The organism is Streptomyces sp. SID5464 (assembly GCF_009862985.1).
Taxonomy (GTDB): Bacteria; Actinomycetota; Actinomycetes; order Streptomycetales; family Streptomycetaceae; genus Streptomyces; species Streptomyces chartreusis_D.
This window is the reverse complement of the sequence record NZ_WWIQ01000050.1, coordinates 1-57,671: the sequence shown is the minus strand read 5'-3', so window position 1 is coordinate 57,671 and position 57,671 is coordinate 1. Positions and strand designations below refer to the sequence as shown.

The 57,671-nt window shown below is 72.2% G+C and carries 45 protein-coding genes and 1 pseudogene (1 of these 46 running past the window's edge); 24 read left to right on the top strand and 22 right to left on the bottom strand.

Features of this window, described 5'->3' with window-relative positions; genetic code table 11:
- Positions 1 to 188 carry the 3' end of an acyl-CoA dehydrogenase family protein gene (locus GTY47_RS24300; RefSeq protein ID WP_010046344.1) on the top strand. The gene continues 985 nt to the left of window position 1, outside the view, so 188 of the gene's 1,173 nt are visible here — the last part of the coding sequence; its start codon lies beyond the left edge, outside the window; it ends in the stop codon at positions 186 to 188.
- A gap of 368 nt (positions 189 to 556) precedes the next feature.
- Here the strand turns inward: GTY47_RS24300 and GTY47_RS24295 are convergent, their stop codons facing one another.
- A complete protein-coding gene (locus tag GTY47_RS24295) occupies positions 557 to 991 on the bottom strand; it encodes a hypothetical protein (RefSeq protein ID WP_010046339.1) in 435 nt (144 codons plus the stop codon).
- A 268-nt stretch (positions 992 to 1,259) separates the two neighbouring features.
- On the opposite strand from GTY47_RS24295, the gene GTY47_RS24290 reads away from it, so the two are divergent.
- The 4 genes from GTY47_RS24290 to fxsA all read left to right on the top strand — a co-directional run bounded on the left by GTY47_RS24290 (position 1,260) and on the right by fxsA (position 5,383).
- Entirely contained in the window at positions 1,260 to 1,700 is a 441-nt protein-coding gene (locus GTY47_RS24290) for an Lrp/AsnC family transcriptional regulator (protein WP_010046337.1), read from the top strand.
- Positions 1,701 to 1,777: 77 nt separating this feature from the next.
- Complete coding sequence (locus tag GTY47_RS24285; RefSeq protein WP_010046335.1) at positions 1,778 to 3,379, top strand: amidohydrolase; 1,602 nt, start codon at positions 1,778 to 1,780, stop codon at positions 3,377 to 3,379.
- A gap of 534 nt (positions 3,380 to 3,913) precedes the next feature.
- Positions 3,914 to 4,717: a polyprenol monophosphomannose synthase gene (locus GTY47_RS24280; RefSeq protein ID WP_010046333.1), complete on the top strand. Its 804-nt coding sequence runs from the start codon at positions 3,914 to 3,916 to the stop codon at positions 4,715 to 4,717.
- A 90-nt stretch (positions 4,718 to 4,807) separates the two neighbouring features.
- Entirely contained in the window at positions 4,808 to 5,383 is a 576-nt protein-coding gene (gene fxsA, locus GTY47_RS24275) for an FxsA family membrane protein (RefSeq protein WP_029181623.1), read from the top strand.
- Between the two features lie 170 nt (positions 5,384 to 5,553).
- Here fxsA and GTY47_RS24270 read toward each other — a convergent pair whose 3' ends face one another.
- The 4 genes from GTY47_RS24270 to GTY47_RS24255 all read right to left on the bottom strand — a co-directional run bounded on the left by GTY47_RS24270 (position 5,554) and on the right by GTY47_RS24255 (position 9,007).
- Positions 5,554 to 5,928 (bottom strand): RNA polymerase-binding protein RbpA, encoded by a 375-nt coding sequence (locus tag GTY47_RS24270; protein WP_010046329.1) that lies wholly within the window; start codon positions 5,926 to 5,928, stop codon positions 5,554 to 5,556.
- Between the two features lie 266 nt (positions 5,929 to 6,194).
- Positions 6,195 to 7,541 (bottom strand): MFS transporter, encoded by a 1,347-nt coding sequence (locus tag GTY47_RS24265; protein ID WP_010046328.1) that lies wholly within the window; start codon positions 7,539 to 7,541, stop codon positions 6,195 to 6,197.
- A 48-nt stretch (positions 7,542 to 7,589) separates the two neighbouring features.
- On the bottom strand, positions 7,590 to 8,357 hold the full coding sequence (locus GTY47_RS24260; protein ID WP_010046325.1) for a glycerophosphodiester phosphodiesterase: 768 nt from the start codon (positions 8,355 to 8,357) through the stop codon (positions 7,590 to 7,592).
- A complete protein-coding gene (locus tag GTY47_RS24255; RefSeq protein WP_010046323.1) occupies positions 8,354 to 9,007 on the bottom strand; it encodes a membrane protein in 654 nt (217 codons plus the stop codon). Before GTY47_RS24255 ends, GTY47_RS24260 begins: the two co-directional genes overlap by 4 nt.
- A gap of 99 nt (positions 9,008 to 9,106) precedes the next feature.
- On the opposite strand from GTY47_RS24255, the gene GTY47_RS24250 reads away from it, so the two are divergent.
- The gene (locus GTY47_RS24250) at positions 9,107 to 10,606 is read left to right on the top strand and encodes a PLP-dependent aminotransferase family protein (RefSeq protein ID WP_010046322.1); all 1,500 of its coding nucleotides are present in this window, start codon (positions 9,107 to 9,109) and stop codon (positions 10,604 to 10,606) included.
- A 43-nt stretch (positions 10,607 to 10,649) separates the two neighbouring features.
- Here GTY47_RS24250 and GTY47_RS24245 read toward each other — a convergent pair whose 3' ends face one another.
- A complete protein-coding gene (locus GTY47_RS24245) occupies positions 10,650 to 12,317 on the bottom strand; it encodes a membrane protein (protein WP_010046320.1) in 1,668 nt (555 codons plus the stop codon).
- Positions 12,318 to 12,367: 50 nt separating this feature from the next.
- The gene (locus tag GTY47_RS24240; RefSeq protein ID WP_003988891.1) at positions 12,368 to 12,562 is read right to left on the bottom strand and encodes a hypothetical protein; all 195 of its coding nucleotides are present in this window, start codon (positions 12,560 to 12,562) and stop codon (positions 12,368 to 12,370) included.
- Between the two features lie 299 nt (positions 12,563 to 12,861).
- Here GTY47_RS24240 and GTY47_RS24235 point away from each other — a divergent pair, with 299 nt between their 5' ends.
- From GTY47_RS24235 to GTY47_RS24215, 5 genes are all read left to right on the top strand, one after another.
- A complete protein-coding gene (locus GTY47_RS24235) occupies positions 12,862 to 13,254 on the top strand; it encodes an ankyrin repeat domain-containing protein (protein WP_010046318.1) in 393 nt (130 codons plus the stop codon).
- A 300-nt stretch (positions 13,255 to 13,554) separates the two neighbouring features.
- Positions 13,555 to 14,973, top strand: a complete 1,419-nt coding sequence (locus GTY47_RS24230; protein WP_010046317.1) for a hypothetical protein — start codon at positions 13,555 to 13,557, stop codon at positions 14,971 to 14,973.
- A gap of 233 nt (positions 14,974 to 15,206) precedes the next feature.
- Positions 15,207 to 16,334, top strand: coding sequence for a glycosyltransferase family 1 protein (locus tag GTY47_RS24225; RefSeq protein WP_010046315.1), 1,128 nt, complete (start codon positions 15,207 to 15,209; stop codon positions 16,332 to 16,334).
- Positions 16,331 to 17,518 carry a glycosyltransferase gene (locus GTY47_RS24220; RefSeq protein ID WP_010046313.1) on the top strand — a complete coding sequence of 396 codons (1,188 nt, stop codon included), beginning with the start codon at positions 16,331 to 16,333 and terminating at the stop codon, positions 17,516 to 17,518. Before GTY47_RS24225 ends, GTY47_RS24220 begins: the two co-directional genes overlap by 4 nt.
- Complete coding sequence (locus tag GTY47_RS24215; RefSeq protein ID WP_040904137.1) at positions 17,515 to 18,519, top strand: SGNH/GDSL hydrolase family protein; 1,005 nt, start codon at positions 17,515 to 17,517, stop codon at positions 18,517 to 18,519. Before GTY47_RS24220 ends, GTY47_RS24215 begins: the two co-directional genes overlap by 4 nt.
- Before the next feature lie 33 nt (positions 18,520 to 18,552).
- Here GTY47_RS24215 and GTY47_RS24210 read toward each other — a convergent pair whose 3' ends face one another.
- From GTY47_RS24210 to GTY47_RS24190, 5 genes are read right to left on the bottom strand one after another with little or no spacing between them, the layout of a single operon-like run.
- Positions 18,553 to 19,422, bottom strand: a complete 870-nt coding sequence (locus tag GTY47_RS24210; RefSeq protein ID WP_010046308.1) for a biotin-dependent carboxyltransferase family protein — start codon at positions 19,420 to 19,422, stop codon at positions 18,553 to 18,555.
- Entirely contained in the window at positions 19,419 to 20,045 is a 627-nt protein-coding gene (locus GTY47_RS24205) for an allophanate hydrolase subunit 1 (protein WP_010046305.1), read from the bottom strand. Before GTY47_RS24205 ends, GTY47_RS24210 begins: the two co-directional genes overlap by 4 nt.
- Entirely contained in the window at positions 20,042 to 20,800 is a 759-nt protein-coding gene (locus tag GTY47_RS24200) for a 5-oxoprolinase subunit PxpA (RefSeq protein WP_010046303.1), read from the bottom strand. Before GTY47_RS24200 ends, GTY47_RS24205 begins: the two co-directional genes overlap by 4 nt.
- 18 nt (positions 20,801 to 20,818) lie before the next feature.
- Positions 20,819 to 21,652 (bottom strand): putative hydro-lyase, encoded by an 834-nt coding sequence (locus GTY47_RS24195; RefSeq protein ID WP_010046301.1) that lies wholly within the window; start codon positions 21,650 to 21,652, stop codon positions 20,819 to 20,821.
- Entirely contained in the window at positions 21,649 to 22,950 is a 1,302-nt protein-coding gene (locus tag GTY47_RS24190; protein WP_010046300.1) for an MFS transporter, read from the bottom strand. The genes GTY47_RS24195 and GTY47_RS24190 overlap by 4 nt, the downstream gene beginning before the upstream one ends.
- 170 nt (positions 22,951 to 23,120) lie before the next feature.
- Between GTY47_RS24190 and GTY47_RS24185 the strand changes: the two genes are divergently transcribed.
- The 4 genes from GTY47_RS24185 to GTY47_RS24170 are packed head-to-tail and all read left to right on the top strand — an operon-like array spanning position 23,121 to position 30,986.
- Entirely contained in the window at positions 23,121 to 23,816 is a 696-nt protein-coding gene (locus tag GTY47_RS24185) for a GntR family transcriptional regulator (RefSeq protein ID WP_010046299.1), read from the top strand.
- Between the two features lie 57 nt (positions 23,817 to 23,873).
- Positions 23,874 to 25,400: a hypothetical protein gene (locus GTY47_RS24180; RefSeq protein WP_010046298.1), complete on the top strand. Its 1,527-nt coding sequence runs from the start codon at positions 23,874 to 23,876 to the stop codon at positions 25,398 to 25,400.
- A 31-nt stretch (positions 25,401 to 25,431) separates the two neighbouring features.
- Positions 25,432 to 26,313 carry a hypothetical protein gene (locus tag GTY47_RS24175; RefSeq protein WP_010046297.1) on the top strand — a complete coding sequence of 294 codons (882 nt, stop codon included), beginning with the start codon at positions 25,432 to 25,434 and terminating at the stop codon, positions 26,311 to 26,313.
- 35 nt (positions 26,314 to 26,348) lie between these two features.
- Positions 26,349 to 30,986, top strand: a complete 4,638-nt coding sequence (locus GTY47_RS24170) for a hypothetical protein (RefSeq protein ID WP_010046294.1) — start codon at positions 26,349 to 26,351, stop codon at positions 30,984 to 30,986.
- A gap of 8 nt (positions 30,987 to 30,994) precedes the next feature.
- On the opposite strand, the gene GTY47_RS24165 is transcribed toward GTY47_RS24170, so the two are convergent.
- Both GTY47_RS24165 and GTY47_RS24160 read right to left on the bottom strand, forming a co-directional pair.
- Complete coding sequence (locus GTY47_RS24165) at positions 30,995 to 32,557, bottom strand: amino acid permease (RefSeq protein ID WP_010046292.1); 1,563 nt, start codon at positions 32,555 to 32,557, stop codon at positions 30,995 to 30,997.
- A gap of 170 nt (positions 32,558 to 32,727) precedes the next feature.
- A complete protein-coding gene (locus tag GTY47_RS24160; protein ID WP_029181621.1) occupies positions 32,728 to 33,288 on the bottom strand; it encodes a hypothetical protein in 561 nt (186 codons plus the stop codon).
- A gap of 420 nt (positions 33,289 to 33,708) precedes the next feature.
- Between GTY47_RS24160 and GTY47_RS24155 the strand changes: the two genes are divergently transcribed.
- Genes GTY47_RS24155 through GTY47_RS24135 form a run of 5 tightly spaced genes read left to right on the top strand, consistent with a single transcriptional unit; the run spans position 33,709 to position 41,910 of the window.
- On the top strand, positions 33,709 to 36,813 hold the full coding sequence (locus tag GTY47_RS24155; RefSeq protein ID WP_010046287.1) for a nitrate- and nitrite sensing domain-containing protein: 3,105 nt from the start codon (positions 33,709 to 33,711) through the stop codon (positions 36,811 to 36,813).
- Complete coding sequence (locus GTY47_RS24150) at positions 36,810 to 37,244, top strand: roadblock/LC7 domain-containing protein (protein WP_010046286.1); 435 nt, start codon at positions 36,810 to 36,812, stop codon at positions 37,242 to 37,244. The genes GTY47_RS24155 and GTY47_RS24150 overlap by 4 nt, the downstream gene beginning before the upstream one ends.
- Before the next feature lie 9 nt (positions 37,245 to 37,253).
- Positions 37,254 to 37,649, top strand: coding sequence for a DUF742 domain-containing protein (locus GTY47_RS24145; protein ID WP_010046285.1), 396 nt, complete (start codon positions 37,254 to 37,256; stop codon positions 37,647 to 37,649).
- A gap of 24 nt (positions 37,650 to 37,673) precedes the next feature.
- Entirely contained in the window at positions 37,674 to 41,324 is a 3,651-nt protein-coding gene (locus GTY47_RS24140; protein WP_010046278.1) for a hydantoinase B/oxoprolinase family protein, read from the top strand.
- The gene (locus GTY47_RS24135) at positions 41,305 to 41,910 is read left to right on the top strand and encodes an ATP/GTP-binding protein (protein WP_010046276.1); all 606 of its coding nucleotides are present in this window, start codon (positions 41,305 to 41,307) and stop codon (positions 41,908 to 41,910) included. Before GTY47_RS24140 ends, GTY47_RS24135 begins: the two co-directional genes overlap by 20 nt.
- A gap of 87 nt (positions 41,911 to 41,997) precedes the next feature.
- Here GTY47_RS24135 and glpK read toward each other — a convergent pair whose 3' ends face one another.
- From glpK to GTY47_RS24110, 5 genes and pseudogenes are all read right to left on the bottom strand, one after another.
- Positions 41,998 to 43,518: a glycerol kinase GlpK gene (gene glpK / locus GTY47_RS24130; RefSeq protein ID WP_010046273.1), complete on the bottom strand. Its 1,521-nt coding sequence runs from the start codon at positions 43,516 to 43,518 to the stop codon at positions 41,998 to 42,000.
- A gap of 183 nt (positions 43,519 to 43,701) precedes the next feature.
- Positions 43,702 to 43,789 (bottom strand): annotated as a pseudogene (locus GTY47_RS41195) (aquaporin family protein); the annotation flags it as partial.
- 693 nt (positions 43,790 to 44,482) lie between these two features.
- Entirely contained in the window at positions 44,483 to 46,105 is a 1,623-nt protein-coding gene (locus GTY47_RS24120) for a GGDEF domain-containing protein (protein ID WP_010046271.1), read from the bottom strand.
- Between the two features lie 201 nt (positions 46,106 to 46,306).
- The gene (locus GTY47_RS24115; RefSeq protein ID WP_010046268.1) at positions 46,307 to 47,497 is read right to left on the bottom strand and encodes a lipid-transfer protein; all 1,191 of its coding nucleotides are present in this window, start codon (positions 47,495 to 47,497) and stop codon (positions 46,307 to 46,309) included.
- The gene (locus tag GTY47_RS24110; protein ID WP_010046266.1) at positions 47,494 to 47,919 is read right to left on the bottom strand and encodes a zinc ribbon domain-containing protein; all 426 of its coding nucleotides are present in this window, start codon (positions 47,917 to 47,919) and stop codon (positions 47,494 to 47,496) included. The genes GTY47_RS24115 and GTY47_RS24110 overlap by 4 nt, the downstream gene beginning before the upstream one ends.
- Before the next feature lie 130 nt (positions 47,920 to 48,049).
- On the opposite strand from GTY47_RS24110, the gene GTY47_RS24105 reads away from it, so the two are divergent.
- Positions 48,050 to 48,859: a M15 family metallopeptidase gene (locus GTY47_RS24105; protein ID WP_010046264.1), complete on the top strand. Its 810-nt coding sequence runs from the start codon at positions 48,050 to 48,052 to the stop codon at positions 48,857 to 48,859.
- 47 nt (positions 48,860 to 48,906) lie between these two features.
- Complete coding sequence (locus GTY47_RS24100) at positions 48,907 to 49,443, top strand: NUDIX domain-containing protein (protein ID WP_029181620.1); 537 nt, start codon at positions 48,907 to 48,909, stop codon at positions 49,441 to 49,443.
- On the opposite strand, the gene GTY47_RS24095 is transcribed toward GTY47_RS24100, so the two are convergent.
- Complete coding sequence (locus tag GTY47_RS24095) at positions 49,434 to 51,812, bottom strand: TIM-barrel domain-containing protein (RefSeq protein WP_040904132.1); 2,379 nt, start codon at positions 51,810 to 51,812, stop codon at positions 49,434 to 49,436. The genes GTY47_RS24100 and GTY47_RS24095 overlap by 10 nt on opposite strands.
- A gap of 212 nt (positions 51,813 to 52,024) precedes the next feature.
- Here GTY47_RS24095 and GTY47_RS24090 point away from each other — a divergent pair, with 212 nt between their 5' ends.
- Entirely contained in the window at positions 52,025 to 53,992 is a 1,968-nt protein-coding gene (locus tag GTY47_RS24090; protein WP_010046258.1) for an acetoacetate--CoA ligase, read from the top strand.
- Positions 53,993 to 54,146: 154 nt separating this feature from the next.
- Positions 54,147 to 55,037: a hypothetical protein gene (locus GTY47_RS24085; protein ID WP_010046255.1), complete on the top strand. Its 891-nt coding sequence runs from the start codon at positions 54,147 to 54,149 to the stop codon at positions 55,035 to 55,037.
- Between the two features lie 69 nt (positions 55,038 to 55,106).
- Here GTY47_RS24085 and ptsP read toward each other — a convergent pair whose 3' ends face one another.
- A complete protein-coding gene (ptsP, locus tag GTY47_RS24080; RefSeq protein ID WP_010046253.1) occupies positions 55,107 to 56,777 on the bottom strand; it encodes a phosphoenolpyruvate--protein phosphotransferase in 1,671 nt (556 codons plus the stop codon).
- 78 nt (positions 56,778 to 56,855) lie between these two features.
- Positions 56,856 to 57,305, bottom strand: coding sequence for a PTS glucose transporter subunit IIA (locus tag GTY47_RS24075; protein ID WP_010046252.1), 450 nt, complete (start codon positions 57,303 to 57,305; stop codon positions 56,856 to 56,858).
- Positions 57,306 to 57,671: the final 366 nt, after the last annotated feature.

The window sequence follows — 57,671 nt, the reverse complement described above, 5'->3', positions numbered from 1 at the left end:
ACTGCACCGACACGGCGATGCGGGTCACCACCGACGCCGTGCAGATCCTCGGCGGCTACGGCTACACCGCGGACTTCCCGGCCGAGCGCTACATGCGTGAGGCGAAGGTGCTCCAGATCGTCGAGGGCACCAACCAGATCCAGCGGATGGTCATCGCCCGCCATCTCGTGGGTCCAGAGGGACGCTGAACTGGTCGAGGCCCCGCCAGGGCGCCGAGAGCCGCATCCACTCCGGGTCGTGCCGGCCCGGGAGGGTGCGGCCGCGCTCGGCCCAGGCCCGCATCAGGTCACGGTAGATCGGCGGGTCCTGATAGCGCGGCGCGGTCGGCCGAACCGATTCTGCGGGTGGCGGGACGAACAGGAGGCGTTGACGCCCGGTCGCTGAGGAGATGGGGGTCATACCAGGGCAACGGGACAGAGGCCGGACAGGTCACCCCAGGGCGGAATCGGGCGTGCGTTCAGGGATCCCGACGCACTGATCCCGCACCACGGCGGACTGAGAGCCGTGGTGCGGGGCAGTCACGGGGATGGAGCGAGCGGGCGAAGAGGGTCCGCGCTCAGGCCGCTTGGCGGCGCATGACGGGAACCCTGATGGGGCGTGAGCCCGGGCCGCCGACGTGCGAGAAGGGCTGGGTTCGCCAGTCGAGTCCCTGAGGGAGCGTCAACAGCAGAGCGGTGTCCTGCTCCTGAGGGTCGACGGACTCGTCAGCGGGCCGGGCCTCCGTGGCCCTGCGGCCGGTTCCGGCACAGACCGTGAGTCCGAACGGGTTCCACGGCGAGGCGCACAGCGCGTGCTCCGGCAGGACCTCCTCGTCCGCCAGGAGGGCGATGGGTTGTGCGCAGTCCGGGCAGACGACCCGGTACATCTCGAACGTGTCGTAGGCGTCGAGTTCGTCGTCGAAGGTGTCGGGTTCGACGCCCTCCGGCTCGGGCTCGACGACGAGCTGCTGCCGCTTGGGTGCGGTGCGACCAGGGCGCTTAAGACTCTGCATTGGGTTCTCCCCCTCGGGCTGGGCCGTATCAGGCACTGCGGCCTCGACCACAGCAAGCACTTCCCGTCCCCCCTGGGCGGTAATCACGAGAACATTACGGAGACTGTTCGAGCCCTGTGGCGTTCGTCACATGCCGCGCGCAGGTGCCCACCGCGGTGGGTTTGTCCCCCGGACGGCTGACGGCCGACGCCGGCCAGATCACGAACCGGCCATGGCCCGGGCCGCTCAGGTATCCGAGGAGATCAACGGCACTGTAGGTTCTTGCGCCATGGAGGAGCTGGACCGACAGATCGTGCAGCTGCTCGTCAAGGACGGGCGGATGAGCTACACCGACCTGGGCAAGGCCACGGGCCTGTCCACGTCGGCCGTGCACCAGCGGGTGCGCCGGCTGGAACAGCGTGGCGTCATCCGCGGCTATGCCGCGGTCGTCGACCCGGAGGCCGTCGGTCTGCCCATGACCGCGTTCATCTCGGTCAAGCCCTTCGACCCCAGTGCGCCCGACGACATCGCGGACCGCCTCGCGGACGTGCCCGAGATCGAGGCGTGCCACAGCGTCGCCGGCGACGAGAACTACATCCTCAAGGTGCGCGTCGCGACGCCGCACGAACTGGAGGAACTGCTGGCGCGAGTGCGCTCGTTGGCGGGCGTGTCCACACGGACGACGGTGGTGCTGTCGACGCCGTACGAGGCGCGGCCGCCGCGGATCTGATCGCCGGGGCTCCCTTTTCGGCCGTTGTGCCTCACCCCTGTTCAGAGTGGTCGGGGTGAGGCGCGAGACTGGTCCTCATGAGTGAGTCCAGTGCCCCGCCCAAGACCGTCCTGCTCCGTCGCGGAGAGGTTCACAGCCCCGCCGATCCGTTCGCGACCGCGATGGTCGTGGAGCGGGGGCAGGTCGCCTGGGTCGGTTCGGAGGGAGCCGCCGACGCCTTCGCGGACGGGGTCGACGAGGTGATCGACCTGGACGGTGCGCTGGTCACTCCGGCGTTCACCGACGCCCATGTGCACACCACCGCCACCGGCCTCGCGCTCACCGGCCTCGACCTGTCCGCCGCCCCCTCCCGCGAGGCCGCACTGGCCCTCGTACGGGACTTCGCCGCCGCCCGGCCGCACGACCGAGTGCTGCTCGGGCACGGCTGGGACACCGCCCGCTGGCCCGACGGCCGGCCCCCGACGCGTGCCGAACTCGACGAGGCCACCGGCCACCGGCCCCTCTACCTCAGCCGGATCGACGTCCACTCGGCGGTGGTCACCACGGCCCTGCTCGACATGGTCCCCGGCGCCCCCCGCGAGGACGGGCCGCTCACCGCCGATGCCCACCACGCCGCCCGCGCCGCCGCGTTCGCGGCCGTGACGCCTCAGCAGCGGACCGACGCCCAGCGCGCCGCCCTCGCGCACGCCGTCTCGCTCGGCATCGGCACGATCCACGAGTGCGGCGGCCCGAAGATCTCCTCCGCCGACGACCTCACCGACCTGCTGCGCCTCGCCGCCGAGGAGCCCGGTCCGCGTGTCGTCGGCTACTGGGCCGAGGAGGACGTGGCCAAGGCCCGGGAACTGGGCGCGGCCGGCGCCGCGGGCGACCTGTTCGTCGACGGCTCCTTCGGCTCGCACACGGCCTGCGTGCACCAGCCGTACGCCGACGCCGACCACACGGGCCGGGCCTATCTGGACACCGCCACCGTCGCCGCCCACGTCGTGGCCTGTACCGAGGCGGGCCTCCAGGCCGGCTTCCACGCCATCGGCGACGCCGCGGTGGACTCGGTGGTCGAGGGGGTGCGGGCCGCCGCGGAGAAGCTCGGTCTCGCCCGCATCCGGGCCGCCCGCCACCGGATCGAGCACGCCGAGATGCTCACGCCCGAGACCGTCGCGGCCTTCGCCGAACTCGGTCTCACCGCCTCCGTCCAGCCCGCCTTCGACGCCCTGTGGGGTGGCGAGGACGGTATGTACGCCCAGCGGCTGGGGGTCGAGCGGGCCCGTACGCTGAACCCCTACGCGGCGCTGCTGCGCGCCGGTGTGCCGCTCGCCTTCGGCTCCGACAGCCCGGTCACGCCCCTCGATCCGTGGGGCACCGTGCGAGCCGCCGCCTTCCACCGCACGCCGGAGCACCGCATCTCCGTGCGCGCCGCGTTCACGGCGCACACGCGCGGCGGCTGGCGGGCCGTCGGACGGGACGACGCGGGCGTCCTGGCGCCGGGCGCGCCCGCCGACTACGCGGTGTGGCGGACCGCCGAACTCGTGGTCCAGGCCCCGGACGACCGGGTCGCCCGCTGGTCGACCGATCCGCGCTCCGGCACCCCGGGACTGCCCGACCTGACCCCGGGCCGCGACCTGCCCGTCTGCCTGCGCACCGTGGTGGGCGGACACACGGTCTTCGTACGGCCGGGCGAGTGATCTACGGGGGTGGCGCGCACGCGATCGTGCGCCGCGCCCCTTGCGCGCGACCTGCGCATCCTCCGCACTGACCAGGGCTTTGTCATAAAACGCCCAGGTCAAACGGCTGTTGACAGGCGGCCGCAGGAGGCCGGTAGGTTCGGCCGAGTCCACCACCGGACGCCCGACCGGGGAACGTCCGCGCACTCGCCGCAGCGCCGCCGGGTCAGGGACGGTGTGCCGCACCGGGGCACCGCCACTGGGAGCCAGGCTCAGGCCGGCGCGGCGCCGAGGCAGCGTTCCGGCCGGTCGGGGAGGTGCGACCCCGGGTGGGGCCCGGTGCTCAGTAGACAACGGCTTTCGGTCGATCCGCAGCCAGCGGGTCCCAGGTCGGCCCGAAGGGCGCCGGGCCCCCATCCGCCGTACGCTCGCGCCCGAAGGCGCATTCTTACCCGCGTCTTGCGGATTCGACACCACCATTCGAACGTCCTGTCACGTCATCGCAGGCCGGGCGCACTATGGTGGACCCCTGCGTACGGACATGAAGGGGCATCAGTGAACGACGGCGACGGGACCCTCGTGGCGGGAGCCCAGGGGAGGAAGTTCGGCCCGCTCGGCACGGCCTTGGTGATCATCCCGACCTACAACGAGGCGGAGAACATCAAGAGCATCGTCGGCCGGGTGCGCGAAGCCGTCCCCGAGGCGCACGTACTCGTGGCCGACGACAACAGCCCGGACGGCACGGGCAAGCTGGCCGACGAGCTGACCGTCGACGACGACCACGTCCATGTGCTGCACCGCAAGGGCAAGGAGGGGCTGGGCGCCGCCTACCTCGCGGGCTTCCGCTGGGGCCTGGAGCGCGACTACGGCGTGCTGGTCGAGATGGACGCCGACGGCTCCCACCAGCCCGAGGAGCTGCCCCGTCTGCTCACCGCCCTGAAGAGCGCCGACCTGGTGCTCGGCTCGCGCTGGGTGCCCGGCGGCCGAGTGGTGAACTGGCCGAAGTCCCGAGAGGTGATCTCCAGGGGCGGCAGCCTCTACTCCCGGCTGGCGCTCGACCTGCCCCTGCGCGACATCACCGGCGGCTACCGTGCCTTCCGGCGCGAGACCCTGGAGGGCCTCGGCCTGGACCAGGTCGCCTCCCAGGGCTACTGCTTCCAGGTCGACCTCGCCCGCCGCGCGGTCAAGGCCGGGTACCACGTCGTGGAGGTGCCCATCACCTTCGTCGAGCGTGAGCTCGGCGACTCCAAGATGAGCCGCGACATCCTCGTCGAGGCGCTGTGGCGGGTCACGGCGTGGGGTGTGGGGGAGCGGGTCGGCAAGGTCACGGGCCGCGGCGGCAAGCCGTCGAAGCCGTAGCCGGCCCGTCTCATCCCTCGCCGGCCGCTCACAGAAACACCTGATCGGGGCCTTATCCCGCGCTGAGCCGGGCCCAGGCACACTGGAGACATGACGACTGGCGCTCAGACCCCCGCTAATCCCGCCCGGCCCCGGCGCTCACGGCTGCGTACGTTCCTGCCGTTGGGGCTCGCCGCATGGCTCGTCCTGGAGATCTGGCTGCTCACGGTGGTCGCGGGGGCGTCGAGCGGGCTGGTGGTGTTCCTCGTCCTGGTGGCGGGCTTCATCCTCGGCTCGGTCGTCATCAAGCGGGCCGGCAGGCGGGCCTTCCGCAACCTCTCCGAGACGCTGCAACGGCAGCAGAGCGGCGTGATGCCCGCGGCGGCCCGGCCGAACAGCGAGGGCAACGGCCTGATGATGCTGGGCGGGCTGCTGCTGATGATCCCCGGTCTGGTGTCGGACGCGGCGGGCCTGCTCCTGCTGCTGCCTCCGGTCCAGAAGGCGGTGAGCCGCACCGCGGAGCGCACCTTCGAGCGCAAGCTCCGCGAGGCCGGCCCGGGCACCCTGGGCGGCGCCTTCCAGCAGGCCCGTATGCACCGCCCCGACGGCAAGGTCGTCCAGGGCGAGGTCATCCGTGACGACCGGGGCGACGCGCCGCAGGGACCGCGCCCCCCGCTGACGCACTGAGCGCCCCGGCGTCCGGGCGCCGGCGGCGATGCCGGCCCCGGGCCCCCAAGGCGGGAGCCAGCGGCCGTAGCCGCAGGAGCGCATGACAAAAACCGCGAGCGCCGTACTTCACGTACGGCGCCCGCGGCGGTCTTGACGCGCTGTAACTTTCGGCCAGGCCCCGGAGGGACTTACGCCGACTTGCGGCTGTCTCGGGGATGAATCGCGATGTTCATCGCCCCGGAGCGCAGAACCGCCAGGCGCTCCTCGAGGACCTCTTCGAGTTCCTCACGGGTGCGCCGCTCCATCAGCATGTCCCAATGCGTACGCGCGGGCTTGGCCTTCTTCTCTTCCGGGCCATCGCCGTCCACGAGGAGTGCCTGGGCCCCGCAGACCTTGCACTCCCACTCCGGCGGGATCTCCGCCTCGACCGAGAAGGGCATCTCAAACCGGTGCCCCTTCTCGCATGCGTACTCCACGGCCTGGCGCGGGGCCAGGTCGATGCCGCGGTCCGTCTCGTAGCTGGTCACCACGAGGCGCGTGCCGCGAAGAGCTCGCTCACTCATGAATCGTGCCTCCCGGGCTTGTCGCCCACAGGACAGGTGTCGCTGTCGTCGTCATCCGGTCAACGTCCGGTCGGCGGTAAAGATTCCCGTTCCGAGTCCCGTTCCGGGTCATGCGTCGCCGTCGTAGCCGCCCTTGTTGTACCCACCAGCGCCCGGTTTGTCACATCTGCTAGCAGATGTAACCCAGCGTTTCGGCATCTTTGACGCGCAGTAACGGTACGCCTGGCAGGCCAAACGCGTACACTACAGCCCTTTCACGCCGAGTGCTAAATCCTGTCAGGAACCGGATTCCCCGCTTCTTCGATCGCACGCCGCACCGGAACCCGCGCGAGCAGGGCGAACCCGATGACGAAGAAGCCCACGAGCGAGATGATCGCGTCCCGGTAGCTCCCGGTCAGCTGATACGTGAGCCCGAACAGCAGCGGCCCGAGCCAGCTCATTCCGCGGTCGCTCATCTCGTACGCGGAGAAGTATTCGGCCTCCCTGCCGGACGGGACGAGATGGGAGAACAAGGACCTGGACAGCGCCTGGCTGCCGCCGAGGACCAGACCGATGCCGGCGGCCAGGACGAAGAACCACACCGGCGCCCCGGCCGGCAGGAAGAACCCGGCGGCCAGTGTCACCGTCCACGCCACCAGCGAGCCCAGGATCGTGCGCTTGGCCCCGTAGGTCCGGGCCAGCCGGCCCATCGTCAGCGCGCCCGCCACCGCCAGGACCTGCACGAGCAGGACTGCGCCGATCAGGGTGGACTGCCCGAGGCCGAGTTCCTCGGAGCCGTAGACGGAGGCCTGGGAGATCACCGTCTGGATGCCGTCGTTGTAGACGAGGTACGCGAGCAGGAAGGCGAGCGTCAGCGGGTGGCGGCGCATGTCGCGGACGGTCGCCGCGAGCTGCCGGAACCCGGGAAGCGCCGCCTCCCGCGCGCCGGACCTGCGATCACGGAGCCGTGTCAGCGGGATGAGGGCGAACGCGCCCCACCACAGGCCCGCCGATGCCAGGCAGATGCGGACCGCCGTGCTCTCGGAGACACCGAAGCTGTCGTGCCCGGTGTAGAGGACCAGGTTGGCGACGAGGACCAGCGAGCCCGCCGCGTAGCCGAAGGCCCAGCCTCGGGAGGAGACCGCGTCCCGCTGCTCGGGCGGGGCGATCTGCGGCAGGTAGGAGTTGTAGAGCATCATCGCCACGGACTGCGCGGCGTTCGCGACGATCAGCAGCGCCCCGCCGAGCAGGTAGCGGTCGCCGTCCAGGAAGAACATGGCCGTCGTGGCCGTGGCTCCCAGGTAGGCGGCGGCCGCGAGGAGGGGCTTCTTGCGGCCGGTGCGGTCGGCGGCGGCGCCCACCAGGGGCATCGCCAGCACGGCCACGATCACCGACAGGGACACCGAGTACGCGAAGAAGGACCCGGCGCGCACCGGGATCCCGAGGGGGTGGACGTACCCGTCGGCGTCGGCCGCCGACTCGGCGACCGACGTCAGATAGGGGCCCAGGAACACGGTGAGCACGCTCGTCGAGTAGACGGAGCAGGCCCAGTCGTAGAAGTACCAGCCGCGCTGCTCGCGCCGCAGCCCCGCAGCCCCGTCGGCCGCCTCCGGACGCGCGGTGTCGGTGCCCACCCGTGTCCTCGCTTCCCCGTGAACGCGCAGGGGCGACCGGCCGGGGTGTCAGACCCAGACGCCGCGGTCCTCCATGACCTTGCGCAACGTGTCGATGTGATCGGTCATGATGCCATCCACGCCGAGGTCCAGAAGCCGGTGCATGCTCTCCGGGTCGTTGACGGTCCACACGTGCACCTGGAGCCCGCGCGCGTGGGCGGCGTGCAGGAAGCGGTGGTCCACGACCTGGATGCCGGACTGGATCTCGGGCACCTGGGCGGCGACCGCCGAGCGGCGCACCGCCGCCGGCAGCCCCCAGGAGCGCAGCCGCAGATTGAGCACTCCCCGGGTGCCGTACGAGGTGGCCAGGCGCGGGCCGGCCAGCCGCTGGGCACGCACCACGCGGGCCTCGGAGAACGAGCCGAGGCAGATCCGGTCCCAGGAGTGCGTCCGGCCGACCAGGTCGAGGAAGGGCAGCAGGGCGGCCTCCGCCTTGACGTCGACGTTCCAGCGCACGTCCGGGAAGGTCTCCAGCAGTTCCTCGAAGAGCGGCACCGGTTCCTCCCCGGCCACGCGCGCGTGGCGCACCTCCTGCCAGGGCAGGTCGGCGATCCGGCCCGCGCCGTTCGTCACCCGGTCCAGGGTCGCGTCGTGGAAGGCGACGAGCTTGCCGTCCCGGGTGGCGTGGACGTCGGTCTCGATGTAGCGGTAGCCCGCCTCGACGGCACACCGGAACTGCCGCACGGTGTTCTCCAGGCCGTCCGCGGCCCCGCCCCGGTGGGCGAAGGCGATCGGGCCGGGATGGTCGAGGTAGGGATGGCGTATCCGCGAGGTCACGGACGCAGTATCGCTCCTCGGGGTTGCCCCGTGGCAACGACCGCGCTGCCGCCGGATGCCGCGGGGACGGCGAACACGCGCAGGAACAGCTGGGCGAGCGGGCCGATCGCCACCGCGTACAGGAGGGTGCCGATCCCGACGGTGCCGCCCAGTGCGAAGCCGGTCGCCACGACCGTGAGCTCGATGCCCGTGCGCACCAGGCGGATCGAGACGCCCGTGAGCTGGTGGAGCCCCGTCATCAGACCGTCGCGCGGGCCCGGCCCGAAGCGGGCCGCGATGTACAGGCCGGTCGCCGCGCCGTTCAGGACGATCCCCGCCACCATCAGGCTCACGCGGGGCACCCAGCCGTGGGCGTCGGGCACCAGGGCCAGCGTCGCGTCCATCGCCATGCCGATGACCAGCACGTTGGAGATCGTGCCCAGGCCCGGCCGCTGGCGCAGTGGGATCCACGCGAGCAGCACCGCGGCGCCCACGATGGTCAGCACGACGCCGATCGACAGACCGGTCCGCTCGGCGAGCCCCTGGTGCAGCACGTTCCACGGCTCCAGCCCGAGCCCCGACCGGACGAGGAGCGCCGAACTCGCTCCGTACAGCGCGAGACCGACGTAAAGCTGCGTCAGTCGCCGAGCGAGCCGCCGCTGCGTGGACATGATGTGCCCCCCTGTTGGTTAGTGGACTGATGCATGACACCCTGTGGCTTGGATCGAGAGGCCATCCATGGCCAATCCGGGGAAGGTGGACTGATTCTCATGGCGCAGTGGACCTCGGCCGTGGGTGCGGCACAGCTCGCGCGGCTGCTCAACTCCCAGCAGGACCGCCCGGCGGGGCCCGGCACGCGCCGGCCGCCCGCCTACCGCGCGCTCGCCGACGGCGTCCGCCTGCTGGTGCTCGAAGGGCGTGTCCCGGTGGCCGCCCGGCTGCCCGCCGAGCGGGAACTCGCCCTGTCCCTGTCCGTCAGCCGTACGACGGTCGCCGCCGCGTACGAGGCCCTGCGCAGCGAGGGGTTCCTGGAGTCCCGGCGCGGCGCGGGCAGTTGGACCGCCGTACCGGCCGGGAACCCGCTGCCCGCGCGCGGGCTGGAACCCTTGCCGCCGGAGGCCCTCGGCTCGATGATCGACCTCGGCTGTGCGGCGCTTCCGGCCCCCGAGCCGTGGCTGACCCGGGCCGTGCAGGGCGCGCTGGAGGAACTGCCGCCGTACGCGCACACGCACGGCGACTATCCCGCCGGGCTGCCCGCGCTGCGGTCGATGATCGCCGAGCGCTACACCGCGCGCGGGATACCGACCATGCCCGAGCAGATCATGGTGACGACCGGGGCGATGGGCGCGATCGACGCGATCTGCCACCTGTTCGCGGGGCGGGGTGAGCGCATCGCCGTCGAGTCGCCCTCGTACGCCAACATCCTTCAGCTGATGCGGGAGGCCGGGGCCCGGCTCGTGCCCGTCGCGATGGCCGAGGGGCTCTCCGGATGGGACATGGACCGCTGGCGGCAGGTCCTGCGGGACGCCGCGCCCCGGATCGCCTACGTCGTCGCCGACTTCCACAACCCGACCGGTGCGCTCGCCGACGAGGACCAGCGCCGGCGGCTGGTCGACGCGGCCAGGTCCGCGGGGACCGTGCTGATCGCCGACGAGACGATGAGCGAGCTGTGGCTCGACCCGGACGTGCGGATGCCACGGGCGGTGTGTGCCTTCGATCCGGCCGGTTCGACGGTGATCACCGTGGGGTCGGCGAGCAAGGCCTTCTGGGCCGGGATGCGCATCGGGTGGGTGCGGGCCGCGCCGGACGTGATCCGCAGCCTGGTCGCGGCGCGTGCGTACGCGGATCTCGGCACGCCGGTGCTGGAGCAGCTGGCCGTTAACTGGCTGTTCGGCACGGGGGGTTGGGAGCAGGCCGTGCAGGTGCGGCGGGAGCAGGCGCGGGAGAACCGCGACGAGATCGTGGCGGCGGTGCGGCGGGAGCTGCCCGGGTGGGAGTTCGAGGTGCCTCGGGGCGGGCTGACGCTGTGGGTGCGCACGGGCGGTCTGTCCGGGTCACGGCTCGCTGAGGCGGGGGAGCGGGTGGGCGTGCGGGTGCCGTCCGGGCCGCGGTTCGGGGTGGACGGGGCGTTCGAGGGATATGTGCGGTTGCCGTTCACCGTGGGGGGTGCGGTGGCCGAGGAGGCGGCTGTGCGGCTGGCCGCGGCGGCGCGGATCGTGGAGGACGGGGGTGTGGGGGCCGGTGAGTCGCCGCGGACGTTCGTGGCGTAGGCCGGGTCGGCGGCCGCGGTGATCGGCCGACCGACCGCGCTCTTCAGGACGTCTTGGTGGCTTTCGTCAGCACCGGGACGGGCTTTCGTTCCGCCGGTTCCGTCAGTACCGGCACCGGCTCGGATTCCACCGGCTCCGGCTCGACCAGATCCGGTTCACCCTGCGCCGGATCCGGGTCGGGCACCGTCTCCCCGTCCGCCGGTGTCGTGCGGGGCGGCAGGAGGTCCAGTACCGCCTGGCGGTGGGCGTCGGACGTCGCGTCGTCGTAGGGGTTGGGTGTGGCCGGGACCTGGAGGCGGTGGACCGGGCCCGTGCCCAGGCGGGCGTAGCCGCGCCCGGGGGGGACCTGGTCGACGGGGGTGGTGTGCGGGGGCGCGCCCAGGACGGACCCGACCTGGTCGGCCGTCGCCGGGCCGAGGACCACGCGCGCGCGGGTATGCTGCCGCACGGCGTCGGTGAGGGTGTCGACGCTGTCGAGCTGGTCGGCCACGACCACCGTCACGTTCGCCGGGCGGCCGTGCCGCAGGGGGACGTGGAGAAGGGACTGCGGGTCCTTGCGGTCGTCGGCGGCGGCCAGGTGGGTGAACGCCGTCGGGCGGTCCAGGAGGATCCACAGGGGACGCTTGGTGTCGTCTGGCGGCGGGTGGCCCGCCTGATGGGCGCGGTTGGCGGCGATGAGGCGGCGCTCGGTCTCGAGCGCGGCCCACTCCAGGCTGGCCAGCGCCCCGGTGAGCCCGCACTCGACGGCCAGGACACCGTCCCGGCCGGTCAGGCATGCGTACTCGCCGGTGCCGCCGCCGTCGACGATCACCACGTCACCGTGCTGGAGGGCCTGGAGGGCGATGGACCGCAGCAGGGTCGAGGTGCCGCTGCCCGGCTGGCCCAGGGCGAGCAGATGGGGCTCGGTCGAGCGCAGGCCCGTGCGCCAGACGACCGGGGGCACGTCCCGTTGCTGCTCGCCGCAGGTGAGGGGGAGCGTGCGCCGGACCTCGGTGGGGTCGGTGAAGCCGAGGACCGTCTCGCCGGGCGCGGTGACGAAACGCTGGGCGGCGATGTCCACGGGCAGCGGCAGGAGCACGCTGACCGTCAACTGGTTGCCCTCCTCGTCCCACGTGAAGTGGTATTCGCGGCCACGGCCCGACTTGGCCGCGAGCACGTGCTCGATCCGGGCACGGGCCTCGGCCTCGCCGTCGGTGAAGTACGCCGGGTAGCGGACCACCAGGTGCGAGATCCGGCCGCCGCCGTCGAACGCGTAGGTGGGGAAGGCCTTGTCCCACGCACCGCCGTGGGCGTACAGCGGCTCGGGGTCCTCGGCGGAGGAGAAGTACGGCACGAGTGCCTCGTAGAGCGCCTTGAGGCGCTCGGTCTGCGACTCGTCGGGTCCGTCGGGAGCCGCCGGCGTGCGGTCCCGGCCCTGCCATGCCGCAGCCGCCATCAGTGTGACGGCGGCGAGCAGCGGTCCGTACGGCAGCAGCGCCACGACCAGGAGCACGGAGGCCACCAGGAACAGCAGCGCCCCCCGTCTCTCCTTGGGGGTGTCGGTCCATCTGCGCCGCCCGGCCGCTGCCAGCCGGCGCAGACCGCGCGTGATCGTGATCACCGGGTGGAGGACGTCCGTGGCAGTGTCGGCCGCCGTCCGGGCCAGCTCCCGGCTCCGGACGAGCTGCGCGCTGCCGTTGCTCAGAATGCGGGGGAGGGGGCGCCGGGCCACTGCTGCCTCCAGAGAGTGCCTACGGGCGGGATGCGTACGGGGCGGCGTCGTCAGAACTTGATTCCGCCGAGGAGGCTCGCCAGGCTCTCGCCGCCCGCCTTGATGCTCGGGGCGATGGCCGTGCTCGCCAGATAGAAGCCGAACAGCATCGTCACGACCGCATGCGACGCCTTCAGGCCGTCCTTGCGGAAGAAGATGAAGACGACGATGCCGAGCAGGACCACGCCTGAGATGGAGAGGATCATTTGAGGTCTCCTGGTTCGCGGGGACAGTCACCATGAGTACTTCCAGGCTCACAGGATGTATCCATACGATAAAAGGTGCAACTGGGTGAAATTCGTACTATTTCCCCTGGCTGGTGGAGCTGCCCCCGGATCGGTCGCGCGGGGCTGTTGCGTTCGGCGAGGTCTGTGGTGATCTTTACCTCGGGCACATCGGGTCATGTGCCGCGCGAGCCAGTACCCTGGCGATTCACTCGTACGGCTGCGCCGCTCGCAGGCGTACGCACCCGACGTGATGTGTGACGTGAGAGGCGGTCCGGCCGATGACCGAAGCCCCCGACCCCGAGGTCGTGGAGCTGGCGACCAAGATCTTCGATCTGGCCCGGCGGGGACAGACCGAGGCGCTCGTGGCGTACGTCGACGCGGGTGTTCCGGCCAACCTCACCAACGACCGCGGTGACTCGCTCGTGATGCTCGCCGCCTACCACGGCCACTCCGAGGCGGTACGCGCGCTGCTGGCCCGCGGAGCCGAGGCCGACCGGGTGAACGACCGAGGCCAGACCCCGCTCGCGGGAGCGGCCTTCAAGGGCGAGACGGACGTCATCAAGGCCCTCCTGGAGGGCGGCGCCGACCCGTCCGCCGGCACCCCCTCGGCGGTCGACACCGCCCGGATGTTCGGCCGGACGGAATTGCTCGAACTGTTCGGCGAGCACTGAGCGAGCCGGTCTGACCTGGAACGACAACGAAAACGGGGGAGGCGGGACGGGGCCGCCGAAATTTCGGTCGCGGCAGACGGAAGTGCCGAGTCATCATGACGGCGTGGTTCACGGACGTGATGGCTGGGCAGGTGTTGCCGCACCGCGCGGGCCGTGAAGCGGTCCGCAAGGGCCACCGACGAGAGGCAGAGGAAGATGGTCTACAGCAAGCAGGAAACGGCGGGCACTCCGACGTGTTGTCGCGCGGCCAGGTAGTACACGTCCCCGGTTGCGTCGACGCTTGATGTGAGGCTGTTTCCCATGTTCGATCCGGTCATAGCGCCCAGCGGTACGCTGCTCGGCCTGCTCCAGCGGGGCCGCGGCGACGGCACGCTGCACGCGCTCACCGCCCCGCGCCCCGAGGCGCTCGCGGCGCTGAACCACTGCGTGCTGCGCGATCCCCGCCACGACTGGCAGGTGGAGAACCGCTCCCTCTACTACGCCCGCCTCTTCCTCGACCTGAACGGCGAGCTGGACGCGGTCGAGGCCCACCTCTTCGACGCCGAGGACGTCCTCGACACCGACGAGTCGCGCACCGGGCTCGCCCTCGCCGTCCTCGGGCACCTCGCCTCCTACGGCAGGCGGGACGCGCTCGAACTGCTGCGCAGGTACGCCGCCCACGGCTCCAACTGGGCCTGGGCCCTCGACGAACTGGCCCTCAGGGACGACGACGCGGGCCTGCGCGCCCTCGCCGCGCCCGTCCTCGCACGGTTCCCGGCCGACCCGGAGGGCGACGCCGAGCTGGCCGCAGCCGTCCGCGACGCCTTCGAACCCCGGCCGTGGCGGCTGTGGGCCGAGGACCCCCGAGAATCCGTCGCCGCCCGCGTGCGTGCCGCCCACGAGACGGGCTGTTTCGACCGCTGGCAGCGGCAGATGCGGCCGGCCGGCCCCCGCCCCGGGTGGAGCGTGCAGGCCGTCTTCGAATGGGCCCAGCAAGGCCTCGAACGGGGTGCCGCACTCCATGTCCCGGCCGCCCGCTGCCTCACCGCCGTGGCGGGGCCCGAGGACCGGGCCGAGATCGTCCAGGCGGCGAAGGACGGCGGTGACGGAGCCCGTTGCACGGCCCTGCGCTACCTCGCCGACGGCAACGATCCCGACGCCCTCGGCCTCATCGAGGGCGCCGTGGCCACCGGCTCGACGGTCGTCGTGGACGCCGCCGTCGACGCCTTCGAACGCATGCGCTCCCTCGCCGCCGTGGACCAGGCGCGCGGCTGGGCCCGGCGGCCGGACGCGCTGGGCGCCGCCGCCGGGCGTGTCCTCGCCTGCCGGGGCGGGGCGCAGGACCGCGACCTGGTCCTCGCGGCGCTACGGGAAGCCGTACGGGGCGACGGCCCCGACGCACCGACCCTGTGGACCCTGGTCGACGGCGCCGGACGGCTCGGCATCGCCTGCGCGGCACCCGTCCTCCGCCACATCTACCGCGAGACCGCCTCCTCCCATCTGCGCGGCCGGGCCGCCCGGGCCCTCGCCGCCACCGACCCCTCCTTCGCCACCGGCTTCGCCGTCGAGTGCCTGTGGGACTGCGAGGAGACCACGCGCGAGATCGCCGCCCGGCACGCCGAGACCGGAGACGCCCGTGTCGTCGAGCGACTGCGCCGGCTCGCCGCCGACCCGGCCGAGGAGGCCGAGGTCCAGACGGCCGTGCGCAGCAGGATCGGTCCCGAGGAGACCGCTGTGTGACCCCCTCCGCGTGAGCGTGTGACTCCCTTTGTGCCGTGAGCGTGTGACTCCCTTTGTGCAAGGACGCCAGGGCGGAATCAGGCCGCCCGGGTGAACGAGGGGTGACTCGCGGGTCAGGAGCGCATGGACGCGGCCTGACCTGCGCGGGTGCGCCTCAGAACGCTCATAGGACGTTCCTCGTCCGGAAAGATCCACGTTGACGCGGCCACGTCCGGCACGGCGACAACACCGGTATGCGTGTCGTCATCGTGACCGAATCCTTTCCCCCCGACGTGAACGGCGTGGCCCACTGCGCGCTCCAGACCGCCCGGCACCTCGTCGATCGCGGTCACGTCCCCGTCGTCGTCGCCCCGGCCCCCGCGCCCGGGAACAAGCCCGACGCCAACGCGCCGTGCCCCGTCGTCCACGTCCCCTCCCTCCCGCTCCCCGGCTATCCCCAGGTCCGCGTCGCCCTCCCCAGCCGCCGCCTGGCCGCCACCCTCATCGAGCACCGTGCCGATGTCGTCCACCTCGCCAGCCCCTTCGTCCTCGGCGTGCGCGGCATGGCAGCCGCCGCCCGCCTCGGCATCCCCGCCGTCGCCGTCTACCAGACCGACCTGGCCGGATACGCCCGTACCTACATGGGTGCCGGAGAAGCCGCCGCGTGGCGACGGATCCGCTCCGTGCACGGCGCCGCCGATCTCACCCTCGCCCCGTCCAGCGCGGCCCTGCGCGATCTGGAGACGCACGGTGTGCCACGGGTCGAACTGTGGCCGCGCGGCGTCGACACCGAACGTTTCCGGCCCGACCGCCGCGACGAGGCCCTGCGTCGCGAACTCGCCCCGAACGGTGAGCTGATCGTCGGCTACGTCGGCCGGCTCGCACCCGAGAAGCAGGTCGAACTCCTCGCCGGTGCCTGCGGTCTGGAGGGCGTCCGGGTCGTGGTCGTCGGCGACGGCCCGAGCCGGCCCGGCCTGGAGCAGGCGCTGCCGGGCGCGGCCTTCCTCGGCCGCCGTACCGGTGACGACCTGGCGCGGGTCTTCGCCTCGCTGGACGCCTTCGTCCACACGGGTCCCTTCGAGACGTTCTGCCAGACGGTGCAGGAGGCCATGGCCAGCGGCCTGCCCGTCGTCGCGCCCGCCGCGGGCGGGCCGCTGGACCTGGTCGCCCAGGGGCGCACCGGCCTGCTGGTGCCGCCGCACGACGCGACCGCCGTACGGGACGCGGTGCGGGCCCTGGCCGCCGACGCCGGGCTGCGGGCCGCCTTCGGCGCCGCGGGGCGCGCCACCGTGGAGGGCCGCACCTGGGCGGCCGTCGGGGACCAGCTGATCGGGCACTACGCGAACGTGCTCGCCGGGCGCAGGACGGCGGTGGCGGCATGAGCGACTCGCGTTCGGGTGACAGCAGCCGCCAGTCGCTGCGGATCATCCGGCTCGCCAACTTCGTCGCGCCCGCGTCCGGCGGTCTGCGCACCGCCCTGCGCGAACTCGGCAAGGGCTTCAAGGCGGCGGGGCACGAGCCCGTCCTCGTGGTCCCCGGCGAGCGGATGACCGACCGGGAGACCGACCAGGGGCGGGTGATCACCCTCCCCGGGCCGCTGCTGCCCGGCACCGGCGGCTACCGCGTGCTCGCCGACAGGCGGCGGGTGGCCCGGCTCCTGGAGGAGCTCGCGCCGGACCGGCTGGAGGTGTCCGACCGCACGACCCTCAGGTGGACCGGCAAGTGGGCGCGACGCGCCCGGGTCCCGGCCGTGATGGTCTCCCACGAGACCGCCGACGGCGTGCTGCGCACCTGGGGTCTGCCCGAGGGGGCCGCCCGGCGTGCCGCGGACGCCCTCAACGTCCGTACGGCACACACGTACGCGCGCGTGGTGTGCACCACCGAGTTCGCCGAGCGGGAGTTCGTGCGGATCGGGGCGCGCAATGTCGTCCGTGCCCCGCTGGGCGTCGACCTGGTGCAGCGGCACCCCGCGCTGCGCGACCCGGAGCTGCGGGCGCGGCACGCGCGCGGGGACGAGACGCTGCTGGTGATGTGCTCGCGGCTGTCCGTGGAGAAGCGGCCCGGCACGGCGCTGGACGCACTGGAGGCGCTGCGGCGGCGGGGACGCCGGGCGGTGCTGGTGGTGGCCGGGGACGGGCCGTTGCGCGCCCGGCTCGAACAGCGGGCGCGGGAGAGCGGCCTGCCGGTCACCTTCCTCGGGCACGTCTCCGACCGCGGGCTGCTCGGCGCGCTCCAGGCGTCCGCCGACGTGGCCCTTGCGCCGGGGCCCGCCGAGACGTTCGGGCTCGCCGCGCTGGAGGCCATGGCGTGCGGCACGCCCGTGGTGGCGAGCGCGTCGTCCGCGCTGCCGGAGGTGATCGGCTCCGCCGGGGCCGTCGCGGCGGACCACGGGGAGGCCTTCGCGGACGCCGTGGACCTGCTGCTGGAACGGCTGGAGGCAGACCGGCGAGAGGGGGCACGCGCGCGTGCGGAGTGCTTCGGCTGGGATGCGGCGGTCGACGCCTTCCTGGCCGCGCACGACGCCGCTGTCCCGGTGCGTCCGTACGTGCCCGGGGGCGTGGCATGAGACGCCCGTGGACGGAGGGAGCCCCGAGGTTCGTGGCCCTCGGCGACTCGCTGACCGAGGGGGTGGGTGATCCCGTCGGCGACGGGGCGTGGCGCGGCTGGGCCGCGCTGCTCGCCGCCGGGCTCACCGAGGGATCCGCGGGGCCCGGCGAGGGGCCCGCCGGGCGCGGGGGGCTCGCCGACGGACCCGACGGGCTCGCCGACCGACCCGACGGGCCCAGCGAGGGATCCGCCGGGCCGGGCGAGGGACCCGCCGGGCTTCCCCAGGGCCACGCCCGGTTCACCAACCTCGCGGTGAGCGGGGCGCAGACGCGTGACGTGCTGGAGCGGCAGCTGCCCGCCGGGCTGGCCCTGCGGCCCGACCTCGTGTCCGTCGTCATCGGCGTCAACGACACCCTGCGCTGCACCTTCGACATCCAGGCCGTGGCGGCCCGGCTCGACCAGGTGTACGGGGCCTTCACCGAGCAGGGTGCGGTGCTGCTCACCGCCTGCCTGCCCGACCCGGGCACGATGCTGGGGCTGCCGGGGGCACTCGCCCACCCGCTGGCGCGGCGGCAGCGCGCCGTGAACACGGTCGTCCACGCCCTGTCCGACCGGTACGGAGCTGTGCACCTGCACGCGTGCGAGGGCGACTGGATCACGGACCGCGCCCTGTGGAGCGCGGACCGGCTGCACCCCGGAGAGCGCGGGCACCGGCAGCTGGCCCTGCGCTTCCACGCGCTGCTCGAGGAACACGGCCTCGCGACGGGGCCCGCGCCCTCGCCCGAGCCGGAGTTCCCCGTCCCGACCAGGTCGGCGAGCCTGTGGTGGCTGGCCACGGCGGGCACCGGCTGGGTGGCCCGCCGGTGCACCGACCTGCTGCCGCAGCTCCTGACACTCGCCGCCGACGAGCTCCGGCACCGCGCCCGGGGCACGAGCGCCCGACTCGACCTACGGGCCTCCGCGGCCGTGTCCGCCGCGCTGGCCGCCCTGTCGGTGGCGGAGCAGCCGGACGCGGCCTGACAGGCCGGCGGCGACCGACGCGGTCCGGCCGGTTCAGCGGCGCCGTACGGCCACGAAGCGGACCGGCGTGCCCGGCACCGCCTGGGCGGCGGCCGGGAGGTCGGCGGCGCGGACCACCCCGATCACCGGGTAGCCGCCGGTGGTCGGGTGGTCGGCGAGGAACACCACCGGCCTGCCGTCGGGCGGCACCTGGACGGCGCCCAGCACCATGCCCTCGCTGGGGAGCTCCCCGGGCCGGGCCCGCTCCAGGGCGGCCCCCTCCGTGCGCAGCCCGATGCGGTTGCTCGCCGGGGACACCCGGTAGGGACGCGAGACGAAGGTGCGTAGGGCCTCCGGCGTGAACCAGCCGTCGCGCGGTCCGAGTGTCACCCGCAGGACCAGCTCGGCCGGTGGCGCCGGCTGCGGGGCGACGTCCACGCGCGCGTGCACGCCTGTCGGCCGGCCCAGAGGCAGCACCGTGCCGTCCGTGAGAGGGGGCGGGCCCAGCCCCGACAGCAGGTCGGTCGAGCGGCTGCCGAGCACCGGCTCGACGGCGATGCCCCCGCAGACGCCCACGTAGCTGCGCAGGCCCGACATCGCAGGTCCGACGTCCAGCAGAGCCCCGGCGGGCACGCGCACCGGCGCGCCCCAGGCGACGGGACGTCCGTCCACCGTGACCCGGCAGGGCGCGCCCGCCACGGCCATGGTGACGGTGGAACGGGGGCGTACGGCACAGCCGTTGACGGTCGTCTCCAGCACGGCTGCCTCGGGCGGGTTGCCCGTCAGCCGGTTGACGAGGTCCGCCGCCGGACGGTCCAGCGCCCCGGAGCGGGGCACACCGAGGTGGGCGTGCCCGGGGCGCCCCAGGTCCTGCACGGTGGTCAGGGCCCCGGCCCGTACGACGGCGAGCGCGCGGTCGGTCACGGGTGCCCCACCGGCTCGACGGGGACGAACCGCACACGCGTGCCCGGCGACAGCAGGGCGGCCGGCACGCGAGCGTGGTCCCACAGGACGGCGTCCGTCGTGCCGATCAGCTGCCAGCCGCCCGGCGACGAGCGCGGGTACACGCCCGTGTACGGGCCCGCCAGCGCCACCGAACCGGCCGGGACGGCCGTGCGCGGGGTGGCCCGGCGCGGGACGTCGTAGCGCGGCGGCAGGCCGGTGAGGTAGCCGAAGCCGGGGGCGAAGCCGCAGAAGGCGACCCGGAACTCCGTCCGCGCGTGGATCCGGGCGGCCTCCCGTGCGGGCACGCCCCAGTGCGCGGCGACGTCGGCCAGGTCCGGGCCGTCGTAGCGCACCGGGATCTCGACCACGGCACGCGCCCGTGGCGGAGCGGGCGGCAACTCGGCGGCGGTCAGTTCGGCGGCCACCCGGGAGGGGGCGTCGAGGCCGTCGAGGAGGACCGTACGGGCCGCGGGCACGATCTCGCAGGCCGACAGCGAGCCCTCCGCGCGGCGGCGCAGCAGCTCGGCGTGCAGGGCCTGGGCCTCGTCGCCCGAGCAGACCTCGACGAGCAGGGCGTCCTCGCCGACGGGCAGGACCTTCATGCGAAGGCCTCCACCCGGACGCCCGACGCCTCCAGTCGCTGCCGTACCCGGCGTGCCAGCTCCACCGCGCCGGGGGTGTCGCCGTGCAGGCACAGGGAACGCGCACGTACCTCGATCCGCGTCCCGGAGTGGGAGACGACCTCGCCGGAGCGGGCCAGGCCGAGCGACCGTTCCACGACGGTGTCGGGGTCGGTGACCACGGCGCCCTCCAGGGTGCGCGGCACGAGCGTGCCCGCGTCGGTGTACGCCCGGTCCGCGAACGCCTCCGTGACGACCGGCAGTCCGGCCTTCCCGGCCTGTTCCAGCAGGCGCGAGCCGGGCAGGCCCAGCACCGGCAGCGAGGCGTCCGCGAGGAGCACGCCGTCGACGACCGCGCCGGCCTGCTCCTCGTCGTGCACGACCCGGTTGTAGAGCGCGCCGTGCGGTTTCACGTAGGCCACGCGGGCGCCCGCCGCGCGGGCGAAGACCTCCAGGGCGCCGATCTGGTAGGCCACTTCGGCCGCCAGCTCGGCGGGCGGCACGTCCATCGCGCGCCGCCCGAACCCGGCCAGGTCCCGGTAGGACACCTGGGCGCCGATCCGGACGCCGCGCTCGGCCGCCAGTTCGCACACCCGGCGCATGGTGGCCGCGTCCCCGGCGTGGAAGCCGCACGCCACGTTGGCGCTGGTGACGACCGACAGCAGCCGTTCGTCGTCGGTGAGCCGCCAGCGGCCGAAGCCCTCGCCGAGGTCGGCGTTCAGGTCGATGGAGATCATGGCGAGTCGGGTCTCCTGTCAGGCCACGGGGTAGTGCTCGTCGCGGGCGTCGGTGAGGAACATCTGCCCGGGGGCGTGCGTGAGGGCGAACGGCGGGCGCGAGGCCATCACGGCCGCCTGCGGGGTCACTCCGCAGGCCCAGAACACCGGGATGTCGTCCGGCTCGGCGTCCACCGGGTCGCCGAAGTCGGGGCGGCCGAGGTCGTCGATGCCGAGGCCCGAGGGATCGCCGCAGTGTACGGGGCTGCCGTGCACCGCCGGCAGCAGGCTGCTCTCCCGGATCGCCGCCGCCAGATGCGGGGGCGGCACCGGCCGCATGGACACCACCAGCGGTCCGTGCAGCCGCCCCGCCGGACGGCACTGCCGGCTGGTGACGTACATCGGGACGTTGCGGCCCTGCTCGACGTGGCGGATCGGAACGCCCGCCTCGCTCAGCGCCCACTCGAAGGTGAAGCTGCACCCGATCAGGAACGACACCAGGTCGTCCCGCCAGTACGCGCGCACGTCCGTCGGCTCGTCCACCAGCTCGCCGTCCCGCCAGACCCGGTAGCGCGGCAGGTCGGTGCGCAGGTCCGCGCCCTCCGCGAGCACGGTGGTCCGGGATCCCGCGTCGGTGACGTCGAGGACCGGGCAGGGCTTGGGGTTGCGCTGGCAGAACAGCAGCACGTCGTAGGCCCAGTCGGCGGGCACCGAGATCAGGTTGACCTGGGTGTGGCCCGCCGCGACCCCGGCCGTGGGGCCCGTCAGACCCTCCCGGAAGCGGGCGCGGGCCGTTTCCGGGCTCCACGCGCGCGCGTGCTCGTCGACGAGGACGACGGGACGGTCCCCGGTGTCGGTGCCCGTGCGGTTCATGTGAGCTCCTTCCCGCGCGTCTCCGGCAGCCCGAGCAGCGCCAGCGCCGCGATGCCGTAGCCGATCGCGCCGAAGACCAGCGCGCCGCCCACACCCCAGCTGTCGGCCAGGAACCCGACCGTCGTCGGGAAGACGGCACCCACCGCGCGCCCGGTGTTGTACGTGAAGCCCTGCCCCGTGCCGCGCACCGCCGTCGGGTACAGCTCGCTCAGGTAGGAGCCGAAGCCGCTGAAGATCGCCGACATGCAGAACCCGAGCGGGAAACCGAGCACCAGGAGCAGGGTGTTGGCGCCGCTCGGGATGTTCGCGTACGCCAGGATGCAGATCGCCGACAGCAGGGCGAACAGCCAGATGTTGCGCCGCCGGCCCAGCTTGTCCGTGAGGTAACCGCCCGTCAGGTAGCCGATGAAGGCGCCCGAAATCAGGAACGTCAGATAACCGCCCGTGCCGACGACCGACAGGTCGCGCTCGGACTTGAGGTAGGTCGGCACCCAGGTGGCCAGCGTGTAGTAGCCGCCCTGGACGCCCGTCGAGAGCAGCCCCGCGAAGATCGTCGTCCGCAGCAGGCCGGGCTTGAAGATCGCCGTGAAGGAGCCCTTCTCCGCACTCTGTTCCCGAGCGGCGGCGGCCTCGGGCGCATCGTGCACACTGCGCCGCACCCAGATGACGAGCAGCGCGGGCAGTGCCCCGGTCCAGAACATGATGCGCCAGGCAAGGTCGTCGCCGGCCAGCGAGAAGACCAAGGTGTAGACGATCGCCGCGAGGCCCCAGCCCACGGCCCAGGAGCTCTGGATGGCGCCGAGCGTGCGGCCCCGGTGCTTGGCGCTCGCGTATTCGGCGACGAGGATCGCGCCGACCGCCCACTCGCCGCCGAAACCGAGGCCCTGGAGGGCGCGGAAGACCAGCAGTGTCTCGTAGTTGGGCGCGAAGCCGCAGGCGACGGTGAAGACCGCGTACGTGATCACCGTGAGCATCAGCGCCTTCACCCGGCCGATGCGGTCCGCGAGGACGCCCGCGAGGGCGCCGCCGAGCGCGGAGACCACCAGGGTGACCGTCGTGAAGAGGCCGGTCTGTCCGCTGTTCAGGCCGAAGTAGGCGGACAGCGCGACCATGCTCAGCGGCAGGGTGAAGTAGTCGTACGAGTCCAGGGCATAGCCGCCGAAGGCACCGGCGAACGCGCGCCGGCCGCGCGGGCCCAGGGCGCGCAGCCAGCCGAACGCCCCGTCGTCCGAGGTCGGTTCAGTGGTCGCGGGGCGTGTGTCGTCGGTCAGGGCCTGTCGTGGAGGGGGCGTGCTCATGGGCACCTCGCAGAGGGGGACGGAGGGTGCTTCGGGCTGAGCCGTGGGGTGCTCCGAGGGTGAGCTCGGGCGCATCGGGAGCGAGCCGTGCACAGCACCGTAGAGGATTGTTCAACGATCCCTCAATACCCATGTTGGTTCGTTCTTGTGATCTGCGATTGAATTCCGGCATGGCAGAGCAGCTGAGGGACCTCTCCGACGACCGGGCTCTCCTGGGGCGCACCAGCACCGCCGAACGCGTCTCCGACATCCTCAGGAGCCGGATCGCCGAGGGCTACTTCCCGCCCGGCACCCGGCTGTCGGAGGACAGCATCGGCGGCGCGCTCGGCGTCTCCCGCAACACGCTGCGCGAGGCGTTCCGGCTGCTCACGCACGAACGCCTGCTCGTCCACGAGCTGAACCGGGGCGTCTTCGTCCGGGTCCTGACCGTGGAGGACGTCGAGGACATCTACCGCACCCGGATGCTCGTCGAGTGCGCGGTCGTGCGTGGTCTCGGCGAGCCGCCCTACGGCCTCGACGGGCTCGCCGGTGCCGTGGAGGAGGGGCGGCGGGCGGCGCGGGAAGGCGACTGGAAGGGGGTGGGCACGGCCAACATCCACTTCCACCGGGAACTGGTCGCCCTCGCGGCGAGCGAGCGCACCGACGAGTTGATGCGGAGTGTGTTCGCCGAACTGCGCCTCGCGTTCCACGTGGTGGACGAGCCGCAGCGATTGCACGAGCCGTACATCGCTCGAAATGTCATGATTCTTGAGGCCCTTCAGGCAGGGGACCGGGGCCAGGCCGAGCGTCTGCTCGCCGGCTACCTCGACGACTCGCTGGAACGGGTCGTGGAGGTGTACCGGCGGCGGGTCGGCGAGGACGGCTGACTGCGCCCACCCACGTCGTTTGGGTCGTTGTCAGACCCAGGACCTAGTCTGTGCACCGTGACTTCGCCTGCATCGACGGACAGCGTTCCGCCCCAGCTCAGCGCGGGGCCGCGCCCCGCACCGGGGCCGGCCGCCGACGAGGGCCTGGCGCGGCGCCTGCGCGCGCTCGCCTGCACCGCGCCGCTGCACGACCTCGACGCGCGCAAGGCCAACCTCGCCGGTGAGTACTCGGTGTACGGCATGGCGGAGGTCGCCCTCGCGGCCATCGACCTCGTCACCCTCAACATGGACTTCGACACGGGCGCGGACCACGACCAGATCGTCGCCCGTCTCATCCCGCGCATCGCCGCCCAGGCACCGCAGCGACCCGCCGCCGAGCACGAGCGAGTGGCCCGCTGGGTCCTGGAGAACCTGATCAACGTCGGCAGCGTCGACCGCGGCTTCCGCGCGGTGTACGGCACGTTCGGTGCGGACGGCACGTATGTGCGCCGTGACTACGACTTCAAGCTGATCGAGGAGGTCCCGGGCCCGGGCGGCACGGTCTACCTGCGGACGACGGACGAGGCGGTCAACGTCCTCGTCGGCGCCCTCGACACCGACGTCACCAGCGCGCAGATCGCCGCCGAGGTCAAGCTGGAGGTGCTGATCAGCCGCGGCCGGCTCGCCGACGCGCAGCTCGCGGCCGAACAGGCCCGCTACCGCACCGTGCAGTACTCCGAGACCCTGCGCCGCGCCCTGGAGGCGACCCGGCGCAACGTGCGCGCGGTGGACTGGCTCACCACCGTGCCCGACATGATCGCCGAGGCCCTGGAGCACGTGGCCGACCGCTACCGCCACGAGAACGCGATCCTCACGAACATCCGCAAGGCGCGTGACGAGTCCGAGGAGCCCGAGCACAAGCGCCGCGCCGCCGAGCTCGTCGACATCGTCAAGGACTGCATCCGGCGGCACACACAGTTGCAGTCCCGGCTGCTCGAAGCCGGCCCGCTGTTCCGCGCCGAACAGGACCGGCAGGCCTTCGCCACGCCCGCGGCCGCGTCCGGGATCGACCTGTACGGCCATCTCGTCGCCCCCGTCCTGCCGCTGCCGCTGGAGCAGGCCGTTCGCGTCACGGACGCCTACTTCGCCCGCGGCACCGGGCTGCGCACCCCGGTGTCCGTCCGGGTCGGTGACCTGGTCGACATACTGCTGACGCCGCCGGTGGAGCGGGAGCACCTGGGCGCCGAGATGCCCGAGCCGGATCTCATCGCCACGCCCGACGACAGCCGGTTCAGCGAGGAGCAGATGGCGGCGGCGCAGGAGCTGCTCGACCTGCCGGCGGATGCGCCGCGCCGGTTGTCCGGGCTGCTGGCCGAGGCCCGGCGGCAGGACCCCGAGCTGCCGTACCTGGTGGCCTTGTTGGCGGTGCACGCGGCCAGTCCGCCGGTCGGTACGGCCTACCGCCAGGGCGAGCAGAAGCTGCTGTTCGCCGTGGACGACGGGACCGAGCTCGACGATCCGGAGTTCGGCGGGGCGGACCTGATCGTCGGCACCGCCCTGCTGGACGCGGCGGGGATGGCGGCGGACCGGACGGAAGCAGCATGAGTCAGTACGAACGGCACAAGGAGTCCCGACCGTGAGCGAGCACGTCGAGTGGAGCGAGCCGGAGGGGGCGGCCCCCGCGGCCACCGCCGCTGTCACTCCCGCCGACGCCGCCGACGCGGCGCGGCTCGTGTCCTTCGGGCTGCAGCCCAAGCTGCAGCCCGCCCGCGACCAGGAGTACGCGGACCTGCTGCGGCGGTACCGGGAGGACCCGCCGTTCGCCCGGCTCGCCGACGCAGTGGCGACCGGACTGGGGCTGATCGTGCTGGAGGTGTCCCCGCGCGCGGGCATGGCCGTGACCGCTGCCGAGGACTCGGTGTTCGCCGTCCGTATGGGCGACTACGCGCGTCGTACGTCCGCCGACGGCGGCGACCGGTTCCTGCACGGACTCGCCCATCTCGCCGTCGCCGCCATGGCGTTCCCCCGCCCCGAGGACCTCGCCGACGACGGCTACATCGGCCGCGTCACGGTCAACGGCGTCGACGCCTTCGTCCGCCAGGCCTGCCGCCGCCTGGAGGAGCGCGCCGCCGAACAGGGCGAGAACACCGACCCGGCCACCGACGCGCCCGGCCTGGAGGCCGCCTGGCGGATCTGGGTGCGGCGCAGCTCGACCGGGGCCACCAAGGACGCCCGCAGGCTCGCCGGTTCGACCACCGGCATCGTCGCCAAGGCCGTCGCGTTCCTCACCGACTCCGGTTTCCTCCAGCGCACCGGCGACGACAACGGCGGCACGTACCGCACGACCGCCCGCTACCAGCTCCAGGTCCGCGACATGGCCGGCAGCGCCGCCCTGGCCGAGCTGCTGGAGCTGGGCGTCGTCCCGGTCACCGACGGCACGCCGACGTTGCTGCCCCCCGAGGAGAGCGACGACCTGGAGCTGGTCGCCGACGCCGGGCTGCCGTTCCACTCCTCCTGAACTCCCCGCCTCACGAAGCCTTACGAGAGTCCGCCATGTACGAGCTGTCCCGGGTCCGCCTCTACTCCATCGGGCCCGCCGGTGCGCGCTACGCCGACACCGTGCTTGACCTGCGCGGTGTGGGCGAGCCCGTGCCCGACCCCGCCCCCACGCAGGCGGAGTTCTTCGAGGAGGAGCCCGTCGGCCCGCCGCGCCGGCCCGCGCCCGCGGGTGTGCTCTTCCTGGAGAACGGCGGCGGCAAGTCGGTGCTGCTCAAGCTGATCTTCTCCGTGATGCTGCCGGGGCACCGGAACACGCTCGGCGGCGCCAGCTCCGGTGTGCTGCGCAAGTTCCTGCTCGCCGACGACTGCGGCCACGTCGCGCTGGAGTGGCAGCACGTGCTGACCGGTGAGTGCGTCGTCGTCGGCAAGGTCAGCGAGTGGCGAGGGCGCCAGGTCTCCAACGACCCGCGCAAGTTCGCCGAGGCCTGGTACTCCTTCCGGCCCGGGCCCGGACTGAGCCTCGACAACCTCCCCGTGGCCGAGTCCACCGCCGTACGGGCCCCGGTCGAGGGCCAGTCGGGCGCGCGCGGCCGGCGCCGCACCATGAAGGGCTTCCGTGACGCCCTCACGGAGGCGGGCAAGACGTACCCGCACCTGGAGGTGCACTGGGAGGAGATCCACGACCGCTGGATCGAGCACCTGGGCGACCTCGGACTCGACCCCGAGCTCTTCCGCTACCAGCGGGAGATGAACGCCGACGAGGGCGAGGCCGCCGGTCTCTTCGCGGTCAAGAAGGACGCCGACTTCACCGACCTGCTGCTGCGCGCCGTCACCGACACCCGTGACACCGACGGGCTCGCCGACCTCGTCAGCGGCTTCGGCAACAAGCTCGGCCGGCGCGCCGAGCTGATCGCCGAGCGCGACTTCACCGCCGGGTCCGTCGACCTGCTCGGACGGATCGTCGAGGCCGCCGATGCCCGCTCCCGCGCGCGGGACATCCACGCCGGAGCCGAGCGCCGTACCCGCACCCTGGCGCGCAGGCTGTCCGCGCGCGGTGTGCAGGAGCGGGCCCGGGCCGCCGACCTGGCCCAGCGGGTCACCGCCGCCGCGTACGCCGTCACCCACGCGGAGGCGGCCCGCGAGCGCAGCGCGCTGATCTCCGCCGAACTGGCCTACCGGCACGCCTCGCTGGCCCTCGCCGCGGCCGAGAAGTCCGCCGCCGCGCAGAAGCGCGAGCTCGCCGACGCCCGCACGCTGTACTCGGCGTGGCAGGCGGCCGAGGCCGTACTGCGCCACCGCGCCGCCGCCGACCGCGTCGCCCGCGTGTCCGCCGCGATCCAGGAGGCGGAGCGCGATGCCGCTCCGGCCCTGGCCGCCCGCTCCAAGGCCGCCGTGGACCTCGTACGGGCCCTGCACGCGGCCGCGGAGAACGCCGAGAGCCACGCCAACGAGGAGGAGGAGCGCTCCGCTGCCCTCCAGGAGGTCAGCGACGCCGCGTACCGGGACTCCACCGCCGCCGCCACGCAGGCGCAGCGCGCCCGCAGCGAGGTCGGGCACCTCAAGCAGCGCCTCGCCGAGGTCGAGCAGGAGACCGCTGAGGCCGTCCGGGCCGGCTGGCTCGACGACAGTGCGCCCGACGCCGACCCGGCCCGGGCGGCCCTCGCCGCCAGCGACGCCGAGAAGACCGCCGTCGCGGCCTGGGACTCGGCCCGCGAGGCGTCCCGCCGGGCCACCGAGCACGCGCGTGAGGCCGCCGCCGCCGAGACCCGCGCGGAACTGACCGCCGCCCGCGCGGCCGACGCGGCGACGGCCGCCGAGCGGTCGTACGAGGCCGAGCGCCGCACCGCCGAGGCGCTGGCGGGGGAGGAGCGGCTGGCGGAACTGCTCAGCCTGACCTCCGAGACCCGCCCGGGCATCCCGCAGCCCCGGCACGGCACGGACAGCGAGCCGGCCCCCCGGCCCCTCCCCGGCGAGCAGGGCCTCAGCCCCGAGGAGCTCGACCGCTTCGCCGACGACCTGCGCGAACTGCTCGACGACGCCGTCAGCTCCGCCGAACGGCAGCTGTTCGACCTGCGTACGGCCGCCGCCGACGACTCCCGGATCCTCGGCGCGCTCGGTGACGGCGGGCTGCTGCCCCCCGGCCCCGACGTGCTGGCCACGGTCGAGTTCCTCGGCGAGCACGGCATCCCCGCGCTGCCCGGCTGGCGCTATCTCGCGCAGGCCGTCGACCCGGCCGACCACGCACGCGTGCTGGCCGCCCGGCCCGAAGTGGTCGACGGCGTGATCATCACCGACCCCGACTCCCACGCCCGCGCCCGGGAGGCGCTGGGCGACGCGGCGCTGCTGCCCCGGTCCGCCGTGGCGGTCGGCACGGCCGCCGCCCTGCTCGCCCCGACCCCCGCCCCGGACACCGACAGCGGCGACGTGTTCCTCGTCCCGCCGAACCCGGCCATGCACGACGAGCACGCCGCGGACGAGGAGCGCCAGGCGCTGCGCGCCCGGGCGGCCGAGCGCGACGAGGAGATCCGCACGCTCGCCGCCCGGCTCGGCAAGGACCGGGAGCTGGCCGCCCGGCTCGCCTCCTGGCGCACCGGCTGCCCGGCCGGCCGGCTGGCCGAGCTGGCCCAGGCCGCGCACGACACCCGCGCGTTCGCCGAGGAGTCGGAAGCCGAGCTGGCCGAGGCGCGCACCGTGCGGGCCGAGGCCGACGAGGCCGCCGCCGAGGCCGCGCGCGTGCGCGACGAGCGGCAGGAGGCCGCCCAGAAGGCCCGCCGCTCCGCCGACGCCCTCGCCGGGCTCGCCTTCCGCCTTCGTGAGCGGGCCGGCTGGCAGGTCAAGCTGCGCGAACTGGCCGACGAGGCGGCCGAGGCCGAGGCGAGCGCCCAGGCCTGCCTGGAGCGGGCCCGGGCCGCCGACGAGGACCGCCGGGCCGCCCAGCGCGCCGCCGACGACGCCCGCCGCACCGCCCGCGCGCTGCGCGCCGAGCGCTCCGAGATCGCCGGCGCCCCAGACGACGTACCCGAGGACGACGCCCAGACCCCGAAGGCCTCCCTGCCCGCGCTGCGCGAGGCCTACCGGGCGGCGTCGCAGCTGTACGAGAAGGTCGGCGTCGGCGCCGATCTGCGGGCCGAGCAGGCCCGTGCGGAGAGCGACGAGAGCGCGGCCCGCGCGGAGCTGGACCGGCTGAGCAACAAGGTCCGTACGCGCGCCGAACAGCTCCTCGAATCCCCCGACGGCTCCGACGGACCCAGCCGCCAGGCCGCCGCCGCCCGTGCCGAGGAGCTGGTGCAGCTCCTGGAGACGCGTATGTCGAGCGCGAGTGAGCAGCTCGGGCGGCTGCGCGGCGAGGCCGAACGGCACGCCCCCGAGGACGGCGAGGCCCACACCGACCTCCCCGAAGACCTCCAGCCGCGCGACGCCGAGCACGCACAGGCCCTGCTGCGCACCGCCACGGCCGAACTCGCCTCCCACACCGAGGCGCTGAACCAGGCCCGCGAGGCGCACGCCGAGCTCCTCGACGCCCACCGGGCCGCCGAGGACGCGGCGAGCGGCTTCGACGAGATCGCCGCCATGCTCCGCGACCTGCTGCGCGAGCACACCACGGACGAGGAGCAGGAGGAGACCGAGCCGTACCCCGGCAGTCCGGAGGAGGCCCGGCAGTCGGCTGCCGAGGCCCGCCGCTCCCTGCGCGGCTGCGCCGCCGACCTGTCCGCCGCGGAGGCCGCCGTCCGGGAGGCCAGCGACATCCTCGTCCGGCACGCCAACTCCACGCGCTACGAGCAGGTCCGCACCCCGGCACGGCAGCAGATCCGCGAACTACCCGCCTCCGCGCTGCCCGAGCACGCCCAGAAGTGGGCCGACGCCTTCGCGCCCCGGCTCCGGGTCCTGACCGACGAGCTGGAGCAACTGGAGCGCAACCGCGACTCGATCGTGGACCGCCTGCGCGGCCTGGTCGAATCGGCCCTGGCCACCCTGCGCTCCGCCCAGCGGCTCTCCCGCCTTCCGGAGGGCCTCGGCGAGTGGTCGGGACAGGAGTTCCTCCGCATCCGCTTCGAGGAGCCCGACCAGGCCACGCTCACCGAGCGGCTGGGCGAGGTCATCGACGAGGCGACCCGCGCCGCCGTCAAGAAGAACTCCGACCTGCGGCGTGACGGCATGTCCCTGCTGCTGCGGGGCGTCGCGGCGGCGCTCCAGCCCAAGGGCGTCGCCGTCGAGATCCTCAAGCCCGACGCGGTGCTGCGGGCCGAGCGCGTCCCCGTCGGCCAGATGGGCGACGTCTTCTCCGGCGGCCAGCTGCTCACCGCCGCGATCGCCCTGTACTGCACGATGGCCGCGCTGCGCTCGAACGACCGGGGCCGGGACAAGCACCGGCACGCCGGCACGCTGTTCCTCGACAACCCCATCGGCCGGGCCAACGCCACCTACCTGCTGGAACTCCAGCGGGCGGTGTCGGACGCCCTGGGCGTCCAGCTCCTCTACACCACGGGCCTGTTCGACACCACGGCGCTAGCCGAGTTCCCCCTGGTCATCCGCATGCGCAACGACGCCGACCTGAGGGCCGGCCTCAAATACATCAGCGTCGAGGAACACCTCCGCCCGGGGCTGCCGCAGCAGCCCCAGGCGGGGGAGGCGGTACACAGCGAGATCACGGCGACCAGGATGTACAAACGCCCCGCGTCCACGACGCCTTAGAACCCTCCTCAGTCGGCCGCCGGGGCGGTGAGGGGAGCAGCGGCCCCGGCGTCCGAACGGTGTTCGGCGAGCACGCCGGTCCGGTGCCGCTGGACGAACCAGTAGTAGGCGAAGCCGCCGCCCGCGATGACGGCGACGAACAGCACCGCGCCCCAGCGCAGGTACCAGTGGTACGGGGCCGTGGCGTTGTAGACCGCGGCCCGCGGCCAGATCAGGTTGAGCGTCATGGCCGTGCCCCACAGCACGGCCACGATGTTGACCGGCAGTCCCCAGCGGCCCAGCGAGAACCGGCCCTCGCCCGCGGGCTGCCACGTGCCGCGCAGCCGCGCGACCAGCAGCGGCACCGTGACGCCCAGGTAGGCAAGGTAGATCATGATGATGCCGATGCTGGTGACGACGGTGAAGATCTGCGGCTGGCGGATGTTGACCACCAGGATGGCCAGCGCGAGGATCCCGATGATCACGGTCGGCAGCACCGGCGTCTGGAAGCGCGGATGGCACTTGGCCAGCCGCGAGGACGCGGGCAGGTTGTTGTCGCGGGCCATCGCGAACGCCAGCCGGACCGCCGCCGTGTGCACCGCCAGGGCGCACACCGTCACCGCGATCAGCACGCACCACAGCATCGCCTTGCCGGCCGTCGGACCCAGCACGTCCAGGACGATGTACTGCAAGCCGTCCGTGGACAGCTTCTCGCCCTTCAGGCTGGAGACGCTCATCAGCGCGAGCAGCAGGATCAGGCCGCCGAGCACGAAGGAGGCGACGATGGCCCGGATGATGGCGCGCGGCGCGTTGCGGGTCGGGTCCAGGGACTCCTCGCCGAGCGAGGCGGCGGTGTCGAAGCCGTACATGACGTACGCCGAGGCCAGCGAGGCCACCAGGAAGGCACCGAGGTACCCGTTGCCGTAGCCGGCACCGGTGCCGTGCGTCTCCATCACGACCTGCGGACCACGCGTGATGTGGACCGCGAACAGGGCGATCAACACGACAGTGGCGATCAACTCGATGAACACGCCCGCGGTGTTGATCCTGGCCATCAACTTGACGCCGAAGGCGTTCACCAGGGTGGTGAACAGGATCAACACCGCGGCCAGGATGACCGCGTTGGTCGCCACGTCGTACGTACCCGTGCCGTCCCCCACGAACTGGAAGAAAGACGAGATCTGGGGCAGCGTCAGCTGATAGGCCAGTGCCACGGCCGATATGGACACGATCGAGGCGATCAGCATCATCCAGCCGGCGAGCCAGCCCAGATGTGGATTGCCGATCTTCTTCGACCAGTTGTAGACCGAGCCGGCGACGGGATAGCGGGCGGCGAGTTCCGCGAAGCACAGGGCGACCATGAACTGGCCGACGAAGACCATCGGCCACGACCACCAGTAGGCGGGGCCGCCGCTGCCGTAACCGAAGTAGAACAGCTGGAAGGTGCCGGTCAGGATCGAGATGTAGCTGATCCCGGCGGCGAAGGTGTGGAAGTTGCCGAGGGTGCGTTTGAGTTCGGGTCTGTAGCCGAACTCGGTGAGTTCGGCGTCGTCCTGGCCGTGTGGTTCTGCGGACTGCGCGGTCGGTCTCATGGGCGGTTCCTCAAGGGGCGCTCCTCAGGGCGGGCTCGGTCGGTCGAACCAACCCTGGGGTGTGGGACGGGTGTTGCGCCAGAGGATCAGCATCACCAGAGCCCCGGCCTTCACCCCTCACGGGAACGACCGCCCGTCACCCCTCACGACGGACAACTGCCCGTGGTCCCTCACGAGTGGGACAACTGCCCAGCCCCGCCCCGCCGGCGTATGCGCTCCTGCGCCCGCTCGGCTGCGCGCGCCTGCCGTCGGGCCCGGCGGCGCTCGCGTCGCAGCGTCCGTGCCGTGCTGCTCGGCATGGACACCACGCCGTTGCGCTGGTTCCAGACCTGACGCGTCACCCACACATCGAGCGCTCCCCAGGTCGCCACGATCGTGCTGACCACGCTGCTGATCACCATCGGGAACGCCAACCACGACCCGGCCATCGTGCACAGGAAGGCCACCATGGCCTGTATCAGAGTCAGAGCGACGAGAAGGACCGACCGCACGGCAGCCGTCCGCACCGGATCCGGCAACCGGCGCCGCCGCGCCGGCTCCTCGACCCACAGGGGCCGGTAGTACTGCTGTTCTCGCACGTCAGGGCCCGCCTCGCGAGCCGGCCCTGCCTCTCGCGCCGTGCTCTCCGCCTCGTCAGCCCGATTGTCGCGATCAGTCGCTTCGGCATCCTGATGCGCTGTCACATGCCCCCCACCCGCCCTGGGCGCCCCGCGCCGCTCCGCCGTGCCCATCACCGTGTCACTCCCCACCGCCGGCAGACTGCTCGCTCACATCCGAAGACCCTTGCTCCCCAGTGGCTGCCCGGCTTGCGCTGCTTTACGCCGCCCAGGGGCGGGATGCGGCTCCTGTGGCCGATTCCGCCCCCATTTCCCGTAGAGAAGGACGAACAACCCCCCACGAAGATTCCCCGAAACCGAAAAATTTCAGCCAACCGCTCAGGCGGTCCAGGGGCCTTGACCCACGCGACCGCGATCGGTTTCGGGGAGACAACTCCCGCAATGCCCGGACAACTCCACATGCCTCGTGCGTGGCGCGGAAGTTCACCTTCCGGACCGGCTTTCGAGTTCCCTGGGCGTCGGTAGTAGGCTCGCGCCGTTTGTTGACGCACATGTGTACCCCCGGTAGCCCGGGGGCCCGAGCTGGGGGAGGCCATGCGCTTTCGCGGGAAGTCCATCCGCCGGAAGATCGTGGCGCTGCTTCTCGTGCCGCTGGTGTCCCTCACCGCGATCTGGGCCTTCGCCACGGTGCTCACGGGACGTGAGGCGGGCGACCTGTTCAACGTGTCGTCCGTGGTGGAGAAGATCGGCTATCCGATCGAGGACACCGTCCGTGTCCTCCAGGAGGAGCGTCGTCAGACCCTGGTCTACCTCGCCGACCCCCGTGCCTCCGACGGGCTCGCCGCACTCCGGCGCAGCCGGACCGCCACCGACGAGGCCGTCGGCAGCATCCGTGAGAACGCGCGGAATCCGGACGTGCGCGACGCGATGGGAGCGGACACCGACGAGCGGCTGACCGCGGTCCTGGACGCCTTCGAGGGCATCGAGTCGCTGCGCCGCAGTGTCGAGGACGGCACCGTCAACCGCTCCCAGGCCCTCGACCTCTACAACCGGCTGGTCGACCCGTGTTACGTCCTGCTCGCCAACCTCCACGTCGTCGACAACGTGGAACTGGACAAGCAGTACCGCGCGCTGGTCAATGTCGCACGCGCCCGCGAACTGCTCTCCCGCGAGGACGCCCTGCTCGGCTCCGCCCTGATCGTCGGCAAGATCTCGCGCTCCGAAGAGCGTGATATCTCCGACCTCGTGGCGCAGCGCACCCTGATGTACGACACCAACCTCCCGCTGCTGCCCGTCTCGGAACGCGACCGCTACGAGAGCTTCTGGAAGAACGCCTCCACCGCTCCGCTGCGCGTGGCCGAGGAGGCGGCCGTCTCATCCGCCGACGGAACCCCGCGCGGCGTCACCGCCAAGAGCTGGGACAGCGCGGCCGGCAACGTACTCGACGAACTCGGCACGCTCAACGACCAGGCCAACGACCGCTACCAGAACCGCGTCGAACCGGTGGCCATGGGCGTCATCGCCAAGGCGGTCATCGCCGGCGTGCTCGGCCTGCTCGCTCTCCTGGTCTCCCTCTTCCTGTCCGTCCGCGTCGGCCGCACCCTCATCCGTGACCTGCGACAGCTGCGGCTGGAGGCCCACGAGGCGTCCGGAGTGCGGCTGCCCAGCGTGATGCGCCGGCTGTCGGCCGGCGAGCAGGTCGACGTCGAGACCGAGGTCCCGCGCCTCGAGTACGACAAGAACGAGATGGGCGAGGTCGGCCAGGCCCTCAACACCCTCCAGCGCGCCGCCGTCGAAGCCGCCGTCAAGCAGGCCGAGCTGCGCGCCGGCGTCTCCGAGGTCTTCGTCAACCTCGCGCGCCGCAGCCAGGTCCTGCTCCACAAGCAGCTCACCCTGCTCGACGCCATGGAGCGCCGGACCGAGGACACCGAGGAACTCGCCGACCTGTTCCGCCTCGACCACCTGACCACCCGCATGCGCCGGCACGCCGAGGGCCTCGTGATCCTCTCCGGCGCCGCGCCCTCCCGGCAGTGGCGCAAGCCCGTCCAGCTCATGGACGTCGTACGCGCCGCCGTCGCCGAGGTCGAGGACTACGAGCGCATCGAGGTCCGCCGCCTTCCGCGTATCGCCGTCACCGGCCCGGCCGTCGCCGACATCACCCATCTCGTGGCGGAACTCCTCGAGAACGCCACGGTCTTCTCGCCACCGCACACCGCCGTCCAGGTCCTGGGTGAGCGAGTCGCCAACGGCTTCACCCTGGAGATCCACGACCGTGGCCTCGGCATGGCAGCCGAAGCGCTCCTGGACGCCAACCTCCGGCTCGCCGAGACCCCGGAGTTCGAGCTGTCCGACACCGACCGGCTCGGCCTGTTCGTGGTCAGCCGTCTCGCCCAGCGGCAGAACGTCCGCGTCTCCTTGCAGCCCTCCCCGTACGGCGGCACGACCGCCGTCGTCTTCATCCCGGACGCCCTGCTGACGGACGACGCCCCGGACACGAACGGCATCGGGTTCCGGCTCGACCGCCCCCAGCTGGCCAAGGAGAGCGAGCCGCAGGACAGCCGCCGCGCCGCGCTGTCCCAGGGGCCCGCGCAACGGCCCGGCCTGCCGGCCTCCCTCCTGGACGGCCCGGTGGAGCTGGAGGCGCCCGTCGACCTGGACGCCATCGGCGGCTTCCCCGGCGCGCTCGATGACGAGGACAGCGAACACGGCGCTCTGTTCCGCCCCCGGCCCCTCGCCCGCGCCCAGGACGAGGCAGCCGGCCGCCGCGCCGATCCGCGCCAGGCCGCCGACGCCCACAGCGCACACGACCGGACCGACACCGACGACGACCCGAACGCCCCGGTCCAGCTGCCGCGCCGCCACACCCCGAAGCTGGTCAGCTCGCACGGGCGCCCGGTCACCGAGCAGCGCCCCCGGCGAGGGAAGACCGAGGAGGAGACCACCTCGGGCACCGGTCGAGCGGAGCCGGACGGCACCGCCCCGCTCCCTTCGCGTCGCCGGGGCGACGCCTCCGTGAGCGGCGGGGCCACGGGCCGGTCCGGGCCGGAGCCCGCGACCGCGCTTCCGGTCCGCCGCCGCACCGAAGGCTCCTCGACCGGCAGCCGGCGAGGTGAAACCCAGCCGGACGCACCGCCACCCCTGCCGGCCCGCCGTCGGGGTGCGGAGTCCGGCCGCCGGGGCATCGGTGCGGCCGGGCGGAACGACGACCGCATGGAATCGCCGGCCTCGTCCGGCACCGGGCCGGAACCGCCCACTCTTTCCACGCGGACACGCCGCGCGGAGATCGCCTCGAGTGGCCCGGACGGCCCCGACCGTCGGCCGGGCCCCGGGCCGGAGTCCACCGGCGGGCCCGCGCGCCAGGTGACCGCTTCCGCTGCCATGCCGCAGGGGACCGGGTCGACTCCCGGCTCCGGACGACGGGGACAGAGTCCCGGCTCCGCACCGGACGAGCCTCGCTCCGGCACTGCGCCGCTGCCCCGGCGCGTCCGCCAGGCCAACCTGGCACCCCAGCTGAAGCGGGGGTCCGAGCCGCGTACCGAGGACAGAACCGAGCCCGTCGAACGCGACGCCGACGAAGTACGCAGCCGTATGGCCTCGCTCCAGCGCGGCTGGCAGCGCGGCCGCGAGGAGAACGCAGCGGGCGACGCCGCCCACAGCGGCACAGCACGACAAGGAACGACAGAGGGGGACGGTCGATGACCGCACCGAAGGCGACCGGCCACACCGCAGCCAACAAGGGGGAGCTGAACTGGCTCCTCGACGACCTGGTGGACCGCGTCGCGAGTATCCGCAAGGCCCTCGTGCTCTCCGGCGACGGTTTGCCGACAGGGTTGTCCAGGGACCTGACCAGGGAGGACAGCGAGCACCTGGCCGCCGTCGCCTCCGGATTCCACAGCCTTGCCAAGGGCGTGGGACGCCACTTCGAGGCCGGCAACGTCCGTCAGACGGTCGTCGAGCTCGACGACGCCTTCCTGTTCGTGACGGCCGCCGGCGACGGCAGCTGCCTCGCCGTCCTCTCGGACGCCGACTCGGACGTCGGCCAGGTCGCCTACGAGATGACGCTCCTCGTGAAGCGGGTGGGTGTGCATCTGGGTGCCGCTCCGCGCACCGATCTGCCCGCAGGCGGGTAGTGGGATGACATGAGCGCTGACGGTCAGGGAAGAAGCCACTGGTTCGACGACGAGGCCGGACCGGTCGTCCGTCCGTACGCCATGACGCGCGGCCGCACCAGCAGCCAGGGCCAGCACCGCCTGGACCTGATCGCGGTCGTGGTCACGGAACCGCACGCGGACGACCCGGAAGCGGACCACATGCTCTCCCCGGAGCATGTGGACATCGTCGAACTGTGTCGTGACGTCCCGCAGTCGGTCGCCGAACTCGCAGCGGAACTCGACCTGCCGATCGGGGTGGTACGGGTCCTTGTCGGAGATCTCGTGGACGCGGAATTCGTCCATGTGAACCGGCCCGTACCCCCTGCCGAACTGCCGGACGAGAGTATTCTGCGCGACGTGATCAACGGCCTCCGGGCGCTGTGAGCAGCGCGGAAGCGGGGTACTGACGTGACAGGCTGGCAGTTCTGGGTCGACCGAGGCGGCACGTTCACCGACATCGTCGCGCGTCGCCCGGACGGCCGGCTGTTCACGCACAAGCTGCTGTCGGACAGCCCCGCCCGCTACGCCGACGCGGCCGTCGAGGGCGTCCGCACCCTGCTGGCCGGCTCCGACGACCCCGTCGACACCGTGCGCATGGGCACCACGGTCGCCACCAACGCCCTCCTGGAGCGCAAGGGCGAACGCACCCTGCTGGTCATCACCCGGGGCTTCCGCGACGCCCTGCGCATCGCCTACCAGAACCGCCCGAGCATCTTCGCCCGCCGCATCGAACTGCCCGAGCTGCTGTACGAACGGGTCGTCGAGGTCGACGAGCGCATCGCCGCCGACGGCACCCTCCTGCGCGCGCCCGACCTCGACGCCCTCGCCGCGCCCCTCCGAGAGGCGTACGACGACGGGATCCGGGCCGTCGCCGTGGTCTGCATGCACAGCCACCTCCACCCCGCCCACGAACGTGCCGTCGGGGAACTCGCCGCCCGCATCGGCTTCCCGCAGATCTCGCTCTCCAGCGAAGTCAGCCCCCTGATGAAACTCGTCCCCCGCGGGGACACCGCCGTCGTCGACGCCTACCTCTCTCCCGTCCTGCGCCGCTACGTCCGGCACGTCGCCGACGCCCTGGAAGGCGTACGGCTGATGTTCATGCAGTCCAACGGCGGTCTCACCGAGGCCGGCCAGTTCCGCGGCAAGGACGCCATCCTGTCCGGGCCGGCCGGCGGCATCGTCGGGATGGCCCGCATGTCGCAGCTCGCCGGCTTCGACCGCGTCATCGGCTTCGACATGGGCGGCACCTCCACCGACGTCTCCCACTTCGCGGGCGAGTACGAACGCGTCTTCACCAGCCGGATCGCCGGCGTCCGGCTGCGCGCCCCCATGCTCGACATCCACACCGTCGCCGCCGGCGGCGGCTCGGTCCTGCACTTCGACGGCTCCCGCTACCGCGTAGGGCCTGACTCGGCGGGCGCGGACCCGGGGCCCGCCTGCTACCGCGGCGGCGGCCCGCTCGCCGTCACCGACGCCAACGTCATGCTCGGTCGCATCCAGCCCGCCCACTTCCCGAAGGTGTTCGGCGCGAACGGCGACGAGCCCCTCGACGACGCGCTCGTCCGGGACCGCTTCACCGCCCTCGCGCGTGAGATCCGCGAGAAGACCGGCGACGACCGCACGCCCGAACAGGTCGCCGAGGGCTACCTGCAGATCGCCGTCGCCAACATCGCGTCCGCCGTGAAGCGCATCTCCGTCCAGAAGGGCCATGACGTCACCCGCTATGCCCTCACCACCTTCGGCGGCGCCGGCGGCCAGCACGCCTGCCTGGTCGCCGACTCGCTCGGCATCCGCACCGTCCTCGTGCCGCCCATGGCCGGTGTCCTCTCCGCACTCGGCATCGGCCTCGCCGACACCACCGCCATGCGCGAACAGTCCGTCGAGGCACCACTGGAGCCGGCCTCCATGCCCGGTGTCCTCAAGACCGCAGAAGACCTGGAAGCCGCGGCACGCGCCGAACTCCTCGCCGAGGACGTCCCCGAGGAGCACATCGAGATCACCCGCCGCGCGCAGCTCCGCTACGACGGCACAGACACCACCCTCACCGTCGAGCTGACCGACCCCTGCACCATGCGGCACGCCTTCGAAGAACGTCATCGCGCCACGTACTCCTTCACGCTCGACCGCCCGATCGTCGTCGAAGCCCTCTCCGTAGAAGCCACCGGCACCACCGAACCCCCCGATCTGTCCGCCCTCGCTCCCTACGAGGCCACGACCGACGGCAGCCCCGCGGCGTCGCGAACCGTCCGCCTCCACACGGGCGGAGCCTGGCGCGACGTACCCCTCCACCGCCGCGAGGCCCTTCCTCCCGGCGACACCGTCACCGGTCCCGCGATCATCACGGAAGCCGGCGCGACGACCGTCGTCGACGACGGCTGGCGGGCCGTGGCGACCGACGACGGGCATCTGGTCATGGAACGGGCCGCGATTACGCAGAGTTCCGATCTCGATACAAAAGTCGACCCCGTTCTCCTTGAGGTCTTCAACAACCTCTTCATGTCCATCGCCGAGCAGATGGGCGCCCGCCTCGAATCCACGGCCCAGTCCGTCAACATCAAGGAGCGCCTGGACTTCTCCTGCGCGCTCTTCGACCCTGACGGAAACCTGGTGGCCAACGCCCCGCACATCCCCGTCCACCTGGGCTCCATGGGCACGAGCGTCAAGGAGGTCATCCGGCGGCGGGGCTCCCGCATGCGCCCGGGCGACACGTACGCCGTCAACGACCCGTACCACGGCGGCACCCATCTGCCCGACGTCACCGTGATCACCCCCGTCTTCGACACCGCACCGTCGGACGACACGGAGAGTGACCCGGAGATCCTCTTCTACGTCGCCTCACGCGGCCACCACGCCGAGATCGGCGGCATCGCCCCCGGCTCCATGCCCGCGAACAGCCGCACCATCGAAGAGGAGGGCGTCCTCTTCGACAACTGGCTGCTCGCCGAGAACGGCCGCTTCCGCGAGGCCGAGACCCTCCGCCTGCTCACCGAGGCGCCGTACCCCTCCCGCAACCCGAAGACCAACCTCGCCGACCTGCGCGCCCAGATCGCCGCCAACCAGAAGGGCGTCGACGAGGTCGGCCGCATGATCGAGGACTTCGGCCTCGATGTCGTCCAGGCCTACATGAGGCACGTCCAGGACAACGCGGAAGAGGCCGTACGCCGCGTCATCGACGCCCTCGACGACGGCGACTACGCCTACGAGACCGACTCGGGCGCGGTCATTCGCGTCAGCGTGCGCGTGGACCGCGAGAACCGTGCGGCGACCATCGACTTCACCGGCACCTCGGCGCAGCTGCCCACCAACTTCAACGCCCCCTTCTCGGTCGTCAACGCGGCCGTCCTGTACGTCTTCCGCACGCTCGTCGCCGATGACATCCCCCTCAACGACGGCTGCCTGCGCCCCTTGGACATCGTCGTACCGCCCGGCTCCCTGCTCTCCCCCGAGCCGCCGGCCGCCGTCGTCGCAGGCAACGTGGAGACCTCCCAGGCCATCACCGGTGCCCTCTACGCGGCGCTGGGCGTCCAGGCCGAGGGCTCCGGGACCATGAACAACGTCACCTTCGGGAACGAACGCCACCAGTACTACGAGACCGTCGCCTCCGGCTCCGGCGCGGGCGACGGTTTCCCCGGCGCCCCCGTCGTCCAGACGCACATGACCAACTCCCGCCTCACCGACCCCGAGGTCCTGGAGTGGCGACTGCCCGTGCGCCTCGAGGACTTCGCGGTCCGGCGCGGCAGCGGCGGAGCCGGCCGGTGGCGCGGCGGCGACGGCGCGGTGCGTCGCATCCGGTTCCTGGAGCCCATGACCGTCTCCACACTGTCCCAGCACCGCCGTGTCCCCCCGTACGGTATGGCGGGCGGCGAGCCGGGCGCTCTCGGCGCCAACCGGGTGGAACACGCCGACGGCGCCGTGACCGAACTCGGCGGCAGCGACTCCGCGGATGTCGTCGCGGGCGACGTACTCGTCATCGAAACCCCAGGCGGCGGAGGCTACGGCCCGCCGTCGCCCGACCCCCATCAAGCAGGAGAAGAGATCGATGATCTTCGGGCGTTCTGAGCGCGGCAAGCCTCCGGTCGAGCCCGTCACGCTCAAGATCCTGGTGGCCGGCGGCTTCGGCGTGGGCAAGACCACGCTCGTCGGCGCGGTCAGCGAGATCCGGCCGCTGCGCACCGAGGAGCTGCTCACCGAGGCCGGGCGCCCGGTCGACGACACCAGCGGTGTGGAAGGCAAGCACACCACGACCGTGGCCATGGACTTCGGCCGCATCACGCTCCGCGAGGACCTGGTGCTGTACCTCTTCGGCACGCCCGGCCAGGAGCGGTTCTGGTTCATGTGGGACGAGCTCTCCGAGGGCGCCCTCGGAGCCGTCGTCCTCGCCGACACCCGCCGCCTTGAGGACTGCTTCGCCGCCGTCGACTACTTCGAACGGCGCGAGATACCGTTCCTCGTCGGCGTCAACTGCTTCGAGGGCGCCCCGCGTTACCCGGTCGAGGACGTGCGCCAGGCCCTCGACCTCGACGACGGCGTCCCGCTCATGATGTGCGACGCCCGCGACCGCGAGTCGGTCAAGGAAGCACTCATCGGCGTCGTCCAGCACGCCATGGCGTACGCGGCCGACCGCCGCCAGACGGTGGCCACCTGACGCTCGCCCGACCAGCGGGCGCGGACCGTACCCCCGCCGACAGGGGTACGGTCCGCAGTCCGGAAAGGCCGCTCCACGCGCGCGTGGCTAGCTGTCGCCGTCCTCCTCCCAGCCGAAGCTCTTCTCCACGGCCTTGCGCCAGTTGTGGTGCTCGCGATCCCGCACCGACGCGTCCATGGACGGTGTCCACTCGACGTCCTTCTGCCAGTGCGCCTTGAGCTCGTCAAGGTCGTTCCACACGCCGGTGGCCAGACCGGCCGCGTACGCGGCGCCCAGACAGGTCGTCTCGGAGACCTTGGGCCGCACCACCGGCACGTCGAGCACGTCCGCCTGGTGCTGCATGAGCAGGTTGTTCTTCGTCATGCCACCGTCGACCTTCAGGGTGGTGATGTGCACCCCGGAGTCCTGGTACATGGCGTCCACGACCTCGCGTGTCTGCCAGCTGGTCGCCTCCAGCACCGCGCGCGCGAGGTGCGCCTTCGTGACGTAGCGGGTCAGCCCGGTGACCACGCCCCGAGCGTCGGAGCGCCAGTACGGCGCGAACAGGCCCGAGAACGCCGGCACGATGTACGCGCCCCCGTTGTCCTCCACGCTCGCGGCCAGGGGCTCGATCTCGTCGGCGGTACGGATGATGCCGAGCTGGTCGCGGAACCACTGGACCAGCGCGCCCGTTATGGCTATCGACCCCTCCAGGCAGTAGACCGGCGCCTCGCTGCCGATCTTGTATCCCATCGTCGTCAGCAGGCCGCTCTTCGACGGCACCGGGCGGTTTCCGGTGTTGAGCAGAAGGAAGCTGCCCGTGCCGTACGTGTTCTTCGCGGTGCCCACGTCGTAGCAGGCCTGGCCGAACACGGCGGCTTGCTGGTCGCCCAGCGCGGAGGCCACGGGCACGCCGGCGAGCTGGCCGACGGCAGTGCCGTACACCTCGGCGGAGGACCGGATCTCCGGCAGCATGGCCTCGGGAATGTTCATCGCCGAGGCGATCGAGGAGTCCCACTGGAGGGTCTCCAGGTTCATCAGCATGGTGCGCCCGGCGTTGGTCACGTCGGTGACGTGCTGCCCGCCGTCGGTGCCGCCGGTGAGGTTCCAGATCAGCCAGGAGTCGATCGTTCCGAAGGCGATCTCACCGCGTTCCGCCCGGGCCCGGAGGTCGGGCACGTTGTCGAGCAGCCACGCCGCCTTGGGTCCGGAGAAGTAGGTGGCCAGCGGCAGACCCGTCTGCTCGCGGAAGCGGTCCTGCCCGTCCGAGCCGCCCAGCTGGTTGCACAGCGCCGCCGTCCGCGTGTCCTGCCACACGATGGCGTTGTGCACCGGCTTTCCGGTCGTGCGGTCCCACAGGAGAGTCGTCTCGCGCTGGTTGGTGATTCCCATCGCGCTCAGCTGGTCGGCGCGCAGCCCGGCCTTGGCGAGCGCCCCGGCGACCACCGCCTGCACCTTGGACCAGATCTCGGTGGCGTCGTGCTCCACCCACCCGGGCTTCGGGAAGATCTGTCGGTGCTCACGCTGGTCCACGGCGACGATGGCACCGTTCTGGTCGAAGACGATGCAGCGGCTCGAGGTGGTGCCCTGGTCGATCGCTGCTACGTACTTCTCGGAGTTGTCCGTCATGGCTACTACCTCTTGATCGCTTGGTCAGAAGGCTGTGTTGTAGATGAGGGCCCCGAGAATTCCGCCGGCCGCGGGCCCTGCCACCGGGATTCAGGCGTAACCCCCAGGAACCCCGCCATCAGGTTGGCCAACGGGTTCCTGATCTCCGGGACGGCGGAGAAGATGCCGAGCCCGGACCTTGTGGGTGACGGCGGCGCAGACCCCCGCGCCGACGAGGAGCAGGATCGCCGTGCCGATGATCTCGCCGAACGAAGATGTCCACGTTGCTCATGGCGGCTCCTAGGGCGAGGCCCCGGGACGATCCGCCCCGGTCCTCATGTGCGGGGTGCGTTTCCCATGGCTACTTCAGCCGAAGGCAGGAAAATCCCGCGCCCCGCCCGGCGTCCGTGACGAGCGTGCCGATCGCAGCCGAATCGCCCGTGGAGAAAGGGCCTTGGCGTAGGCGCGCCGACGCGCCGCAGTGCCGGATACGCCGAGTATGTACGGCGATGTCGACTGACACCGGAAGTGTTCACCGGCGCCCAGGGGGCGTCAAGGTCGCCGACCGCAACGGTTGACGGCCTGGGGTGACGGTGGCGGGACTGCCGGGCCGGGTGGCCGGTTGCACGGCCCTGGCGGCGCCCGGTCGGGTCACTGTTCAGATCTGGTCGGGGCCTGCGCGTGCTTCCGTGAGCCGCGCAAGGCCTTGCTGGTGGTGTCGTCCGGCCTCCGCCGGGCTCCGCCGTAGGCGACCGCCCAGACGCACCTGACTCCTCGCTTGCTAGCCACCAGCATCCACCTGACCAGGCGGTCTCTCAACCGGACGAGTCGTGCCCCGCCCCAGGCCGTCTGCCGGGCCCTGGCGAGCCGGTCACTGCCGTGCCCGGGCGCCCACCCGGACAGCGCCACGACCCCGCCGGGCCGGTGCGGGCTCTCAGTCCTGCACACCGCCCCTCCAGGCTGCGGGAGCCCCTGCGCGGTCCTCTCAAGCCGGGGCCGGTGCCGGCTCAGCGCCGCGGCGGGTCTCATGTCCGGACGTGCCCGCCCGGCCCAGCACCCAACTCGCACCGTGCAACGCCTTCGCCGCCTTCTTCAGGGGCGCCAGGCAAGCCGCCGCCTGCCGGTGGTCGGTCACACTGCCCGGCGCGCACAGCACCGTGGCGAGCGACAGCGTGACCGGCCGACCGTCGGCCGACCAGGGAGCGTCCAGCACGGCGGCGGCCAGCGGATCGAGCCCCTCCGGTTCTGCGAGCACCAGGAAATCGTCGCCGCCGATGTGTCCCACGCGGGTGCCGTCCGTCGCGGCCTGCTGCAAAGCACGCCCCACCGCCCGGATCAGCTCGTCGCCCGCCGCGAACCCGGCCCCGTCGTTGACCTGCTTGAAGTGGTCGACGTCCAGCCAGCTCAGCGCGAAGGCCCGCCCGGACGCGATCCGCCGGTCCACCTCACCGGTGATCGCGTCCGAGCCGGGCAGGCGCGTCAGCGGATTCAACCCCGCCGCCTCCTCCACCCGCGTCTCGGCCAGTGCGCGCACGAGATCCGCGAGCCGTACGACGCCCACACAGCGCCCGTACTCGTCCACGACGGCCACATCGTCCGACGTGCGGTCCCGCCCACCGACCGCCACGACGTCCAGCACCTCCCATGCGGTGGCGTCGATGCCCACCGTCCGCGGCGGGTCACCGAGCTTGGCCGCGGGCCGATCGGCGTACAGGGCGTGCCCGTAGCGCCCCGACATCGACAACAGGAAGCGGGACCGGTGCACCGACCGGACCGGCACTCCGGCGGTGTCCACGAGCAGCACCCCGGACACATCCGGTGACCCGGTCAGCAGCGCCCGCACCTGCCCCGCGGACGCCGAGGCGGGCAGCAGCGCGGCGGGCCGCACGAACTCCCGCACCGACGGCCCCGACCGCGGCACGGCCACATCGGCGGGGGAGCGGGGCGGAACATAGACGTCCGCAGCGGGCAGCCGGGCCGGCGGGGCGAACAGCTCGCCCTGTGCCAGCTGTGCCCCGGCCGCCAGCGCCGCCGCGTACTGCCCTTCGGTCTCCACGCCCTCGACGGCCAGGAGGGCTCCCAACCCGTCGCACAGCGTCCGCATCGACCGCACCACCGCCGGCCGTGCCAGCAGCGACGCGTCCAGCTTCACCAGCTGGGGCGTGATGTCCGCGAGGAGCCGCAAGGGCACGTCCCCGTCACCGACACCGTCCGCGCAGATCCGGAAGCCCTGATCGCGCAGCCTGGACACCCCCTCCAGCAGTGCCCGCTGCGGCACGTGCGTGTACGGCGGACAGACGTCGATCGTCACCTCCCACGGAAGCCGCCCGGCCTCGCGCACGGCGTCATGCAGCGAAGGCAGGCCGCCGAGGTCCGCGAGGGTGCCGGCGAAGACGTTGACGAACAGTGGCAACAGCGTCTCCTTGCGCACCGCCGCGCGGACCGCCGACACCGCCAGTCGGCTGTCGAGCTCGGGGTCCCGGCGGGCCTCGGCCAGGATGTCGCCGGCCTCCGGGCGGGCGAGTATCTCCAGTCCCGCGACCGCGCCGGTCGTCAGGTTGACCACCGGTTGGAAGGCGAAGCGGAGAGTATCCGTCCAGGAGTGCACGGGAGCATGATGACTCCACCGGCGCAGGCCCAAGCGCAGTTCATGAGACGTTCACGCAGGATTCCGGAGCGGTCACACAGCGTATGCCAAGGCACGGTCGCGACCGCACCACCGGCGTCCGAGCCGGCATCGCTCGGTGCCCCCCGGCGCCATCCCGCGGACGTCCGGGCACTGTCCCGAGCCGCGTCCCGGCCCCGCGGCTCACCGCACCGCGATCAGCGCCGATCCATGACCGAACAACCCCTGGTTCACGCTGATGCCCACGCGCGCTCCCGCGACCTGCCGGTCACCTGCCTCGCCCCGCAACTGCCAGGCCAGCTCGCACACCTGGGCTATCGCCTGCGCTGGAACCGCCTCGCCGAAGGAGGCCAGACCACCGCTGGCGTTCACCGGTATTCGCCCGCCCAGGGCCGTCGCTCCGTCCCGCAGCAGCTTCACGCCCTCGCCCTCACCGCACAGCCCCAGGTCCTCGTACCACTGCAACTCGAGCGCCGTGGAAAGGTCGTAGACCTCGGCCAGTGACAGGTCCTCCGGCCCGACGCCCGCCTCCTCGTAGGCCGCCCGGGCGATGGACACCCGGAACGTCTCGGCGGCCGGGTCGACCGCCACTGCGGAGTCCGTGGCGATGTCCGGCAGGTCCAGCACGGTGTTCGGGTACCGCGGCGTCACCGTGGACACGGCCCGGATCCGCACCGGATCCGCATGGCCGTGGCGCCGCGCGAACTCCATGCTGGAGAGCACCACCGCCGCGCCGCCGTCGGAGGTCGCGCAGATGTCGAGCAGCCGCAGCGGATCGGCGACGACGGCGGAGGCGGCGACCTCCTCGGCGGTGACCCGCCGGCGGTAGCGCGCATGGGGGTTCAGCGCTCCCATCGCGGCGTTCTTCACCTTCACCCGTGCGAAGTCACCCGGCGTGTCGCCGTGCAGGGCCATGCGCCTGCGGGCGTACAACCCGAAGTACACCGGGTTGGTCGCCCCGAGAACCCGGAACCGCAGCCAGTCGGGATCGTCGGGTCGGTCGCCGCCCGCGGGGCGGAAGAATCCCTTGGGAGCGGCGTCGGCTCCGACCACGAGCACCACCTCGGCGAGCCCGGAGAGGATCTGGGCCCGCGCGGCGTCCACGGCCTGTGCCCCGGACGCGCACGCGGCGTACACGCTCGTGACCCGGGCCCCCTGCCAGCCCAGTGCTTTCGCGAACGTCGCTCCGGCGACATACCCGGGATAGCCGCCACGGACGGTGTCCGCGCCGATGATCGAGCCGATGTCCCGCCAGTCCAGCCCGGCGTCGGTGAGCGCCGCGCGGGCCGCTGCGACGCCGTACTCGACGAAGTTCCGTCCCCACTTGCCCCAGGGGTGCATGCCCGCGCCCAGCACCGCCACCTCGCCCGTCATGCCTTCACCCCCGTCGGCCGCCAGTGCCACGTCGTCCAGGTCGTTTCCGCGTCCTCGTGGAGCACACCGGGCACGACCTCCACCTCCATGCCCACCGTCAGGTCCGCGACGGTGACCCCGGGAGCCGCCTGTCCCAGAACCACGAGGCGCTCGGCCTCCAGCTCCACAGCGATCAACGCGCACGGCTCCCACGGAAGTTCCGGATCGCTCACGTAGGGTGACGGCGGCCGATACCGGCTGTCCGTGTACGACCAGACGCGGCCACGCCGCGACAGCGGGACCTCCGCCAACTCTCCGCCCGCGCAGGCCGGGTTGCGGCAGTGGTGGTCCTCGCGGGGGAAGAAGACCGAGGCGCAGGCCGCGCAGCGCGTGCCGAGCAGCCGGAAATCCTCCCCCTCCCCGGCGAACCACCCCGCGACCACCGGCGTTCGTGTACGCGACACCGTTGCCTCCCCGCAGACGTGACCTGACGGTATGTCAGAAGTCTGCCACGGCCTTCCGCGTCTCGGCATCCCTTCCCCGGCGGGACCCTCTCCTGGTAGACGCAGGCCCATGACACGACTCACCACCGTGGCACGCGGCCTGCTCACCGCCTTCGCCGCCGTGCTGGCAGCGACCGCCCCCACCGCCACCGCCCAGGCCAAGACGGGACCCCACGCGCCCAAGGACTTCGTGGCCCTGAGAAGCGTGGACCCGACGATCATCCAGGAGATGCGCTACTTCACCCCGCACAACTTCGTCGGCGAGCGCATCGACGGCTACGCCCAGCCGATCTGCGTCCTCACCCGCCCCGCCGCCCAAGCCCTCCACAGGGCCCAGACGAAGCTGCTGCGCCAGGGCTACACACTGAAGGTCTACGACTGCTACCGACCGCAGCGCGCGGTGGACCACTTCGTCCGCTGGGCCAAGGACCTCGACGACCAGGCCATGAAGGGCGAGTTCTACCCGAACGTCGACAAGACCCGGCTGTTCGCCGACGGCTACATCGCCGAGAAGTCAGGCCACAGCCGCGGATCGACCCTTGACGTCACGCTCGTGAAACTGCCGGCGAAGCCGACCCGGCCGTACCACCCCGGAGAGCCCCTCGTGCCGTGCTTCGCCCCCAAGGACGAGCGGTTCCCCGACAACTCCGTCGACATGGGGACCGGCTTCGACTGCTTCGACACCCTCTCGCACACCCTCGACCCCCGCGTCCAGGGCGAACAGCGCGCCAACCGGCTGCTGCTCAAGAGCACCCTGGAGGGTCTCGGCTTCGTGAACCTGGCAGAGGAGTGGTGGCACTACACCTACAAGCCCGAGCCCTACCCGGACACCTACTTCGACTTCCCCGTGTCCAGGAAGGCGATCACCAGCGCACACTGAGCCGCCCGCCCGAGACGCCCTCTCCGTGATCGGCTACAGTCCGCCGCGTGTCCGAAACTCAGCACTCCAGTTCCAACTCCGCGCCGGACTCCCACTGTTCGAGCTGCGGCGCGCCCTACGGAGAGGGCGTCTCCGGTTGGCCCCGCACCTGCCCGGCGTGCGGCAGCGTGGCCTACCGCAATCCACTCCCGGTCGCGGTGGCCCTCCAGCCCGTGTACGACACCAAGGGCACCGCCCTGGTCGTCATCACCCGAACCGTCGCTCCCGCGCGCGGGGGCACGGCCCTGCCCGGTGGCTACATCGACGACCGGGAGGACTGGCGGCACGCCGTCGTACGCGAACTCAAGGAGGAAACCGGCATCGACGCGGCCGTCCGCGACGTACGCCTCGTCGACGCGATGAGCTCGCCCGACGGACACCTGCTGCTGTTCGGCCTCCTTCCCGAGCGGCCTGCCGAGGGCCTGCCGCCCTCCGCCGCCACGGAGGAGACGGAGGGCTGGCACCTCCTGCGCAGGGCGGAGGAACTCGCCTTCCCCCTGCACACCGTGGCCGTACGGGCCTGGTTCGAAGGCCGCTACATCTGAGCTCCGAGCTCCCCTGCCCCGCGGACGCGCACCGGGTGGGACGGCTCGCCCGTGCCGTCCTCACCCTCCCGCTCGACGACCACCCGCGAGCCCGTCCACCGGGCGGTGTAGCGCTCGATCTCCGGCTCGTCCCACCCCTCGCCCCCGTCCGGCACGACCAGCCCGCCCCCGGTCCGTCCCCGGGCGGGCGCCCACACCTCCAGCTCCAGCCCGCCGTCCTCCCCGCGTACGGGAAGTACCGCACCCGCGCGTGCGAACACCGGTATCCGCGACAGGGGTGCGTCGACGAGCACCTGCGCAGGCCCCTCGTACGCCTGCTCCGTCACCGTGTCGTACCAGCGCCCCCGCGGCAGCTGCACGGCACGCCGGTCCGCGCCCGGGTCGAGCACCGGCGCCACCAGCAGGCTGTCACCCAGCAGGAAGGCGTCCCCGCAGTCACGCAGCGCCCGCTCCTCCGGAGCCGCCCACCACAGAGGCCGCACATAGGGCGCCCCGGTACGCCGGGCCAGATGCGCCAGCGTCATGAAGTACGGCAGCAGCCGCCGGCGTTCCACGAGCGCCACGCGCGCGTGCTCCAGCACCTCGGCACCGAACTCCCACGGCTCCCTGCGCCCCGCCCGCAGACTCGCGTGCGTACGGAACAGCGGCAGATACGCCCCCAGCTGGAACCACCGCACGAAAAGCTCGGGCGAGGGATCCCCGTCGAAGCCTCCGATGTCCGGCCCCGAGTACGGCACGCCGCACAGACCGAGCCCCATCACCAGCGCCAAGGACGCCCGCAGTCCCGGCCAGCCGGTGGCCACGTCACCCGACCACGTCCCGCCGTAGCGCTGCAGGCCGGCCCACCCGGAGCGGGAGAACAGGAACGGCCGCTCCTGGGGCGCGAGTTTCCGCAGCCCTTCGAAGCCCGCCCGGGCCATGCACAACGCATACACGTTGTGTGCCTCACGATGGTCACCGCCTCGCCCCTCCAGGGAGTGCCGCGCCGAACGCGGCAGCGTCGCCTCTCCGAAGGCGGCGAACGACGTGGGCTCGTTCATGTCGTGCCAGAAACCCGAGAAGCCCTGCGCGAGCCGCTCCTCGTAGAGACCGCCCCACCACTCGCGCACGCGCGCGTGCGTGAAGTCGGGAAACACCGACTCCCCAGGCCACGCGACCCCCTGTACGACCTGCCCCGAGGCGTCCCGCACGAACGCGTCCTCGGCCGTACCGCCGTCGTACACGGCATTGCCGGGCACGGCCTTCACAGCAGGATCGACGATCGACACCAGCCGGATGCCGTCCCGCCGGAGTTCCTCGGCCAGAACGGGCAGCTTCGGGAAGCGGTCCTGATCGACGGTGAACACCTGGTGCGCGTCGAAATGGTCGATGTCCAGGTGCACGGCGTCGAGCGGCAGACCGTGCTCCAGGTAACCCGCGACGATCCGCCGCACCTCCTGCTCACTGCCGAATCCCCACCGCGCGTGGTGGTGCCCGAGCGCCCACGCGGGCGGCAGCGCGGGCGCGCCGGTCAGTGAGGCCCAGGCGAGCAGCACGCGCGCGGGGGTGCCCGCCATCACCCAGCAGCGCAGCGGACCGCCGTCCATCCGCAGCTCGCTCGTCCCGGCCTGGTCATGTCCCGAACCGGCGCCCTCCTCGCCCTCCCGCAGCGTCACCGTGCCGTCCCACGAACTGTCGTGGAACACCAGATGCGTACCGCTGTCGGACACCACCAGCTGCACCGGCATCGTGATGTACAGCGGGTCGTCACCGGGCCCGAAGGCGTGACCGGGGTCGGTGTTCCACAGCCGGTACGTCCCGTCCGCCAACCGAGGACCCGAGGCACGACCACCCAGCCCGAAGAACCGCGCGTCGGCAGCCACCTCCGACCGCTGCATCCACCGCGCCGGGCCGCCACCGACCGGCTCCCACCACCGCGGCGGCAGATCACGACGCAACGTCACGCCACCCGGGGTGCGCACCTCCACCGCGCCGTGCCGCGACACGACGACCGTCACCCGCTCGGCCACCACCCGCCAGCCGCCGTCCTTGTCCGGCTCCAGCACCGCCCGGGGATCCGCCTCCGGACACCGGCCGGCCAGCGCGTACGACGGCTCCGGCTCCGCCCCGTCCCAGCCCCAGAAGACGGCTCCGTTCACAGCGACCAGAATCCGCAGCTCCGACCGGCTGAACCGGACGACACCACCCCCCGGCCCCGGCTCCACCTCCTGCACGGACCCGGGCACCCGCGCACGCTCCGCCCCCCGCGACGGCAGCCCGGTGGCGTCGGCCCGCCGCCTGCGCCACGCTGCTCGTACGGTACGCACACCCTGCGCCGCGCCCACCGACCCCACCGCTTTCACCGAACGCACCAGGTCACGACCGTTCATGCTGCTCACCCTGCCACTGACCGCCCCGCGCGCGCGTGTCGTTCAACTGCCGTTCACCCGTGCCAGGACCACATCTTCACGACACGGACTATGTGGGGCGCACCCTGGTGCCGAAGTCGATCACATGGCATTGTCCGTGCCAGCCGCGTCACGCGCACACCCCAGCCCGTGCGCGGAGGACGCACACGACGCGCACAGTCCGGGAGCCGACCATGTCGACCGATAGTCCTCAGCCGCTGTGGCAGCCAGACCCCGAGCGCATCGCCCGGGCACGGATCACGAGGTTCCAGGCCTGGGCGGCCGAGCACCACGGCGCCCCCGCCGAGGGCGGCTACGCGGCCCTCCAGCGCTGGTCCGTCGACGAGCTGGACACCTTCTGGAAAGCCGTCACGGAGTGGTTCGACGTCCGTTTCCGGACGCCCTACGCGCGCGTGCTCGGCGACCGTTCGATGCCGGGCGCCCAGTGGTTCCCCGGAGCGACCCTCAACTACGCCGAACACGCCCTGCGTGCGGCCGACACCCGCGCTGACGAACCGGCCCTCCTGTACGTCGACGAAACGCACGAGCCAAGCCCCGTCACCTGGGCCGAGCTACGCAGCCAGGTCGGCTCCCTGGCCGCCGAACTGCGCGCGCTCGGCGTACGCCCGGGAGACCGTGTCAGCGGCTATCTCCCCAACGTCCCGCAGGCCGTGGTCGCCCTCCTCGCCACAGCCGCCGTGGGCGCCGTCTGGACCTCCTGCGCGCCCGATTTCGGCGCCCGCAGCGTCCTCGACCGCTTCCAGCAGGTCGAACCCGTCGTGCTGTTCACGGTCGACGGCTACCGCTACGGCGGCAAGGAGCACGACCGCCGCGAGATCGTCGCCGAACTACGCCGCGAACTGCCCACCCTGCGCGCCGTCGTCCACATCCCCCTACTGGGCACCGAGGCACCCGAGGGCGCCCTGGACTGGTCCGCCCTCACCTCAGCCGACACGGCCCCCGTCTTCGAGCAGGTGCCCTTCGACCACCCCCTGTGGGTCCTCTACTCCTCCGGCACGACCGGCCTGCCCAAAGCCATCGTCCAGTCCCAGGGCGGCATCCTGGTCGAGCACCTCAAGCAGCTCGGCCTGCACTGCGACCTGGGCCCCGAGGACCGCTTCTTCTGGTACACGTCGACCGGCTGGATGATGTGGAACTTCCTCGTCTCCGGCCTGCTCACCGGCACCACGATCGTCCTCTACGACGGCAGCCCCGGCTACCCGGACACCGGCGCCCAGTGGCGCATCGCCGAACGCACCGAGGCCACCCTCTACGGCACGTCGGCCGCCTACGTCATGGCCTGCCGCAAGGCGGGCGTCCACCCGTCACGCGACTTCGACCTCTCCTCCGTCCAGTGCGTCGCCACCACCGGCTCCCCCCTGCCGCCCGACGGCTTCCGCTGGCTCCACGACGAGGTCCGCGACGACCTGTGGATCGCCTCCGTCAGCGGCGGCACGGACGTGTGCTCCTGCTTCGCCGGAGCCGTACCGACCCTCCCCGTCTACGTCGGCGAGCTCCAGGCCCCCTGCCTCGGCACCGACCTCCAGTCCTGGGACCCGAGCGGCTCCCCCCTGGTCGACGAGGTCGGCGAGCTCGTGGTCACCAACCCCATGCCGTCGATGCCCATCCACTTCTGGAACGACCCCGACGGCAGCCGCTACCGCGACAGCTACTTCGACACGTACCCCGGCGTCTGGCGGCACGGCGACTGGATCACCGTCACCTCCCGCGGATCCGTCGTCATCCACGGCCGCTCCGACTCCACACTCAACCGCCAGGGCGTACGCATGGGATCCGCCGACATCTACGAGGCCGTGGAGCGCCTCCCCGAGATCAAGGAATCCCTCGTCATCGGCATCGAACAGCCCGACGGCGGCTACTGGATGCCCCTCTTCGTGCACCTGGCCCCCGGAGCCGCCCTGGACGAGGCCCTGCTGAACCGCATCAAGCAGACCATCCGCGAACAACTGTCACCGCGCCACGTCCCCGACGAGATCATCGAAGTACCCGGCGTCCCCCACACCCTCACCGGCAAACGCATCGAGGTCCCGGTCAAACGCCTCCTCCAGGGCACCCCGCTGGAGAAGGCGGTCAACCCGGGCTCCATCGACAACCTCGACCTGCTGAGCTTCTACGAGGACCTGGCCCGCAAACGCGCCTGACCGGCACCACCCTCCGACCACTCGTCGTAACCGGGACTGTCGACGGAATGCACTTTTCGCCTTCTTTCGGATGCGCGATCACTTGCTCGGCCCTGGTTGTCAGTGCTGCCGGTTACTGTGAGTGAGCATTGATCGACCGTGCACAGGGGGAACAATGACGCACACCGACAGCCGGACCATGCGACGTGTCCTGAGCCGCGAAATCGCCGGCACCATCGGCTTGCTCACCGACGAGCACGACTTCCGGGCCATGCGGTGCTACCGCAGCTTCACCTTCGACGACCACACGGCCTACCTCAAGCATGTGGAAGGCCTCCTCAGGACACGGGCCCTGCAAGGCAGCCACACCACGGTGGCCCTCTTCGACCCCGAGGAATACGCCGAGTTCTGCACGCAGAAAGGCCTTGATCCAGACAACCCGTCGAGCCGCACACGCTTCACGGCACGACTCGCGGTCACAGGCCCGACCCTTCCGTACGACGGCCAGCCTCTGTCCGACCTCCTCCCCGCCCTCGTCGACGAGGCCGTGCGTCAGGCCACCTGGGAGTACGCGACCACACTCCTCGCTCGCCTGGGCGCCTGCACCTCCTGCGGCGAGGACCTTGGACGCGCCGCCTTCGCCCGGGCCTCGGACCTCCTGGTCCGCATCCTCGACACGGCCCCGTCCGGCAACCGGCACCTCGTATGCAGCGTCACCGGACCGCCCGAGACGATCCTCGCCGCCCTCCACGTCGCCGACACCGGCGGCGCCGTGGAACTGGACGAGACCGAAGCCCTCGAGTTCACCACGGTCCTGGCCCTCGGCCTGGCCACCGAAAGCCCCGGAGGACTCGTCATCCGCGTCAGCGCTCCAGGCAACCCCGACCGCGTCTATGGCTGGCGCCTGCGCGCATACGGACTCCAGCCCCTCACCGCGGGAGAAGTCTTCGACGCCTACTGCACCGACGTCGAATCCGGCGACCTGATCTCCCCCGAATCCAACGTCGACTACTGCGAGCCGCCCGACCTGGGAGAGGTGAATCCCGCGCAGGGACACAACCACTGAGTAAAGCGGCGGGGCGCCCCACCGCAGTGGAGCGCCCCGCCCGGGCAGCCTCGGCCGGCCAGGTCCGGCTCACTCGCCGGACAACACCGCCTGCGCCGCGCTGCGCGCGTCCTCGGCGCTGTCCGAAGCCCGAGCCGCCGCGGCGGCCCGCTCGCACTGCGCCAGTGTGTACTTCGCCAGCGTGGCCCGGACATAAGGAATCGACGCCGCACCCATCGAAAGAGAGGTGACGCCCAGACCAGCCAGCACACACGCGAGCAGCGGGTCGGACGCGGCCTCACCACAGACGCCACAGCTCTTGCCCTCGGCCTTCGCCGCCTCGGCGGACAGCGCCACCAGGTCGAGCAGCGCGGGCTGCCACGGATCCTGGAGACGAGAGACCGCACCCACCTGACGGTCGGCGGCGAAGGTGTACTGCGCCAGGTCGTTCGTCCCCAGCGACAGGAACTCGACTTCCTGGAGGATCGAGCGAGCCCGCAGCGCCGCCGACGGAATCTCGACCATCGCGCCGAACTTCGCCCGCAGCCCAGCCTCTCGGCACGCGTCCGCGAAGGCCCGCGCATCTGTCCGGTCCGCGACCATCGGGGCCATGACCTCGAGGTAGACCGGCAGCCCCTCCGCGGCCTTCGCGAGCGCCGTCAGCTGAGTACGCAGGACCTCCGGGTGATCCAGCAGCGTCCGCAGACCCCGTACGCCGAGCGCCGGGTTCGGCTCGTCGGCCGGCGTCAGGAAGTCGAGCGGCTTGTCCGCACCCGCGTCCAGCACCCGCACCACGACACGCCCCTCGGGGAACGCCTCCAGCACCTGCCGGTACGCGGTGACCTGCTTCTCCTCGGACGGCGCCTGCTTGCTGTCGTCCAGGAAGAGGAACTCGGTACGGAAGAGACCGACACCCTCGGCCCCGGCCTCGACGGCTGCCTCCACATCCGCAGGGCCACCGATGTTCGCGAGCAGCGGCACCTTGTGACCGTCAGCGGTGGCACCAGGACCGGTCGAGGCCGCCAGCGCCGCCTTGCGCTCGGCGGCCGCGGCCTCGAGCTGAGCCTTCTTCTCGTCGCTCGGGTCCACGAAGATCTCGCCGGTGCTGCCGTCGACGGCGATCATCGTGCCTTCGGCGAGCTCGCCCGCACCCGGCAGGGCGACCACGGCCGGCACCCCGAGCGCCCGCGCCAGAATCGCGCTGTGGCTGGTCGGACCGCCCTCCTCGGTGACGAAGCCGAGCACCAGAGTCGGGTCCAGCAGCGCCGTGTCGGCGGGCGCGAGGTCACGGGCCACAAGGACATAGGGCTCGTCGCTGTCGGGGACACCCGGCATCGGCACCCCCAGCAGACGGGCGACGATACGATTCCGCACGTCGTCGAGATCGGCGACGCGACCGGCGAGGTACTCACCGGCGCCCGCCAGCAGCTCGCGGTACGCGGCGAACGCGTCGTACACCCCGCGCTCGGCCGTGCTGCCGACGGCGATCCGTCGCTCCACGTCTGCCATCAGCTCGGGGTCCTGGGCCATCATGGCCTGCGCCTCGAGCACCGCCTGGGCTTCACCCCCCGCCAGGTTGCCCCGTGCCATCAGGTCGGCCGCCACAGCCTCCACGGCCTTGCGGGCGCGCCCCTGTTCACGCTCCGCTTCCTCCGCGGGGATCTGCTTCGCGGGCGGCTCCAGCACCGCCGTTCCCATGTGCCGAACCTCGCCGATAGCCACACCGTGGCTCACGCCGACGCCTCGCAGCGTTGTGTCCATCTCACCCGTCTCCGATAGTGCGGCGGATCCAACCGCCCCGTTGCTTCTCCTGCTGGCCGCCGTACGACGGCACTGATGTCACTTCCAGAGGAAGAGACTGTCGCCGGCCTTCACATCGCCGTCGTCACGAAGATCGGAGAGTGCTTCGGCCGTGGCCTCCAGCGCCACGATCGGGCAGATCGCGGACTTGCCGGCGGCCTCGACGGCAGCCGGGTTCCAGCGCACGATGCCCTGACCGCGCCTGACGGTGTCACCCTTGTTCACGAGCAGCTCAAAACCCTCGCCGTTGAGCTGCACGGTGTCGATACCGAGGTGGGTGAGAACACCGTGACCGTTCTCGTCGACGACGACGAACGCGTGCGGGTGCAGGGAGACGATGACGCCGTCCACGGGGGAGACGGCCTCGGAAGGCTCACGTACGGGGTCGATCGCTGTGCCCGGGCCGACCATGGCCCCGGAGAAGACCGGATCCGGCACGGCTGCCAGTCCGATGGCGCGTCCTTCGAGTGGGGACGTCACGGTGGTCATGGGAAGCCTCCCAGGGGTGGAGATCGATATGGGCCGTCCCTGTCGGTACCGGGCGGCACACTGTTCAGCAGGGTATGTCACCTGAAGTGCCGGTTCCGCGTGAGCCCTTCAGAGTGGTCTAGACCATACCGCATATCGATTTGCACCCGCTCCACGGCCGCGTGTACAGTCGTACTCCTGCTTGGGGCTGAGCGACGCAACTTCGTGTCCTCGCCTGGCAGCACCCAACTTGTCAGATCCTATCTCGGGGTCGCCTTCTGCATGCCTGCAGGACGGTGGTCCGGGGGCCGGAAAAACACTGGTAGAGTTGGAAACACCGAAGGGAAGCGCCCGGAGGAAAGCCCGAGAGGGTGAGTACAAAGGAAG

Excerpts from the sequence above, each read along its gene's own strand:
- GTY47_RS24295 (WP_010046339.1), bottom strand. The coding sequence starts at position 991 with ATGCAGAGTCTTAAGCGCCCTGGTCGCACCGCACCCAAGCGGCAGCAG.
- GTY47_RS24290 (WP_010046337.1), top strand. The coding sequence starts at position 1,260 with ATGGAGGAGCTGGACCGACAGATCGTGCAGCTGCTCGTCAAGGACGGG.
- GTY47_RS24285 (WP_010046335.1), top strand. The coding sequence starts at position 1,778 with ATGAGTGAGTCCAGTGCCCCGCCCAAGACCGTCCTGCTCCGTCGCGGA.
- fxsA (WP_029181623.1), top strand. The coding sequence starts at position 4,808 with ATGACGACTGGCGCTCAGACCCCCGCTAATCCCGCCCGGCCCCGGCGC.
- GTY47_RS24270 (WP_010046329.1), bottom strand. The coding sequence starts at position 5,928 with ATGAGTGAGCGAGCTCTTCGCGGCACGCGCCTCGTGGTGACCAGCTAC.
- GTY47_RS24255 (WP_010046323.1), bottom strand. The coding sequence starts at position 9,007 with ATGTCCACGCAGCGGCGGCTCGCTCGGCGACTGACGCAGCTTTACGTC.
- GTY47_RS24250 (WP_010046322.1), top strand. The coding sequence starts at position 9,107 with ATGGCGCAGTGGACCTCGGCCGTGGGTGCGGCACAGCTCGCGCGGCTG.
- GTY47_RS24240 (WP_003988891.1), bottom strand. The coding sequence starts at position 12,562 with ATGATCCTCTCCATCTCAGGCGTGGTCCTGCTCGGCATCGTCGTCTTC.
- GTY47_RS24235 (WP_010046318.1), top strand. The coding sequence starts at position 12,862 with ATGACCGAAGCCCCCGACCCCGAGGTCGTGGAGCTGGCGACCAAGATC.
- GTY47_RS24230 (WP_010046317.1), top strand. The coding sequence starts at position 13,555 with ATGTTCGATCCGGTCATAGCGCCCAGCGGTACGCTGCTCGGCCTGCTC.
- GTY47_RS24225 (WP_010046315.1), top strand. The coding sequence starts at position 15,207 with ATGCGTGTCGTCATCGTGACCGAATCCTTTCCCCCCGACGTGAACGGC.
- GTY47_RS24220 (WP_010046313.1), top strand. The coding sequence starts at position 16,331 with ATGAGCGACTCGCGTTCGGGTGACAGCAGCCGCCAGTCGCTGCGGATC.
- GTY47_RS24215 (WP_040904137.1), top strand. The coding sequence starts at position 17,515 with ATGAGACGCCCGTGGACGGAGGGAGCCCCGAGGTTCGTGGCCCTCGGC.
- GTY47_RS24205 (WP_010046305.1), bottom strand. The coding sequence starts at position 20,045 with ATGAAGGTCCTGCCCGTCGGCGAGGACGCCCTGCTCGTCGAGGTCTGC.
- GTY47_RS24200 (WP_010046303.1), bottom strand. The coding sequence starts at position 20,800 with ATGATCTCCATCGACCTGAACGCCGACCTCGGCGAGGGCTTCGGCCGC.
- GTY47_RS24195 (WP_010046301.1), bottom strand. The coding sequence starts at position 21,652 with ATGAACCGCACGGGCACCGACACCGGGGACCGTCCCGTCGTCCTCGTC.
- GTY47_RS24190 (WP_010046300.1), bottom strand. The coding sequence starts at position 22,950 with ATGAGCACGCCCCCTCCACGACAGGCCCTGACCGACGACACACGCCCC.
- GTY47_RS24185 (WP_010046299.1), top strand. The coding sequence starts at position 23,121 with ATGGCAGAGCAGCTGAGGGACCTCTCCGACGACCGGGCTCTCCTGGGG.
- GTY47_RS24170 (WP_010046294.1), top strand. The coding sequence starts at position 26,349 with ATGTACGAGCTGTCCCGGGTCCGCCTCTACTCCATCGGGCCCGCCGGT.
- GTY47_RS24165 (WP_010046292.1), bottom strand. The coding sequence starts at position 32,557 with ATGAGACCGACCGCGCAGTCCGCAGAACCACACGGCCAGGACGACGCC.
- GTY47_RS24160 (WP_029181621.1), bottom strand. The coding sequence starts at position 33,288 with ATGGGCACGGCGGAGCGGCGCGGGGCGCCCAGGGCGGGTGGGGGGCAT.
- GTY47_RS24155 (WP_010046287.1), top strand. The coding sequence starts at position 33,709 with ATGCGCTTTCGCGGGAAGTCCATCCGCCGGAAGATCGTGGCGCTGCTT.
- GTY47_RS24150 (WP_010046286.1), top strand. The coding sequence starts at position 36,810 with ATGACCGCACCGAAGGCGACCGGCCACACCGCAGCCAACAAGGGGGAG.
- GTY47_RS24145 (WP_010046285.1), top strand. The coding sequence starts at position 37,254 with ATGAGCGCTGACGGTCAGGGAAGAAGCCACTGGTTCGACGACGAGGCC.
- GTY47_RS24135 (WP_010046276.1), top strand. The coding sequence starts at position 41,305 with ATGATCTTCGGGCGTTCTGAGCGCGGCAAGCCTCCGGTCGAGCCCGTC.
- glpK (WP_010046273.1), bottom strand. The coding sequence starts at position 43,518 with ATGACGGACAACTCCGAGAAGTACGTAGCAGCGATCGACCAGGGCACC.
- GTY47_RS24115 (WP_010046268.1), bottom strand. The coding sequence starts at position 47,497 with ATGACGGGCGAGGTGGCGGTGCTGGGCGCGGGCATGCACCCCTGGGGC.
- GTY47_RS24105 (WP_010046264.1), top strand. The coding sequence starts at position 48,050 with ATGACACGACTCACCACCGTGGCACGCGGCCTGCTCACCGCCTTCGCC.
- GTY47_RS24095 (WP_040904132.1), bottom strand. The coding sequence starts at position 51,812 with ATGAACGGTCGTGACCTGGTGCGTTCGGTGAAAGCGGTGGGGTCGGTG.
- GTY47_RS24090 (WP_010046258.1), top strand. The coding sequence starts at position 52,025 with ATGTCGACCGATAGTCCTCAGCCGCTGTGGCAGCCAGACCCCGAGCGC.
- GTY47_RS24085 (WP_010046255.1), top strand. The coding sequence starts at position 54,147 with ATGACGCACACCGACAGCCGGACCATGCGACGTGTCCTGAGCCGCGAA.
- ptsP (WP_010046253.1), bottom strand. The coding sequence starts at position 56,777 with ATGGACACAACGCTGCGAGGCGTCGGCGTGAGCCACGGTGTGGCTATC.
- GTY47_RS24075 (WP_010046252.1), bottom strand. The coding sequence starts at position 57,305 with ATGACCACCGTGACGTCCCCACTCGAAGGACGCGCCATCGGACTGGCA.